Genomic DNA, 56340 nt, shown 5'->3' with positions numbered 1-56340 from the left:
CAATGTCGCCGCCGCGACGTCCGGCGTGCCGGCGCTGGTGCGCGCGCTGCTGGCGGCGTGACGCGTTTGCATCGCGCGCGCGATGCGTTGCAGACTCGGATCGCACGCCGTGCACCTTGCATGCCCGGCGGCATCACGTATCCACACGAGGTCAGACGTCCATGCAATTCGGCACAGTGAAGTGGTTCAACGATGCGAAAGGATTCGGATTCATCGCCCCGGAGGACGGGAGCGCGGATGTCTTCGTGCACTATTCGGCGATCAGCGCGTCGGGATTCCGGTCGCTGCAGGAGGGGCAGCGTGTCAGTTACGAGGTGACCCAGGGTCCCAAGGGCGCCACGGCCACCGGCGTCGCACCCGCGGCCTGAGCGCGGGGCCCCGCCGCAAAAAAAGCCCCGCATGTGCGGGGCTTTTTTGATCGTGAGGCCGTCGTGTCAACGCGACGCCGGCTGCCAGCGCAGCGCCAGCCCGTATTCGCGGCCCGGCTGGTAATACCAGGCGACGGTTTCGTAATCCTTGTCGAGCACGTTGGTCGCGCGCGCTTCCAGCGTCCAGTGCGGAGTGAACGCCCACGCCGCGCGCAGGTCCAGCGTGCCGTGCCCGGCGACGCGCACCGTGTTGGCGGCGTTGTCGAAGCGGCTGCTGCTGGCGCGCAGCGTGGTGCCGATGCGGAAGTCTCCGAAGCTGCGGTCGATGTCGAGGCGGCCGCTGTTGCGCGCGCGGCGGGCGAGCAGGTTGCCGTTGTTGGCACTGTCGCTGCGGTCGCGCGGATCGACGTGGCTCAGTTCGGTCGACAGGTCGAAACCGGCGAGCGTGGTCGCGAACGTCAGCTCGGCGCCCCGGATGCGGGCTTGCTGGATGTTCTGCGGGACGAAATTGCTGTCGAGGAAGATCAGATCGTCGACCCGGCTTTCGAACGCGTTGATCGACCAGTTCCACGTGTCGCGGTACTGCGCGAGGCCGAGGTTGGCGGTCTTCGCGCGCTCCGGCTCGAGGTCCGGGTTGCCGCTGCCGAACGGAAAGTAGAGATCGTTGAACGTCGGCGCCTTGAAGCTGGTGGCGGCGCTGGCGTTGAGACGGAGCCCATGATCGAAATCCAGGCCCCAACCGAGGCTGCCGGTGGTGTGGCCGCCGAACTGTTCGTTGTCGTCGTGGCGCACACCGGCCTGCACGCGGTGCGCGCCGAAACGCGCCGTGTAGTCGGAGAACACCGCGACGTTGTTGCGTGCGGTCAAGGCATAGGCGGTGTCGCTTTCGATGTTGTCGGACATCCAGTCGAAGCCCAGCGAGACACGCTGGGTCGGCGCGAGGCCGAAATCCGCCTGCAGCGAAGCGGTATCGCGGCGCGTGTCGATCCGGCCGACATCGACACGCGTGCCCGCGTCGATGTCGCGGAAGTATGTCGTGGACTTGTCGTAGGCCCGGCCGGCCTGCGCGGTCAGCGTGACCACGTCCGACGGCGCGTAGGTGAGCGTGCCGCCGCCGACCTGCTGGATGTTGTTCGCTTCGTTGCCGCCGAACACGCTGCCGTCGTACTCGTTGAACGCGTCGGCATGCAGCAGGTTGCCTTCGAGCGTCAGACCGTGCGCGAGTTCGACGCCGCCGCGCGCATTGAGCGAGCGGTTGCGATAGCCGTCGCGGTCCGGCTCATCGACGAAACAGCCCTGGAACAGCGTGCCCGACCCGCGGCAGCTGTCGATGCCATCGGTGCGCTGGAACGCCGCGTCGACGCCGAACCAGCCGCGGCCGGTGCGGCCGCCGATGCCGGCGCTGGCTTCGCGCAGGTCGTGGCTGCCCACGCCGATGCGTGCGTGCGGACGGATCGCGCCGGTATTGCGACGGGTGAAGATCTGGATGACGCCGCCGATCGCTTCCGAGCCGTACAGGCTGGAGCGCGGGCCGCGGACGATTTCGATGCGCTCGATCTGGTCGACCGGGATGTCCTGGAACGACGCCAGTCCGGCGGTCGCCGAGCCGATGCGCACGCCGTCGACGAGCACCAGCACGTGGTCGGACTCGCTGCCGCGCATGAACACCGAGCTGAGCTTGCCCGGTCCGCCCTGGTTCGCGATCTGGATGCCGGCGCGGCCGCGCAGGAGTTCGGGCAGGTCGCGCGCCTGGGTGCGTTCGATCTCGGCGCGGTCGATGACCTGGGCCGGCACGATGGTGTCGCCGAGCGTGCTTTCGCTACGGTTGGCGGTGACGAGCACGGTATCGAGGTCACGCGCATCGGCGGCGGTCGCCGCCGTGGCAACAGGCGAGACGAGTGCGGCGAGGATCGCCAGGGACAAGGGACGGAATGGCATTGCGGGTCTCCAGTCGCATGCGCCCACGCATGCGGTTCGGGTTCGGATCTGGCGATCGCATGGAGACGGACAGGCTGCCGACCGGACACGACGGTCCGGAACGCCGCCGTGATGCCCGCCGCATCACAATCAGGTCGCGCTCCGTGGCCGGTCTCCGGACTCGCGCGGCGGGCCGAGGGCCCGGGATCCCGCGCCTTCCCATGCCGAAGGCACAGTGGCGGATGCGAGATCCCATACGCGCTTACCGTTGCGGGGGCAGTGCCGGAATGGACGCCGCGGGAGGCGGGTCGTCACCGGCTTCCCGTTTCAACCCGGTGGCGAAAGCCGTGGGGTCACCGCGAAGCAGGCGGGAGTGTACGCGAACGTTCGCGGTCGCGTGGCGTGCGCGGTCCGCGGAGGATCGCGTGGGATCAGTCGCGCGCCACGGCGGCGTGCGCGTCGTCCGCGGGGTCGGTGCCGTCGTCGTCGAGCGCGCCCTCGGCATGCACGGTGGTCGTGACCGGACCGGCAGCCGGACGGCCACGCGGCGCGGGCAGCTGGGCGATCGCGGCTTCGGCGGCCGCGACGAGTTCCTGGCGACGTGCGTCGGGCACCTCCTGCCAGTGGCAATCGCACAACGCGCCTTCCAGCGAATACAGCAGGTTGAGGCTGGGCTTGAAGCCGGCGCGCTTGACGCGCATGAAGGCCTCGAGCGGGCCGGCGTCGGCCAGATCCTCGCGCGTGCGCAGGCCCACCTGGCGCAGCCAGGCGGCCGATTTGGGTCCGATGTTGCGCAGCTTCAGCGGAGCGGTGGTCATCGCAGCGATTCGAGATAGACGGACGCCAGGGCTTCGAGCCCGGCCTGGTCTTCAACGTCGAAACGGGCCGGCAGCGGACTGTCGAGATCGAATACGCCAATCAGGCGGTCGCCGTCGTACAGCGGCACGACGACTTCCGAACGCGAGGCGCTGTCGCAGGCGATGTGGCCGGGGAAGGCGTGCACGTCGTCGACGCGCTGGGTCTGGCGGGTTCGCGCCGCGGCGCCGCAGACGCCCTTGTCCAGCGGGATGCGCACGCAGGCCGGCAGGCCCTGGAAGGGGCCGACGACCAGCTCGACGCCGTCGTAGAGATAGAACCCGGTCCAGTTGAGATCGGGCAGGGCGTTGAAGACCAGGGCCGACAGGTTCGCGGCATTGGCGATCGCGTCGGATTCGCCTTGCAGCAGCGCGCGTGCCTGCGCGACGAGCGCGGCATACTGCTCGGGCTTGGTTCCGCTCAGGGAGGCTGATGTGAACATGCGGGCAGTGTATCAGCGGGGCCGGCGCCGCCCCGGGGCGTGCTGATGGAGGCGGGGCAGGACAGGGTGCCCGCTACGCGCGACAGCGACGGCTTCCGCCTGCGCGGCCTGCAGCCGTCGCGACTGGAGACGTTCGTCGATGCGGCGTTCGCGTTCGCGGTGACCCTGCTGGTGATTTCGTTCGACGCGATGCCGACGAGCGTGTCCGAATTGCAGGAAGCGCTCAAGCGTGCGCCTGCGTTTCTCGCGTGCTTCGCCATCCTGGCGATGTTCTGGAGCACGCATCATCGTTTCAGCCGGCGCACCGGGCTGATGGATGCGCGGATTGCCGTGCTCGGCCTGTCGCTGGTCGCGGTGACGCTGCTGTACGTCTATCCGCTGCGCCTGATCATGGGCGTGGCCCTGCATTTCCTGACCGGCGGGTGGGCGCCGTCGCCGATGCCGCTGGACGACCTCGCGGGCGGCGCCCGCAGCCTGTACGTGATCTATGGCGTGGGGTTCGCGGCGATGTGCCTGCTCCTGGTGCTGCTCAACCGCTACGGACTCGCGCGTGCGCATGCATTGGCGCTGGATCCGCTCGAGCGTTGCGTGCTGCAGCAGGAGGTCGGTGCGATGACCTGGCTGATGCTGACCGCCTTCGCATCGGTGCTGCTCGCCCTGTTGCCGCTGCCGGCCGGTTCGGTCTGGCAAGGACTGCCCGGCATGGTCTATTGCGCGCTCGCGGTGTTGATGCCGTGGTTCGGCCTGCGCAGCGCGCGACGGCTCGCGCGGGTGCGCGCCGGCATGGCGGCGGGCGAGGCATGAGCGCGCGCAGTGTTCTCGTCACCGGCACCGACACCGGCGTCGGCAAGACCCACGCCAGCGTCGCGCTGCTGCATGCGCTGCGGGCGCAGGGCCATCGCGCGGTCGGTATGAAGCCGGTGGCCAGCGGCTGCGACTGGCTCGACGGGCGCTGGCGCAACGACGATGCGCTCGCGCTGCAGGCGGCCAGCGCTCCGCGTCCCGCATACGGCGACATCAACCCGTTCGCGCTGCCCGAACCGACCGCGCCGGTGCTGGCCGCGCGCGAAGCGGGACTGGCCGTCGATCTCGCGACGATTCTCGCCGCCCACGCGCGGCTGGCAGCCCAGGCCGACGTCGTGCTGGTCGAAGGGGCGGGCGGCTGGGACGCACCGCTGGCCGAGGCCATCGAGCATCACACGCTGGCGCGGCAGCTCGGTGGCGGCGTCGTGCTGGTGGTCGGCCTGCGACTCGGGTGCCTGAGCCATGCGCGCCTGACCGCGCGCGCGGTCGCGGCGGACGGCTGCCGCCTGGTCGGCTGGATCGGCAACCGCATCGATCCTGACTTTTCCCGGGTCGACGCGTACCTGCAGTTGCTCGGTGCGGCGCTGCCGGCGCCGTGCCTCGGCGTGCTGCCGTTCGCCCGTGCCGGTGCGTCCCCAGCGCCGTTGACCCTGGCGCCGGACTGGATCGAAGGCCTGCGCTGACGCTCGCGGCCCGGTCCCGGGCGGTCGCCCCGCCCCCCTGGAGAACCCGCCCCCCTGGAGAAGAGGCCCGGGCCGCTGTCGACGCGACTGGCGCTGCGCGCGCGCCCGCGTGCGGAATCCGCGGCAGGACCGACCGTCTGACCTGCTCCGGACGCGCCTGCCGTTCGGGCCACGCTGGAAACATGACTTTCTTCACGCTGTCGGCGGCAATCCGAATTAGCTATACTCGCCGGTATAGAAATACCCCGCCTTCCCGTATACCTCTCCATTCAGGCCCTCCCCATGCGTCGAATCCTGCCCCTTGCCGTGCTTGCCATGGCACTTACCGCGTGTAGTCCGGAACCCGAGCAGGGGGCACCGCCGCCCGCCGAGGTCGGCGTGCTGACGGTGCAGCCGACCAGCGTGGCACTGGAACAGGAGCTGGTGGGCCGTCTGGCGCCGTTCCGCAGCGCCGACGTGCGCGCCCGCGTGCCGGGCGTGCTCGAACGCCGCGTCTACGAGGAAGGCAGCGACGTACAGGAAGGCGACGTGCTGTTCCGGATCGATCCCTCGCAGCTGCAGGCCGCGCTCGGCACCGCCCAGGGCGCGCAGGCGCAGGCGCAGGCCAATGCCGTCAACGCGAAGTCCGCGGCGGACCGCGCGCGCCAGCTGGCGCCGACCAACTTCATCTCCAAGGCCGATCTGGACAACGCCCTGGCCGCCGAGCGCAGCGCCGACGCCGCCCTGCAGGCCGCCCGCGCCTCGACCCAGACCGCGCAGATCAACCTCGGCTACGCCACCGTGCGGGCGCCGATCTCCGGCCGCGCCGGCAAGCAGCAGCTCACCGAAGGCGCGCTGGTCGGGCAGGGTGACTCGACCCTGCTGACGACCGTCGACCAGATCGATCCGCTGTACATCAACTTCTCGATGAGCGCCGGCGATTTCAACCGCATCCGCGCGCTGCCGCTCGATCGCGACACCGGCGCCGGCCAGGTCGAGATCGTGCTGGCCGACGGCTCGGTCCACGACCAGCTGGCGACGCTGGACTTCTCCGGTGATGTCGTCGATCCCGCCACGGGTGCGATCCAGCTGCGTGCGACCGTCCCCAACCCGGACCGGCGCCTGCTGCCCGGCGTCTACGTGACGCTGCGCGCGAACATGGGCCAGCAGAGCGGCGTGTTCCTGGTGCCGCAGGCCGCGGTGCTGCGCGATGCCAACACCGCCTATGTGCTGGTGGCGGGCGAAGGCGACAAGGTGGTCCGCAAGCCGGTGCGCACCGACCGCGCGCAGGACGGCCAGTGGGTCATCACCGAGGGGCTGGCGGCCGGGGATCGCGTGATCGTCAGCGGCGTGCCGAAGGCGCGTCCCGATGCCGTCGTCGCGCCCAAGCCGTGGACGCCCGAGCAGGCCGCGAACGAGGCCGCGCCCGGCGCCGCTGCCGCACCGGCCGGCGCCCCCGGCGATGCCGAGGCGGCACCGACCACTGAAGACGCGCCGGCGGCTCCGCCGCAGGACGCCGCAGGCCAGGCACCCGCTGCGAACGACACGCAGGACTGATCCGCCATGCCCAAGTTCTTCATCAACCACCCGGTCTTCGCCTGGGTCGTCTCCATCCTGATCTCGCTCGCGGGCGTGATCTCGCTGCTGAACATGGGCGTGGAGTCGTATCCGAGCGTCGCACCGCCGCAGGTCACCGTCTCGGCGACCTATCCCGGCGCCAGCGCCGACACCACAGAGCGTGCGGTGACCCAGGTCATCGAGCAGCAGCTCACCGGTATCGACAACCTGCTGTACTTCAGCTCGACGTCGAGTTCGTCGGGCCGGGCCAGTGTCACGCTGACCTTCGAGACTGGCACCGACGCCGACATCGCCCAGGTGCAGGTGCAGAACAAGGTCTCGCTGGCGACGCCGCGTCTGCCCAGTGAAGTGGTGCAGCAGGGCGTCGTCGTGGCCAAGGCCAACGCCGGCTTCCTGATGGTCGTGGGCCTGCGGTCGGACGATCCGACGGTCACCCGCAACCAGCTCAACGACCTGATCGGCTCGCGCGTGCTCGAGCAGATCGCGCGCGTGCCCGGCGTCGGCAGCACCCAGCAGTTCGGTTCCGAGTACGCCATGAACATCTGGCTCAACCCGGACCAGCTGCAGGGCTACGGCATGTCGGCGACCGAGGTGATGGCCGCGGTCCGCGGGCAGAACGTGCAGTTCGCCGCGGGTTCTGTCGGCTCCGATCCCGCGCCGGAAGGCCAGGGCTTCACCGCGACCGTGTCGGCCGAGGGCCGCTTCAGCACGCCCGAGCAGTTCGAGAACATCATCCTGCGCGCCGACAGCGAAGGCGCCACCGTGCGCCTGAAGGACGTCGCGCGCGTGGCGATCGGTGCGTCGGGCTACGGGTTCGACACCAAGTACAACGGCCAGCCGACCGGTGCGTTCGCGATCCAGCTGCTGCCCGGCGCCAACGCGCTGACCGTGGCCAGCGCCGTCGAGGCGCGCATGGACGAGCTGCAGCCCTCGTTCCCGCAGGGCATCGAGTGGTTCAAGCCCTACGACACGACGACGTTCGTGACGCTGTCGATCCAGGAAGTCATCGTGACCCTGATCGAGGCGGTGGTCCTCGTGTTCCTGGTGATGCTGCTGTTCCTGCAGAACCTGCGCGCGACGATCATCCCGACGCTGGTCATCCCGATCGCACTGCTCGGCACCTTCCTCGGCCTGAGCATGCTCGGCTACACGATCAACCAGCTGACCCTGTTCGCGATGGTGCTGGCGATCGGCATCGTGGTCGACGACGCGATCGTCGTCATCGAGAACGTCGAACGCATCATGGCGGAGGAACACCTGCCGCCACGCGAGGCCACGCTGAAAGCGATGGACCAGATCACCGGCGCCGTCGTCGCGATCACCGTCGTGCTGGCCGCGGTGTTCATTCCCAGCGCGCTGCAGGGTGGCGCCTCGGGCGAGATCTACAAGCAGTTCGCGATCACGATCGCGGTCGCGATGGGCTTCTCGGCGTTCCTCGCGCTGGGCTTCACCCCGGCGTTGTGCGCGACCTTCCTCAAGCAGCACGCGCCGCCCGGCGAGCGCAAGAGCAATGTCGTCGTCCGCACGTTCAACAAGTACTACGACAAGGTCAACCGGACCTACGTCGGCCACATCGGCAGCGCCGTGCGGCACGCGCCGCGTTGGATGGCGGTGTTCGTGGTGCTGTGCGTGGTCTGCGGCTTCCTCTACATCAAGCTGCCCAGCAGCTTCGTGCCCGAGGAAGACCAGGGCTATGCGCTGGCCATCGTGCAGCTGCCGCCGGGCGCGACCCTGCAGCGCACCAACGCGGTGTTCGAGGACGTGCGTGCACGCCTGGAGCAGAACCCCTCGTACGAGGCGATGCTGCAGGTCGCGGGCTTCAGCTTCGTCGGCCAGGGCGAGAACGTCGGCATGGGCTTCATCAAGCTCAAGGACTGGGGCGAGCGCGACGCCGACATCAACCAGTTCCTGGGCGAGGCCAACGGCGCACTGCAGGGCGTGCAGGACGCGACCATCTTCGTCGTGAACCTGCCGACCGTGCAGGGCCTGGGCCAGTTCGGCGGCTTCGACATGTACCTGCAGGACCGCACCGGCGCCGGCAACGCGGCGCTGCAGCAGGCCCGCAACCAGCTGCTGGGCGCGGCCGCGCAGAAGACCGACGTGCTGCAGGGCGTGCGCCCGAACACGCTGGAAGACGCGCCGCAGCTGCAGTTGAACGTCGACCGCGTCCAGGCGCAGTCGATGGGGCTGTCGATCACCGACATCTACGGCGCGATCCAGCTGATGCTGGCGCCGGTCTACGTCAACGACTACGTGTCCGACGGCCGCATCAAGCGCGTCAACATGCAGGCCGATGCGCAGTACCGCACCGACCCGGGTTCGATCGGCCGGTTCTACACACCGAGCGCGGACGGCACCAATCCCGACGGTTCCCGCACGATGATTCCGCTGAGCACGGTGGTGACGCCGGAGTGGGGCGCCAGCACGCCGTCGCTGACGCGTTACAACGGCTATTCGGCGATCAACATCGTCGGCTCGCAGGCGCCCGGTCGCAGTACGGGTGAGGCGATGGCCGCAATGGAAGAGATCGTCGAGAACGAACTGCCGGAAGGGTTCGGCTACGACTGGGCGGGCATGTCCTACCAGGAGATCATCGCGGGCAACACGGCGACACTGCTGTTGCTGCTGTCGGTGGTCGTGGTGTTCCTGTGTCTGGCGGCGCTCTACGAGAGCTGGTCGATTCCGGTCGCGGTGTTGCTGGTCGTGCCGCTGGGCATCCTCGGCGCAGTGCTGTTCACGATGCTGCGTCCGGGCCTGTCGAACGACATCTTCTTCAAGATCGGCATGGTGACGGTCATTGGTCTTGCGGCGAAGAACGCGATCCTGATCGTGGAATTCGCCGTGCAGCAGTACAAGGAAGGCAAGACGCTGCGCGACGCGACGGTGGACGCGGCGAACCTGCGCTTCCGGCCGATCCTGATGACCTCGTTCGCCTTCATCATGGGCGTCACGCCGATGGCGCTGTCGAGCGGCGCGGGTTCCAGCGCACGTCATGCGCTCGCCACCGGCGTCATCGGCGGCATGCTGTTCGCGACCTTCCTCGGCCTGCTGCTGATCCCGGTGTTCTTCATCATCGTGCGGCGCGTGCTGGGCGACAAACTCGACGAGCCGGATCCGCGTCTGGAGGCGGCACGCGAGCGCGATGGCCGGCTGGAACAGGACGGCGACGAACGACCGGCGCACTGATCGCCATCACGTTCGACCAGCAAGGGCCGCCCCGGCAACAGGGCGGCCCTTCGCATTGCGGGCGCGCGCTTCGGTCGCTGCCGGCCCAACGCATGCGCCGGTATGCTGGCGACCCGGTCCGGAGCTCCCATGACGCCACTGCGCATCGCCATCGTCGGTTACGGCACGGCCGGACAGGCCGCGGCGGTGCTGCTCGCGCGCGACGGACATCGGGTCGAGGTGTTCGAGCGCGCTGCGTCGCCCGGACCGGTCGGTGCCGGGTTCCTGCTGCAGCCGACCGGTCTGCAGGTGCTGTGGCGCATGGGGCTGCTGGATGCAGTGCTGGCGCACGGCGCGCGCGTCGAACGCCTGTATGGCGACACGCCCTGCGGTCGCGCGGTCATGGACATGCGGTATGCCGGACTGGATCCGCGGCTGTGCGGTCTCGGCATGCAGCGCGGGGCACTGTTCTCGATTCTCGACCAGGCGCGTGGCGACGGTGTGCGGCTGCGCGCCGGCGTGACCATCGACGGTCCGGACGCGGCGGACGACCGCTGGCTGCGCGATGCCGACGGGCATCGGCACGGCCCCTTCGATCTGGTGCTCGCGGCAGATGGTGCGGCGTCGCGTCTGCGCGGCGCGCTCGGCGGGGTGCGACGCGACGCGGTCTATCCCTGGGGCGCGTTGTGGTGCCTGCTCGAGGCCGGCGACTGGCCGCACCTCAACGCGCTGCGCCAGCGCTACGTCGCGGCGCGGCGGATGATCGGCCTGCTGCCGGTCGGCACGCGGCCGGGCGACGCCACGCCGCGGCTGAGTTTCTTCTGGAGCCTGCCGGTCGCCGCATTCGACGGCTGGCAGTCGGCTGCGCTCGACCACTGGCGCGACACGGTGACCTCGATCTGGCCGGAGGCCGCGCACCTGCTCGACGCGACGACCACGCACGCGCAACTGGCGCGCGCGACCTATCGCGACGTCACGCTGACGCAGTGGCATCGCGGCCGCTGGGTCCTGCTCGGCGACGCCGCGCATGCGATGAGTCCGCAGCTGGGGCAGGGGGTCAACATGGCGCTGCTCGATGCCGAAGCCCTGCGCGATGCACTGCGCGCGGACGCATTGCCGGACGCGTTGGCGACCTACGCCCGGGTGCGTCGCCGGCACGTGGCGATCTACCAGTTCTGGAGTCGCTGGCTGACGCCGGTGTTCCAGTCCGAGCGCGACGTGATCGCCAAGGCGCGCGACATCGCGTTCCGGCCGATGGGGAATCTGCCGGGCGGACGCGGGCACATGTTGCGGGTGCTCAGTGGCACGCAGCACGGCGCGTTCGGCGCGCTGGCGCTGGCGCCGGGCTTCATCGATGCGCTCGCGGCGTCGCCCACGTCCGATCGGACGGCGTCGTCGTCCAGTGCGCTCCAGACCGGCTGACCCCTCGCGCGGGGCGTCCCCGGCGGCCACGTGTGCGCGTGTCGTGCCTGCGCGTCGGGAGGGGGCAGGGCGCGCGGCTGCACGCCGCCGGGTTGACGACGTCATGCAAGGGTGTCATTAATTAACTAATTAGTTAACTGGATGCCGCCATGGAACGGGTCTTCGAAGCCCTCGCCTCGACACCACGCCGCCAGATCCTGGCCTATCTCAACGCCGGCGAACTGACCGCGGGCGAGATCGGCGCACGCTTCGAGTTCAGCAAGCCGGCCTTGTCCGGACACCTGCGTGTGCTCGAAGAAGCCGGCCTGATCGAGCGCGAAAAGCGTGGCCAGTTCGTGTTCTTCCGCCTGGTGCCCGATCGGCTCGCGAACACGGTCTTCGCCTGGGCGGCGGAGGTGTGCCCGGTCGCAGGTCCACTCAAGCGCGAGCGTCGCAAGGGCGGCGCCGCGTGAGCGCGCTGGCCGGCGAGGTCGCGCGGCGAACCGGTACGCGCGCCGCGTTCACCGCGCTTCGCCCCTCGGCGACATTTCCGTCGGTGCGGCTGCCGTCGTACTGCGGCGGGCTGCCGGTCGAAGTCACGCTGATCGCCCAGTTCGCGCCGGGGCAGGGCGACGCGGTGATCGGCGACGCCTTGCGGCGGCAGCAGGCGCATCCGGCCTTCGTCGATGCGCTCGACGAACCGTCGACGCGGATCGGCGCGATGGATCTCGCGCGCGGCGATCCGTCGTCGCTGTACACCTTCGGCGTCGGCGCCGGCGGCCATCCCTTCCATCGCCACGCCGGCACCCGCATGTTCACCGCGGTGTCGGGCAGCGCCGGGGCGCACCTGCGGTTCTCGACCGCATCGCAGGCGCAGATCGACGCGGATCCACGCGCGTTTCTCGACGCCCTGCATGTGGTCGAAGTGCCGCCGGATTGCCTGTTTTCGGTGCGCTTCGGCGGCGGCACGTGGCACCAGTTCATCGCGGCGCGTCCGCACGGCCCGCATCCGACGCTGTTCGCACTGTCCTGCCATCCCGACGAAACCGCCGGCGGTCTGGACGCCGCGACGCAGGCACGCGTGCTCGGCAACACCGCCGACATTCCCGCGTTGACCGAAGTGCTGCCACCGTCCGTGCAGGCACTGCTCGACGTGGCCTGGCGCGATCCCGCGTCGATCGCCACCACGGCACTGTCGCTGCATGCGCCGCCGGCATCGATTGCCGCGCGGTGTTGCACGGCGCTGCGGGCCGCGATGGGACGGCTGCGGGCGAGCCTCGCCGCACGCCGCGCTGCCGCAGGCTTCCGCGCCGACAACGGCGGCGGGCGCGCGGTGGTCTCCGGCGCGGTCGATGCGGACGCGTTGCTGCAGACGCAGCTGCCCGGCCGCATCGCGCACGAGGACCAGGTCGCGCTGCAGCTGGGCGTCGCGGCCTGCGGAGGCGCGACACCGGCTGTCGTCATGGACCGCCTGCTGGCCGGTTTCGTCGAGAATCCGCCCGACGGCGTCTCGCGGCTCATGGCGCTGCGCAACGTGCTGGTGCGGCCTGCCGGCCTGCGCACGTCGCCGCTCGGCTGCCCGGCGTCGTCGCTGCTGTCGGGCGATGCGCCGCTGACATTCGCGGGTCGCCATCCGATCCTGGCCGAGCGCTGCAGCCCCGATGGACGCCGGGTGGAAGTGCTGCTCGGCGCCGACGACCGGCACCTGATGTTCCGCACCTGCATCGGCGTGCGCGCCGGCGCCGACGGCACGCTGGTCTGCACGATGGCAACCCGCGTGCGCACGCGCAATCTGTTCGGCCGGCTCTACATGGCCGCCATCAGCGGCGTGCACCGCCGTTACATCGCGCCGGCGATGTTGCGGCATGCCGTGGCGCACGCGGCGGGATCGCTGCAAGGGACTGCGGACACGCGGTACGCGTCGCGGTCGCTGTAGGCGCCGCTTGCGCGATGAAGCGACTCCTGCAAATTCCGTCGTGCCAGCGCGTGTCCGCAGGTGACGCGGAATCCGCTCAGTCGATGAACTGCAGCCGTGCCAGTTCCGCGTAGAGCCCGCCTTGCGCCAGCAGTTCGGCGTGCGTGCCCTGGGCGACGATACGGCCCCTGTCCATGACCACGATGCGGTCGGCCTTGAGGATCGTCGCCAGCCGGTGCGCGATGACGAGGGTGGTGCGGCCCTGCATGAGGCGCGCGAGCGCCTGCTGCACGGCGTGCTCGCTCTGCGCATCGAGCGCGGACGTCGCTTCGTCGAGCAGCAGGATCGGCGCATCGCGCAGCAGCGCGCGCGCGATCGCGACGCGCTGCTGCTGGCCGCCCGAGAGGCGCGCTCCGCGCTCGCCGAGCTGCGCGTCGTAGCCGTCGGGCAGTTCGGCGATGAAGGCGTGCGCCTCGGCCGCGGCTGCGGCCGCTTCGATGTCGGCGTCGCCGGCATCGAGGCGGCCGTAGCGGATGTTCTCGCGCGCGCTGGTCGCGAAGATCGTGGGCGCCTGCGGCACCAGTGCGATCAGGTCGCGCAGCGCGGCCGGATCGAGCTGGCGGATGTCGACGCCATCGACCGACAGCGTGCCGCCGGCCGGATCGTGGAAGCGCAGCAGCAGCGACAGCACCGTACTCTTGCCGGCGCCGGACGGGCCGACCAGGGCGACGGTCTCGCCGGGCGCCACGTCCAGCGAGAACCCTTCGAGCGCGGCGCTGTCCGGGCGCGAGGGATAGTGGAAGGTCACGTCGTCGAACCGCAGCGCGCCACGCGCCGGCATCGGCACGGCGGCCGGCGACGCGGGCGCGACGATGCGTGGGGTTTCGACCAGCAGCTCGCCGATCCGGCCCATGCCACCGGCGGCGCGTTGCAGCTCGTTCCAGACCTCGGCCAGCGCACCGACCGAACCGGCGCCGAACAGCGCGTAGAGCACGAACTGTCCGAGCGTACCGACGGTCATGCGGCCCTCGATGACATCGTGCGCGCCCGACCACAGCACGACGACGACGGCGCCGAAGATCAGCGTGATCGCGACCGCGGTGATGACCGACTGCAGGCCGATGCGCCGGCGCGCGGTGTCGACCGACTGCGCGACCGCATCGCCGAAGCGCCCGCGCTCCCAGGGTTCGCGGGCATGCGCCTGCACGGTGCGGATCGCGGTGAGCGTTTCGTTGGCGAGCGCATTGGCGTCGGCCACACGGTCCTGGCTCTGACGCGAGATCTTCGCCAGCCTGCGGCCGCCCAGCACCAGCGGCAGCACGAACAGGGGAATGCCGATCAGCGTGAACGCCGCGAGCCGCGGGCTGGTGATCACCAGCATCGTCATGCTGCCCAGCACCATGACCACGCTGCGCAGCGCGACCGACATCGTCGAGCCGACGACCGAGCGCAGCAGTTCGGTGTCCGCGCTCAGGCGCGAGACCAGATCGCCGCTGCGGGTCTGCTCGAAGAAGCCCTGGTCGAGATCGAGCAGATGGCCGTAGAGCCGGTTGCGCAGGTCGGCGACGACGCGCTCGCCGAGCAGCGACACGAAGTAGAAGCGCGCCGCGGTGAACACCGCCAGGGCGATCGCGACGAGCAGCAGCAACGCGAATGCGCGATCGATCTGGCCGCCGCCGGTGAACCCGTTGTCGATCATCTGGCGCACCGCGACCGGCAGGCTCAGCGTGGCCAGCGACGACAGCGCGAGCGCGGCGAGCCAGGCGGCGAACAGGCCGCGCTGGCGCATCACGAACGGCCACAGCGTTTTCAGCGCACCGATGCGCGCCTTCGGAGCGCCGTCGTCGGGCGCGGTACGTGGGGATCGGAAGGCCATCAGGGGGATTCGTCGAACTGGACCCGGTTGCGTGTGGCATCGCGCAGCCGGATTTTCAAGGCGTCGACATCGTCGACGGGCAGCTGGAGCGTGAGGTGGACGCCGTCGGAATCGAAACGTTCGTCGAGGCGCTGCGCGCCGTTCGCCGCGATCGCGACATGGACCGCGCCCAGATCGTCGAACGGCGCATGCAGTTGCAGCGTCGCGGTGTCGATCAGCGGCTGCCGCGCTGCGGTACGCAGGCATTCGGCCGCACAGCCGCCGTAGGCGCGCACCAGGCCACCCGCGCCGAGCTTGATGCCGCCGTACCAGCGCACCACGACGACCGCGACGCGGTCGAAGCCCTGGCCGTCGATCGCGGCGAGAATCGGACGACCGGCGGTGCCGGCGGGTTCGCCATCGTCGCTGGAGCGGTACTGGTCGCCGATGCGCCACGCCCAGCAGTTGTGCGTCGCATCGGCGACATGCACCGCCTGCAGGAAGGCCTGCACGTCGTCGGGCGCGTCGACGGCCGCGGCGTGCGCGACGAACCGGCTGTGCTTGACGTCCAGCGCATGCGTGGCCGGCGCGGCCAGGGTCGCCAAGGTCATTCGATCAACGCGCGCAGGTCGGCGGGCAGCTCGGCCTGCGGATGACGGCGGTGGAACTCGGTGAGACTCGCGCGCGCGGCGTCGATCTCGCCGGCGTCCAGCAGCTCGCGCACGCGGGCCAGCCAGGCGGTGCGGAACTCGGGGGAATCCGCCGTCGCGGGCGGCTCGTCGTGATCGGGTTCGAAGGCGCGGTCGGCCTGCGCGCCGGTCGCGTCCTGCAGGCGGTCGAGGCGGCGCGTTTCGGGACGCGCCGGCGAAGGACGTGCACCGGACGTCCGCAGGTCCGCGGCGCGGGCGGACGCCTCCGGCGCTGGCGACGCGGGCGCTGGCGGTGCAGGCGGTGCAGGCGGTGGCGGCGCAGGCCGGGTCGCCGGGGCGACGACGGCGCGGTTACCGAGCGCGGTGGACTGCGGCGGCGGCAGGGGGACGGACTGCGGCGTGGTATCGAGATTCGAACTGTCGTCGGTAGGCAGAGAGGCGCGTTCGCGCACGCCCGTATCGGCAACGGGCGCCGGCGTGGAATCGGCGGCAGGTGCGGGTTCGGCCAGCGTCGCGACGGTCGGTGCAGGGTCTTCGACCGGCGTCGGGGCGTTGGATGTCTCGACGGGCGCGCCCGGCGTCCGCGCCTGCGGAGCGGTGCCCGGTGCCGGCGCCGCACTGTCGTCGGTCGCGATTTCGCCAGCAGGCGAAGGCGCTGCGATCGGCGCTGCCTGACGCCCCCGGGAAGACGCGGCCGGCATCTCCGACACCGCGGCTCCAGCCGATTCCGGCACCGGCCGCAGTTGCCACGCGATGCCGATCGCGACCAGCAGCGAGGCGGCGATGCCGACGCCGAACGGCCAGCGCCGACGCCTGTCCGCAGCCGACGCCACGCGCGGGCGCGGCGACGCCACGGGCACATCGACAGGATCGGCGTGCGTGCCTGCGACGGCGCCGGGGGCAACGGCGGCACGCGCCGCCGCGAGGATCGACGCATCCAGCGCAGCCGACGGCAGCGGCAGATCGCCCGTCGACAGACGCGCGGCCAGATCGCGCTCTTCCGGGGTCAGTGCATCGGGATCGCGCGGCGTCATGGATTCAACCTCGCACGCAGCTTGTCCATCGCATAGCGCAGGCGCGACTTCACCGTTTCCCTGCCCACGCCGGTCATCTCGCCGATCTCCTCCAGTGTCAGTTCCTGTTCCAGCCGCAGGATCACGACCTCGCGCTGGTCGTCGGGCAGTTCCTCGAGCGCCAGTTGCACCAGGCGACGCTGCTCGAAGGCCGACAGGTGCCGCTCGGGCGTGTCCGGGTCGGCAATGCGCTCGGTGCGCTGGTCGGCATCGTCCGGGGCCGCGGGCCGGTGGCGCGCCGCGCGCCAGTGGTCGGTGAGCCGATTGTGGGCAATGCGGTAGAGCCACGTGGTGAACAGCGCATCCGGACGCCAGTCCGCGCGCGCGGTGACGACGCGTTGCCAGATGTCCTGGAAGAGTTCGTCGGCCAGCGCCTGGCTTCGCACCTGGCGCAGCAGGAACCGGTACAGGCGGTCGCGATGGCGCCGGTAGAGCGTCTCGAACGCCGCCGCGTCGCCGGCCGCATACGCCAGCATCAGCGACGCATCGCTGGGCGGCTCCTGCTGACTGGCGATCTCGTTCATCGGCGTCAGGTTACGGCCTGCCGGCAGACCCGGAAAGCCCGGAGACGCGCTGCGGAGCGCGCGTGGCGGGACCAAAGCGCGTTCGACGCGGGGAATCGGAAGTGTCATGCATCACGAAACGAGGCACGGCGTGGCACGGGGTCGACGCTTGCGTCGTTGTGCAGTGATGAATGCGCGTATTCTCGCGCTGTCAGGGGGTTTCACGTGTCAGTCCATCTTTCCATTGCGCCGGTGCGTGCCGACGACCGCGATACGGTCGGCTCGCGGATCGCAGCCGTGCTGGCGACCATGCCCGCGTGGCTGCAGGCCGCGGTGGCGTGGCGGTGCCTGACGCTGGGCGATGGCGCGATCGGGCTCCCTGCAGCGTCCGGCACCGACGAATCCCTGATCGAGGCGGCGCGGGCGAGGCTGTCGGATCCGCGCGCCGCGCTGCCGGCCGCCTGCATCGCCTGCCACGCCGACACCGAAGACGCGCGCCTGGTCCTGGTGGTCCGCAGTGCAGACGCGGACGCGCGCGGCCGTGACGCCTGGGCCGCGCTGGCCATCACGTCGGCCACGCTCGCGCTGGAAAGCACGCGTGCCGCGCTGCGCCTCGACGCGCTGCGCCGCTCGGAACGCCTGCAGCAGGCGCTCTACGAGATCGCCAACCTCGCCGGGTCCACGCTGGAAATGCGGGACGTGCTGGCACGCATCCACGCCGTCGTCGGGCGGCTGACGATGGCGCGCAATTTCTACATCGTGCTGTTCGACGATCTGCGCGACACCCTGCGCTTCCTGTATTTCGTCGACGAACGCGATCCGTGGATCGCCGATCCCGAGCAGGAGCTGCACGTCAGCGACATGCCCAACAGCCTGACGATCGCGCTGCTACGGCGCGGGCAACCGATGCTGGGGCCGTCGGCCGTGCTGCGCGCCGAGTTCGACATCGGCCTGGATGCGGGCGATGCGGGCCGCCACGGCCCCGACAGCGCCGACTGGCTCGGCGTGCCGCTGCGCCGCGACGGTCGCGTCTGCGGCGCGATCGTCGTGCAGAGCTACGACCAGCCGAGCCGCTACACCCAGGAGGATCGCGCGCTGCTCGAATTCGTCGCCCAGCACATCCTCACCGCGCTCGACCGCAAGCAGGCGCACACGGAGCTGGAGCGCCGGGTCGCCTCGCGCACGCTGGAACTGCAAGAGGCGAACATCGGCCTGCATGCGCAGATCGCCGAGCGGGTGCGCGCGGAGCGGCTGCAGGCGGCGCTGTACCGGATCAGCGAACTGTCGGTCGCGGCCGGCAGTCTCGAGCGCTTCTACGCGGACCTGCACGCGATCGTCGGCGAGCTGCTGTACGCGCGGAACTTCTACATCGCGATGCTGAGCGCGGATGGCGCGCACATCGAATTTCCGTATTCGGTCGACGAGCGCGACGTGGTGCGACGGTCGCGCGCACGCGCCAAGGGCCTGACCGAGTACGTCATCGCCAGCGGGCAACCGCTGCTCGCCCGGCGCGAAGGCATCGGCCTGCTGGAATCGAGCGGCGACCTGCAGACCCGCGGGTCGCTCGCGCAGTGCTGGCTCGGCGTGCCGCTGACGCGCGATGCGAAACCGGTCGGCGTGATCGCCGTGCAGAGCTACGACCCCGACATCACCTTCGCCACCAGCGACCAGGAGCTGTTGACCTTCGTCGCCCACCACATCGACAGCGCACTCGAGCGCAAGCGCGCGCAGGACGCGCTGAAGGCCGCGCACACCGAACTCGAATTCCGGGTCGAGGCGCGCACGCGCGAACTCGAGGATGCCAATCGCGAGCTGCGTGCGCAGATCGGCGAGCGCGTGCGCGCGCAGCAGCGACTGACCCACCAGGCGCGTCACGACCCGCTGACCGGACTGCCGAACCGCGTGCAGTTCCTCGAGCGGATGAACGCCGCGCTCACCCCCGACGCGTCTGGCGCGACGACCCCGTTCGCCGTGCTGTTCCTCGATCTGGACCGCTTCAAGCTGGTCAACGACGGCGTCGGCCACGCCGCCGGCGACGCGATGCTGGTCGAAGTCGGCACGCGCATCTCCGCGCTGCTGGGGGCGGAGGACATCGTCGCGCGGCTCGGCGGCGACGAGTTCGCACTGATGCTCGGCGGGGTCGACGATCCCGAGGTCGCTGAAGCGATGGCCGACGCGATCCTCGCGGCGTTGGGGCGGCCGATGTGGGTCGCCGGCCGCGAGCTGTTTCCGTCGGCCAGCATCGGCATCGCGATGTCGCACATCGATTACGCCGACGGCGACGGCCTGCTGCGCGATGCCGACGCGGCGATGTACCGCGCCAAGGCCTGCGGCCGCGACCGCAGCGAACGCTTCGACGAAGCCATGCGCGCCGAGGCGACGCGGCTGCTGGACCTGGAGGCGGACCTGCGCCGCGCGATCCTGCAGGACGCCTTCGAGCCGCACTTCCAGCCGATCGTGCGTCTCGACGATGGCGCGGTGATCGGCCATGAAGCGCTGCTGCGCTGGCGGCACGAACTGCACGGCGTGCTGTATCCCGCGGATTTCATCGGCGTCGGCGAAGACAGCGGACTGATCGAGCAGGTCGACTGGCTGATGTACCGCAAGGTGATCCGCCAGATGGTGGCGCTGGACCCGCCGGGGTACGTGTCGATCAACGTCTCGCCGCGGCATTTCCGCGCCGACGATTTCGTCGAGCGGCTGATGCAGCTCGTCGATGCCGCCGGCCTGGACCCGCATCGCCTGCGCATCGAGATCACGGAGATCGCGCTGCTCGACGACGCCCCGCGCGCGCTGCGCATGCTCAACACGCTGCGCAGCCACGGCATCCACGTGCTGCTCGACGATTTCGGCACCGGGTTCTCGGCGCTGTCGTACCTGCACCGGTTCCCCATCCACGCCCTGAAGATCGACCAGAGCTTCGTGCAGGGCCTGGGCAGCGAGATGCACGCCGAAAGCCTGGCGCTGGTGCGCGCGATCCTCGCGCTGGCCGGCACGCTCGGCATCGATTCCATCGCCGAAGGCGTGGAGACCGAACAGCAACGGGACCTGCTCGCGGATCTAGGTTGCCAGTACGGGCAGGGCTATCTGTACGGGCGGCCGGCGTCGCTGGACGTGGTGTCGTAGAAGCTGCGGTTGGAGGGTAGTGGCCGCGGCGATCACCGTTCCGGCACTCATCCGGAGACGATCGATCGTGCGCTTTGCGCGCGGGCGCTGCCCACAGCCCACATGGCGATGGCCCCGCCGACTGACCTCGGCGCCCGCGTCAATCGATACCGTTGCTGCCTTCCGGCCCTGGCGGGGTTTTCGATCTAGCGTCGCGAGGGGCCGACGGGGCCACCATGGGGACGTGCGCCGGGCATTGCGCCCGGTCCCGGATATCGGGACGCGGAGTCTAGCAGGCGATCAGGAAACCGACTAGGCGAAGCATCACTGCTGTGCGCATCTGGGCATGTTTCTGGCCGAGAACGAGCGTCTAGACGTTCCGCCTAACTCCTTACCGTCCCTAAGCTGGGTTTATGCGATTAATTCTGCGAGCCGCGCAGCCCGCGAGTAGGTTGCATGGCGGACCACTTCTACCCAGAGAAGGAGAGAAGGTAATTGCCGAGATTGCTGAGGACTGATGAGCGACGTCCAATATTTAGTGAACAAAACATGAACGCAAGTTCGCTGAAAGCATGACAGAAGCACGCATGATGTCCATCATGACTTCGTCGTGATGGGGATCACCTTTGCACGGTTTGGGTCGCAAGACCCGAGGGGCGAAAGCTCCACAAGTTCCTGCGGCATCGTCGGTTCATCGTTATCCGAGGTTGATGGGCGAGGGTCACGGGATTCAGGTGGCGTCGGCAAGGAGCGACGCCAGTGGGCTATATGGAGGGCAGAAGCTGACGTTTCCCCGCTTCGGGTGTTGCAAGGGGTGCCATGTGGCGCCACACCGGAGCAAGACCATGATCGAGCAGCAGGACGGTCGGAAACACGACAAGCGTCAGCAGTTGGTGGGCCAACTCAAGCGGTTTCTGAGGAAGCCTTGGTTCGTGCGATTGGTTATCGGAGTTGTCTGGAAATTGCTTGATCGCTTCCTGACAGACCGGTAACCATGAGCGCGGAACGACACGACCAGCACCCTCCTATAGAACAAGATCAGAAAATCAGCGAAGGAGGAATTCGGAGGCCATATGTTGAATAAAGCCCTCAAGATCGTCCGTGAAGTTCATCGGATGAAGCAGGGCGAGCTTGCCGTTTCGTTGGGAATTTCCAAGTCGTATTTGTCGGAAATAGAGCGGGGCGAGAAGAAAGTTAGCCTTGAAGTTTTGAATAAGTATGCAAGTGCCTTCGATGTACCGGCTTCCACGTTCTTGAGCTTCATGGAGGCGCTCGAAGGTGAATCCGATATAAGACGCGCCCGCGCCGAGAAGCTGCTAAGCGTCCTCTCTTGGACAGTCGAGAATGAGTCAGCAGACGACCAAGCCCGCCTCAACAAAGAAGCGAACTGAGCGGTACGGGATCACGTTGTCACACCTGTATGGCATTCGAAGCCATACACGACTTGCTGAAGTCATCTGGTGGGCGGGCACAGCAGGGCAGCTTCGGACCTTCTCGCGTCGGGCTGGCAACTACAGCAGATACATCGACAAATCAAAGCCTGGCAAGGATCGTCTTATCGAAGCACCTGCCGCGAGCCTGAAGGGGTTTCAGGCTCGCCTACTTTGCCTTCTTAGCCGCATTGAGCTTCCCGATTATTTACACTCTGCGCGCCCCGGTTACTCTTACTTGAGTAATTCTGCAGCGCACTGCAACGCGCACGGCTCCACCGTCACGATGGATATTGATTCGTTCTACCAATCAGTAAAACTGCATCGCGTCGCAAAATTCTTTGAATCCAAACTCAACTGTGCTTCCGATGTATCGGAGACGCTTGCGCATCTGCTCTGCTGCGACGGACATCTGGCCACGGGAAGTCCCGCTAGCCCACTTGTGTCTTTTTGGGCCTATCGCGACCTGTTCGACTCTGTCGACGAAAGAGTGCGGTCGCGCGGCGGAATTTTCACGCTTTACATTGACGACATGGGCATGACTGGCAATGGCTTCGGACATACGGACGCGCGCTGGGTCGGTCGTCTTATGCATCGCTCGGGATTGAGGCTGAAGGACTCAAAGACGCGTGTTTTTCGTGCAGATGCGCCCAAGCTTATTACTGGGCGTGCATGTCGAAATGGAGTCAGTAGGGCCCCGAATAAGCAACATCGAAAAATGCGGGAAGCCAAAGCGCGACTAGAACAGAATCCGAACGATCCGACGCTGCGCGCCAGTGTGGCTGGGCTAAAACGCCACCTCGCACTACTTGATGTCAAGAAGCGGGATCAGCATCGCGCGGATGCGTCTAGGATCAGCAAGGGGCGTTAGCCGCGGTTACTTAATCATCCGGGCGTAACAGAGAAGATCGACCATGTGATGCGCGATCTGCGCGGAAAGCTGATGATCGGTTCGCTAAAAAAAGGCCACCTCAACGGGTGGCTTTTTCACAAAGCGCCCAGCACATAGGCGTCGTAAGTATTTTAGGAGGATGGCCCCGGGACTGATGCCCCGGAGCCACTTCCATCTATTTGGCGGAGAGAGGGGGATTCGAACCCCCGAAGCGCGGTTTAGACGCTTACACACTTTCCAGGCGTGCTCCTTCAACCACTCGGACACCTCTCCTGAACACGTTCCCCGCGGGCCGGTCGACTGGCACGCAACAGCGGCTGGAGCGCTGCGGGCCGGCCATTCTATCCGGCGGCGGCCGGGGTCACAAGGAAGCTGGGGAGGCGTGGCAGAATAGCCCGATGTCCTATCTTGTCCTCGCCCGGAAGTGGCGTCCCAAGCGGTTTGCCGAGCTGGTCGGGCAGGAGCACGTGGTGCGTGCGCTGACCAACGCGCTGGAGACCGGTCGCGTGCACCATGCCTTCCTGTTCACCGGCACGCGCGGCGTCGGCAAGACGACCATCGCGCGGATCTTCGCCAAGAGCCTGAACTGCGAGCGCGGCTCGTCGTCGGACCCGTGCGGCGAATGCGAGACCTGCCTGGCGATCGATGCCGGCCGCTACATCGACCTGCTGGAGATCGACGCCGCCAGCAACACCGGCGTCGACGACGTGCGCGAGCTGATCGACAACGCCCAGTACATGCCGTCGCGCGGCCGGGTGAAGGTCTACCTGATCGACGAAGTGCACATGCTGTCGAAGTCGGCGTTCAACGCGCTGCTCAAGACCCTGGAAGAGCCGCCGGGGCATGTGAAGTTCCTGCTGGCGACGACCGATCCGCAGAAGCTGCCGGTCACCGTGCTGTCGCGCTGCCTGCAGTTCAACCTCAAGCGCCTGGACGAGCCGCAGATCCAGGGCCAGATCACGCGGATCCTCGAGGCCGAGGGCATCGCGGTCGAAGCGGGCGCGATCCGCCAGCTGGCGAAGGCCGCCGACGGCAGCCTGCGCGATGGCCTGTCGCTGCTCGACCAGGCGATCGCCTACACCGGTGCGGGCGGCGAGGGCGGTGCGCTCTCGGACGCCGCGGTGGCGACGATGCTCGGCAGCGTCGACCGCACCCGGGTCGGGGCGCTGCTGGACGCGCTGTCGACCGGCGACGGGACGCAGCTGCTGTCGGAAGTCGCGGCGCTGGCGGAGTTCTCGCCCGACTGGTCGGGCGTGCTCGATGCGGTGTCCGACGCGCTGCACCGCATCCAGGTGCGGCAGCTGGTGCCCGACATGCCGGTCGAGACCGACGGCGTCGATGTGGAGCGCATCGCCGCGTCGGTGCGCCCCGAAGTCGTGCAGCTCTGGTACCAGATGGCGCTCAACGGGCGCCGTGACATCGGGCTGGCGCCGAGTCCCCGCGCCGGCTTCGAGATGACGGTGCTGCGGATGCTGGCGTTCCGTCCGGCAGGCGCGGGTGACGCCACGTCGGGCACTGGCGGGCTCACCGCGTCGGCGCCGCGGGCACCCGCAGGCGGTCCCGCTGCGGCGCGCGCCGCGCTCGCCCGGGCCGATGTCGCAACGCGGGTCGCGCCCGTCGACGTCGCGCCATCCCCGCCGATGCCTGCGCCTGTCGCAGCCAGACCGGATCCGGCCGTCGATCCCGCGCCCGAGGTGCAGCCCGCGCCATCGCGCCCCGTGGTCGACGCTGCGCCGCCCATCGTGCCGCCGGCCCAGGCCGCGCCGGTGCAGGAGACCGCAACGCCCACCGCACGCGCCGCGGCCACGACCTCGCTGGACGCCGATGCCTGGCTCGATCTCGTCGCCGGTCTGCCCTTGCGTGGGCCGGTCCGCGAACTCGCATCGAGCGCCGCGTTCGTGTCGTTCGACAGCGGCGTGCTGACGCTCGCGCTGCCGGAAGCGGACGACCACATGAAGGCGCCGATCATGGTCGACCAACTGGCGGCCGCCGTCGGCCGGCCGCTGGGCGGGGTGCCGCAGATCCGCTTCGCCGCGGCGCCCGCCGCCGGCATGGTCGCGACGCTGCATGCGCGCAATGCGCTGGCCCGCGAGTCGCGCCAGTCGACGGCCGAAACCGCCTTTCTTTCCGATCCGGACGTGCAGCGGCTGATGTCGCAGCAGGGCGCCAAGCTCGTGCCGGATTCCATCCGCCCCCATGACGAACAAGGAACCCACTGATGCGTGGAAACATCGCCCAGTTGATGCAGCAGGCGCAGAAGATGCAGGAAAACATGCAGCGCGTGCAGCAGGAGCTCGCCAGCCTGGAAGTCACCGGCAGCGCCGGCGGCGGCATGGTCAGCGTCACGCTGACCGGCAACAAGGAATGCCGCAAGGTGCGCATCGATCCGAGCGTGCTGACCGATCCGGAAATGGCCGAGGATCTCGTCGCCGCCGCGTTCAACGATGCGTCGAACAAGATCGACGAGGAATCGAAGTCGCGGATGGCCGGTGCGACCGCGGGCATGCCGATTCCGCCCGGCATGAAGCTGCCGTTCTGACGGACGCGCGCTTGTCCCCGACACGCTCGATGCAGATGCGCATCCTCGCGCGCCGGCGTGCCGGCGAGGCGCGCCGATGAGCGCCGTGCCGCTGCTCGACCAGCTGGTCGATGCGTTCCGCGTGCTCCCGGGCGTCGGCCAGAAGACCGCGCAGCGCATGGCCTACCACGTGCTGGAGCGCGAGCGCGACGGCGGCAAGCGGCTGGCCGACGTGCTCGCCGAATCGATCGAGAAGATCGGGCATTGCGCGCGTTGCCGCGATTTCAGCGAAACGCCGGTCTGCCCGACCTGCCGCAACGCCTCGCGCGACGTGCAGGCGCTGTGCGCGGTGGAATCGCCCGCCGACCGGCTGGCGATCGAACAGGCGACGGGTTACCGCGGCCTTTATTTCGTGCTGCAGGGGCGGTTGAGTCCGCTCGACGGCATCGGGCCGCGCGAGCTCGGGCTCGACCTGCTGGCCACGCGGCTGGCCGAGGGTGAGGTGCAGGAACTGATCATCGCCACGAACCCCACGGTGGAAGGCGAGGCCACGGCGCATTACCTCGCGCAGATCGCGCGCCAGCACGGCGTGCGGCCCAGTCGTCCCGCGCACGGCCTGCCGCTGGGCGGCGAACTGGAATACGTCGATCGCGGCACGCTGTCGCACGCGTTCGGCACGCGCAGCGACATCCCGCTCTGAGCCGGACTGCGCCTGTACGGGCGCAGGCCTCCGTTATCGACAGGAGTCATACGATGTCCGACGACACCTTGTTCCACAAGATCATCCGCCGCGAGATTCCGGCCGACATCGTCTACGAGGACGAGCACCTGATCGCGTTCCGCGACATCGCGCCGCAGGCGCCGGTGCACGTGCTGTTCGTCCCGAAGCAGACCGTGCGGACGCTCGATGCGCTGCCCGAAGATGCGCCGGACGTCGTCGGCAGGCTGGCGGTCGCGGCGGCGCGGTATGCGCGGGCGCAGGGATTCGCCGAGGACGGTTACCGGATCGTCATGAACTGCAACGAGCACGGCGGACAGACCGTGTTCCAGATGCACCTGCATCTGCTGGCCGGCGCGCCGCTGGGACGGTTCGGGACGCCTGCGGGTTGAGTCGCTAGCCGCAGGCGCGGCAGCTCGGTCAGGATGCCTGTCGCGCGCAGGCGCGCTCCTGCATCGCGTCTCCGGGATGGCTGGCCGGGCTCACCAGTAGCCCCACCACGGCCAGGGCGCCGGGCGGGTGATGACATCGACCTGTTCGCGCACCGGCCACAGATAGACGACATCGGCCTCGACGCGCGGGAAGCGGTAGTCGTAGCCGCCGATGCGGCGGCTGTCGTAGCCGGCGATCCGGCCGGTGAAGGTCACCTCGCGGTTCTTCTCGAACACGGCCGGATCGTAGAAGCCGGTGCGGCAGGCAATGAAGCGGCCATTGGTGTCGTCGCTGGCCCAGTACGGCCGGCCGGTGGCGGTGAGCCGGGTCGCGATCATCTCGAAACAGGTCGCGTCGGGCTTCGGCTCGACCTGGACGATGCGCCCGCCCCAGCGCACCAGTGCACCGGTGCTGTCGGCGCGCTGGGCGTCGTGCGGGGTGAGCGCGGGAAACGCGCCTTGCAGCGGTGTCGGCTGCGACGCGCAGGCGCCGAGCGCGAGGACCAGGCTGCTGGCGAGAAGCAAGGGGCGGATCGTCATCGGGCGGTCTCCAGCGGGGCGGGGCGATGCGCGCGCAGGTCGCGCAGCAGGCGCGGATCGATCGGGGCAGCGCCGGCGCCGGCAGCGTAGCGCGCGGCGATGAAACGCCGGGTGAGATGTTCGAGCGCTGCCGTGCGGCCCGGGCGCGCAGTCACGACACGCGCCAGCCAGTCCGAGGCGGTCTCGTCCCGGCGGCGTGCGAGGCCTTCGCGCGCGTAGCGGCGGGTGAGCGCATGCCAGGCGCGCAGCAGCGGATCGCGCTCGCGTTCGCCGCGCGCTACCAGCCACAGCATCCAGCCCAGCGCCAGCGCCGCGCAGGCGGAGAACAGGGCGATCAGCATCGGCGCGTCCAGGCGCTCGACGCCGACCCGCTGCAGCAGCAACTGCTGGCGATTGGCGTCGAAACCCAGGACCAGATCGTTCCAGCCGCGACGCGCCCAGTCGCCGAGATCAAGGATCGGCGACAGCGCGCTGCCTGCCGCGCCGCCGGCGCCGAGGCGATCGTCGATGGTGTCGTAGATGCGCTCCGGGGCGACGGCGGCGGTTGGGTCGATGCGCACCCAGCCGCGCCCCGCGAGCCAGACTTCGGCCCAGGCGTGCGCGTCCATGCGGCGCACGACCCAGTAGTTGCCGTAGCTGTTGCGGTAGCCCCCGACGTAGCCGGTCACCACGCGCGCCGGGATCCCGGCCTCGCGCATCAGGACGACGAAGGCGGAACTGAAGTGCTCGCAGAAGCCGGCCTGGTAGTCGAACAGGAATTCGTCGACGGCGTTGCGGCCCGGCAGCGGCGTGTCCAGCGTGTAGGCGAATTCCTCGCGGATCCAGCCGAGCGCGCGATCGACGAGCGCCGCGTCGTCGTCGGTCTCGGCGCGCCAGGACAGCGCGAGCGCGCGGGTGCGCGGATTGAAACCCTCTGGCAGTCGCAAGGCCTGGGCGCGGAACGATTGCGGCAGATCCGCCTCGAAGCGTGTGGGGGGTGCGGATTGCAGCTGCCAGCGGGTGACCCGGTCGAGCCGCCGCGGCGAGGTCAGGGTGTGCTCGTGCGACGCGCGCATGCCGTCGGGCAGCGAGGTCGGCATTTCCAGTGCGACCAGCAGGTTGCGCTCGGTCGGCTCGAGCGCGATCTCGTAGTCCCAGGTCGGCGCGCCGTGGGTGATCTCGGCGGGCGGGAGGTAGCGCAGCCAGTCGGACGCGGTCCAGCTGCGGCCGTCGTAATCGGTCAGCGTCGGGCCGCGCCAGTACATCTCGCGGGGGTCGGGCTCCGGGCCGCGGAAGGTCGCGCGCAAGGCCGGCGTGTCGTCGGCCATCAGGTCGAGCCACTGGCCGGGCGACATCTCTTCCGACAGCCCGGGCCGCGACGCGGACAGTTCGGGCACGCCCCACAACGGCGTGCCGATGCGCGGGAACAGCCAGAACGCGGCGAGGGTCAGCGGCAGGCCGATCGCGGTCAGCCGGCCGATGTCCCACAGCCGCCGCGCCGTGTCGCCGCGCGCCGGCGGCAGCCCGGCTTCCTGCTCGGCCAGCCGCGACATCGCCGCCAGCGCCAGCAGGGCGCCCAGCAGACCGAGACCCAGCGACAGCGGGCCCTGGTCGAGCAGAAAGGTCGCGAACGGGGCGAACAGGGCGAAGCCGAGCAGGCTGCGCGCGTCGCGCAGGGTCCGCAGCTCCGACGGCTTGATCGCCAGCATGGCCGCGAGCAGGGCGCAGCCGGTGTCGCGCCCGAACGCGAACCCGCCCTGGAAGAACACCAGGCCCAGCAGCGTCAACGCGAGCAGCGCGCGCAGCCAGGCCGGCACCGTGCGCCGGAATGCGACCGCAGATACGAAGGCGGCGATCAGTCCGATGGCGAGCGCCGCGGTCGGCGGCAATTGCAGCAGCAGCGGCAGCAGACAGGCGCCGCCGGCCAGCAGCGCCCAGCGGCGGCCGCCGTCGTCGAGCAGTAACGAGGTGCGACGCAAGGCGCGGCTCATGCGCCGGCCTCGGGCAGCAGGGCCAGCGCGCGCAGGCAGGCGTGGCGGTGTGGGGCGCCGCGACCAGGGCCGAGCGCGGGCTGTCCGGGCAGCACCAGGCGATAGCGCAGGCCGTCGCGTTCGGCCTCGTCGATCCAGCGGGCGAGGCGACGGATGCGGTCCTCGTACCCGGTCAGGCAGACCTCGTCCCAGGCCAGCACGACATCGGCGCCCTGGGGGCGCTCGAACTCGCGCACGATCAACGCGTCGCGCCGTGCGGAAGGCTTCCAGGCAATCGCGCGACGTGCGTCGCCCTGGCGCCAGTCGCGCAGGTGATGCAGATCGTCGCCCGCCGCATGCAGACGCGCCTGGGCGGTCTCGCCGAGGCCGAGCGGCAGGCCCGGCCCCTGCGTCTCCGGCGTCGGGTAGACCAGCAGCGGTGTCTCCGGCCAGACCCACGACCATGCACGCGCGGCGCCGAGTGGGCGTGTGGTCGAGATGCGCAGCCGCCCGGCTTGCAGCCAGCCACGACGGTGCGTCGGCAACGCCAGCACCGCTTCACCGGCGCCGGCGTCGAGCGACAGCACGGCGCGGGCGTCGGCCACCTCGACCAGCAGGCCGCGACGCTCCCGGCCCGGCGGCGCCGCGACGTGCAGGCGCAGTTGCAACGGCGTGCCGGCGGCGACCGGTTCGGCGTGGACGGCGCGGATCTCGAGTGCGCTCAGCTGCAGCTGCGTCCACAGCAGACTGGCCAGGCCGGCGCCGGCCAGCAGGAGGCACAGCAGCAACGCCGGATTGTTGTTGTAGTTCAGCGCGCCGATCGCCATCGTCGCCAGCAAGGCGATACCGAACCAGCCGAAGGCGGTCGGCAGGATGTAGATCCTGCGGCGGTCGAAGCGGACCGGCAGCGCTTCCGGCCGGCGTGGACGCGCCCAGCCTTCGACGCGGCGACGGACCTGCGACATCGCGGACATCGCGCGCCGCCTAGTCGACCGCCACCGCCTGCAGGATCGCGTCGGCCAGCGTGTCGCCGGTCGTCGCGTCGGCATCGGCGACGAGGCGATGCGCGGCGATCGCCGGGAACAGGCGCTGCACGTCGTCGGGCAGGGCGTGGCTGCGTCCTTCCAGCAATGCCAGTGCACGGGCGGCGCGCAGCAGGGCGAGGCCGGCGCGCGGCGACAGGCCGACACGGACGCCCGGATGCTGGCGGCTGCGGGCGAGCAGCGCCTGCACGTAGTCGATCAGCGCCGGGCTCGCATGGATCGCGTTGACGGCCGCGCGCAGCTGCGCGATGTCGTCACTGCCCAGCTGCGGCATGACCCCGGCGATCAGGGTGCGCCGATCGGTGCCCGACAGCAGCGCGCGTTCGGCATCGCGATCGGGATATCCCAGGTTGAGCCGCAGCAGGAACCGGTCGAGCTGCGAGTCGGGCAACGGATAGGTGCCCGACAGGTCCACCGGATTCTGGGTCGCGATGACGAAGAACGGATCCGGCAGCGCGTGGGTGACGCCGTCGACGGTGACCTGGTGTTCCGCCATCGCTTCGAGCAACGCGCTCTGGGTCCGCGGCGGCGCGCGATTGATCTCGTCGGCGAGCAGCACGTTGGTGAAGACCGGGCCGCCGTGGAATTCGAACCGTCGCGCGGTGCCGTCGTAGATCGACACGCCGACGACATCCGACGGCAACAGGTCCGAGGTGAACTGCACCCGCTGGAAGTCGAGGCCGACGGTCGCGGCGATCGCATGCGCCAGCGTGGTCTTGCCCAGGCCCGGCAGGTCCTCGATCAGGATGTGGCCGTCGGCGAGCAGGGCGACGAAGCTCATCGTCACGGCGTCATGCTTGCCCAGCACCAGACTGTTGACCTGCTGCTGCGCCTGCGCCAGCGCCTCGCGTTGCCGGTCGGTTAGCATGACGTGGGTCGTGGACGGGTCGGGCATGCGATGGCTCCTGCGGCGATTTCCCGAGTGTACCGAGGTCGAGTTCAATGCGGCGGATGGAAGTGCGGACGGTTTTCATCGTCCTGTGGATCGCGATCGTCGCCGTCAAACTGGCGATCGCCGCGCGTCTTCCGTTGTTCGTCGACGAGGCGTTCTACTGGCTCGAGGGCCAGCATCTCGCGTGGGCCTACTCCGATCTTCCCGGCTTGACGGCATGGCTGATCCGGCTCGGCACCGAGCTGTTCGGCGACAGCGTGCTGGCGGTGCGCCTGCCGTTCCTGGCGATCTCGGCGCTGGTGCCGTGGCTGGTGGTCCGGCTGACGGCGCGCGAATTCGATACCGATGCAGGGTGGATTTCCGGCTGCGCCGCCCTGTTGCTGCCGCTGCTCGGCTCGCTGGGCGTGATGGCCCTGCCGGACGCGATGCTCGCGCTGGCCACGTTGCTGTGCCTGGACGCCGGCGTGCGGCTGCTGCGCGAGGTCACGCACGGCGCCTCGCTGCTGCTCGCGCTCGGACTCGCGCTGGGGGCGCTGAGTCATTACCGCTTCATCGCGGTCATCGGCGTGGGCATCGTCGCGCTGCTGTGGCTGCCGCGCGGGCGCGTGGTGTTGCGCGATCCGCGCGTGTGGATCGCGATCGCGTTCGGCGCCGCGGCCTGGATTCCGCTGCTGGTCTGGAACATCGACAACGCCGAGGCCGGCCTGCGCTTCCAGATGGTCGACCGACATCCCTGGGCGCTGCACATGGACGGCTGGCAGTTCCTGGTGATCCAGGCGCTGATGGTGACGCCGCTGCTGTTCGCGGCCCTGCTGCTGGCCGCGCGGCAGATGCACCGCGGTGCCAACGACGCGGCGCGGTTCCTGGCGATCTGCGGTGGACTCGTCGTCGGCGGTTTCTTCGTGCTGGGCTTCGTCGCCGATACCGAGCGCGTCAGCTTCCACTGGCCGCTGCCGGGCTACATCGCGCTGCTGCCGCTGGTCGGTTTCGTGCTCGCGCGCTGGTCGCGCGGCCTGCAGGTCGCGACGTGGACGGTGCTGGCGGTCGGCTTCATCGGCGTCATCGGATACTACTCGGCGGTGTCGTCGCCGCAGGTGCGCGCGCAGGCCGCCACGTTGAAGTGGTACCCCTCGAACTTCGCCGGCTGGGACGAGCTGACCGCGGCGGTCGAGACCGAACTCGCGGACCTGCCGGCCGAGACGGTGCTGGTCGCCGACAACTTCAAGATCGGCGCCGAACTCGGCTTCGCGCTCGGCCATCCCGACATCCGCGTGCTCGATCATCCGTTGAACCGCCATCACGGCCGCGCCCCGCAGCTGCGTTTGTGGGGACTGGAAGCGGACAGCCGGGCGGACTGGGGCAACGCGCCCGCGCTGCTGGTCGTCGGCGCGACCGACGTCGAATACCGCAATCTGCTGGCCCGCTACCACGCCTTGTGCGACATGGTCGGGCCGCTGCCGCCGCCGCGCGTCGTCAATGTCGACCGCGGGCGCCAGCGTTTCCTGCTGTTCGCGCTTGCACCGGGCGCACCGGCGGCGACGCCGTGCGTGACGCCGGCGATGGCCTGGATCGACACGCCGGTCGCCGGCGCGGCGGCGTCCCGATCCTTCGAGGTGGCCGGCTGGGCGTTCAAGGACGGCGTCGGCCTGCGCAGTGTCGACGTGCTGCTCGATGGCGAGGTCGTGGCCGAGGCGGCATACGGCCTGCCGAGTCCCGGGACCGCGGAATACTGGCGGATCTCGACCGATCCGCGGCATCCCGCGGTCGGGTTCCGCGCCACGATCGACGCGACCGGCCTGCCGGCCGGGCGTCGCTGGCTCGGCCTGCGTCTGTACGGGCTCGACGGCAGTGTCGAGGACTGGAGCGAGCAGCCGGTCCTGCTCGACTAGGCGCGCGTCAGGGGCAGGCGAAGCCGACGGATCGCAGCAGTCGCGCCGTCGCGATCAGCGGCAGTCCGACGAGCGCCGTCGGGTCGTCGTTGCGGATCGCGTCGAACAGGGCGATGCCCAGACCCTCGCACTTGAAGCTGCCGGCGCAGTCGAACGGCTGCTCCAGATCGACGTAGCGGGCGATGGTGCCGGCATCCAGCACCCGGAACCGCACCTCGGTGCAGTCCATCGTCTCCAGCAGCCCGCCGTCGTCTCGCGCCAGCGCGACCGCGGTGTGGAAGCGGACCGTGCGTCCCGACATCGCCGAGAGCTGCGCGATCGCGGCCGCGCGGTGGCCGGGCTTGCCGATCGGCTCCCCTTCGAGCTCGGCGACCTGGTCCGAGCCGATGCTCCACGCGCCGGGAACCCGGCTGGCCACCTCGCGCGCCTTGTCCGCGGCGAGTCGCGCGGCCAGCGCCGACGGGGCTTCGCCCGCCCGCGGGGTTTCGTCGAAGTCGGGGCGCACGCATTCGAAGGGAAGCTGCAAGCGCTGCAGCAGCTCGCGCCGGTACGGCGATGTGGAACCGAGCACGAGGCGCGGCGCAGGCGGATGGCTCACGGGGTCTCGAGCTCGCGCGCTTCGGCGACCTGCGCCAGCTGGACATCGAGCCGCGCGCGCGAGGCATCGATCGACAGGCGCATCGCCTCCAGCGCGCCGAGATCCGCCGACGCGCCATGCTGCTGCAGCCACAGACGTTGCCGCAGCATCTCCTGCAGCGCGGCCCGGACCGGGTCATCGTCGGCAGCGACTGCCGCGCCGATCTCGGCCCGGACCGCGCGCAACCGCGCTTCCAGAGCGTCCGCGGCGTCGAGGACGCCGGCGAAGGCGGCGCGGCGGCGTTGCACACGGCGGCGCATCGCGACCACAATGACGGCGGCGGCGAGTGCGGTCAGCAGCAGGGTCAAGGACAGCGGCACGTCGGTTCCGATCCCCGGGAAGGCGCCCAGTCTGACGCCGGGGTCGATGCCCGGCAAACCGCGCCGCCATCGCAGCTGAATCCGGTGTCGCCGGGTTTGACAGCGGGTTTTCCGGTCTTTAACATTCAGCGGCTTATGTCCGCCCAAATGCCCGAGTTGGTCGACGCTTGGCGCATGGTCACGGCCAGAAGCCGTCTTGAAGCCCGACTGCCTTTGTCCTCGATGACGCGCCTGCGCGACGTGCTGGCCGATGCCGACGGCGAGGTGGTCTGCTCGCTGGAATTCGGCCGTGATGCGCTGCAGGTGCCGTACGCCGAACTGCGGATCGATGCCGCGCTGCCGTTGACCTGTCAGCGCAGCCTGCAGCGGTTCGTGTTTCCGGTGCAGCTCGTGCAGCGGCTCGGCCTGATCCGCGACGAAGCGGACGAGGCTGGCCTGCTGCCACGGCATGCTGGCGCCGGCGGCGATGGTCGAGGACGAGCTGATTCTGGCGGTGCCGGTCATCCCGGTCGCGCCCGGCTCCGAACTGGTCGAGCGCGACTGGCCGGTGACGGCGGAAGAAGAGACACGCGTCAACCCGTTTTCCGGGTTGGCGGCATTGAAGAAAGAACGAAACAACTGAACCTGTTGCTGGAGCAATTCCCATGGCTGTGCAGAAATCCCGCGTTTCCCCCTCCCGTCGTGGCCAGCGTCGCTCGCACGATGCGCTGACTGCCAAGCAGCTGGCGACCGATCCGACGACCGGCGAGACGCATATCCGTCACCACATCACCGAAGACGGCTACTACCGCGGCAAGCAGGTCATCGCGCCGAAGACCCGCGTCGTCGAAGAAGACTGATTGCAATCGCCTGCCGCCCCGATGCGGCGGGTGTCCGCGCCGACGGCCATGCACTGCGTGGCCGTTGTCGCATCGGCAAGGACGCCGTCATCGCGGCGGACGGGTGTCGCCCGGGCGTCCGTGCGTCGATCGTGTCCGGTCGACCGGCGCTGGCGCCGACTTGACCGTTCGTCCGTCCCACGCGTGTCGCCAGTGCGCGTGACCATGCGAGGGCCGTACTCCAGATGACCAGCGAACGTATTTATTCCCGCATCGCCGGTACCGGCAGCTACCTGCCGGAAAAAGTGCTGACCAACGACGACCTCTCGAAGTTCGTCGAGACCAGCGACGAATGGATCGCCTCGCGCACCGGTATCCGCGAGCGGCACATCGCCGCCGACGGCGAGACCACAGGTGACCTCGCGTACCACGCCTCGGTCCGCGCGCTGGAAGCGGCGGGGGTCGACGCCAGCGAGCTCGACCTGATCGTGCTCGGGACGACCACGCCCGACATCATCTTTCCATCGACCGCCTGCCTGCTCCAGCATCGTCTGGGCGCCAACGGCTGCGGCGCGTTCGACGTCAATGCGGCGTGCTCCGGGTTTCTCTACGCGCTGTCGATCGCCGACAAGTTCATCCGTTCGGGTGATGCGAAGACGGTGCTGGTCGTCGGCTCCGAGACGCTGACCCGCATGGTCGACTGGAGCGAGCGCACGACCTGCGTGCTGTTCGGCGACGGCGCCGGCGCGGTGGTGCTCAAGGCCGATACCGAGACCGGCATCCTCAGCACCCATCTGCACGCCGACGGCGGCAAGAAGGAACTGCTGTGGAATCCGGTCGGCGTGTCCGTCGGCTTCAAGGAAAACGAGAAGAACGCCGGCGTGCGCATCAAGATGGCCGGCAGCGACGTCTTCAAGTACGCGGTCAAGGCGCTGGATTCCGTGGTCGAGGAAACGCTGACCGCGAACGGTCTCGACCGCCACGACATCGATTGGCTGATCCCGCACCAGGCCAACCTGCGCATCATCGAGGCGACCGCCAAGCGGCTGGACATGCCGATGGACCGGGTCGTCGTCACCGTCGACAAGCACGGCAACACCTCGTCGGGTTCCGTGCCGCTGGCGCTGGACGAAGCCGTCCGGTCCGGACGCGTCCAGCGCGGGCAGCTGGTGCTGCTCGAGGCCTTCGGTGGCGGTTTCACCTGGGGCTCGGCGCTGTTGCGCTACTGATCCTGCGCCGCGCGTCGCCAGTCGACGCGTGGAGGCGACGCGACCCGTTGCTCCGCCGGTCCCATGTTGCGGTCGGTCGCATGCACGCCGGCGTCCTGACTGGACGCATCGGCCGGGTCCGTTTCCACAGCGTCGTCGCCCATGCACCTGCCGGATCGGCGGCGGTACGCAGATCGGCGTCTCGCCGGTCGCCGTCGATGTCCTGAGCCGATCGAATCCGCTGGACGAATCACGCGTCGCGGCGGTCCGGGTGGTATCCACGCCGCCATCACGACTGCGCCAAAGCGAGATGCCGGCTGCGTGCGCCGCGGTGCCCGCAATACGCCCCGGTACAGACAATGTCGGCCGATGGCGCTTATCATCGCCCCCGTTTTCTGGGTTGGAAGATCGCGTGACCGCATCGCAATTCGCATTCGTGTTTCCGGGGCAGGGCTCGCAGTCGCTGGGCATGCTCGGTGAACTCGCCGCGCAGCATCCGGTGGTCGTCGACACCTTCGCCGAAGCGTCCGAAGGCGCGGGAACGCAGCTCTGGGCGCTCGCGCAGCAGGGGCCGGAAGACCGGCTCAACCAGACCGAATTCACCCAGCCGGCACTGCTCGCCGCCGGTGTCGCCGTGTGGCGCGCATGGCAGCAGCAGGGCGGCGCGCAGCCGGCGGTCGTCGCGGGGCACAGCCTCGGCGAATACACCGCCCTGGTTGCGGCCGGCGTGCTGTCGCTCGGCGATGCCGCGCGCCTGGTCCGTACCCGCGGCCAGTTGATGCAGGCCGCTGCGCCTGCGGGCACCGGCGCGATGGCGGCGGTCATCGGGGCCGACGATGCGCTGGTGCTGGAGGTGTGCGAAGCCGCGTCGACCGACGAGGTCGTCGTGCCCGCCAATTTCAACTCGCCGGGACAGATCGTCATCGGCGGCCACGCGGCGGCGGTCGATCGTGCGATCGCGCTGCTCGGCGAGCGCGGCGTGCGCAAGGTCGTGAAGCTGGCCGTCAGCGTGCCGTCGCACACGCCGTTGATGCGCGATGCCGCGGACCGGCTCGGCGAGACCATGGCGAACCTGCAGTGGCGTGCGCCCGTGTTGCCGGTCGTGCAGAACGTCGATGCGGGCGTGCACGACGACGGCGTCGCGATCCGCGATGCGTTGCAGCGCCAGCTGTACCTGCCGGTGCAGTGGACGCGCTGCGTCGAGGCGATCGCCGCGCGCGGGGTCACCACGCTCGTCGAGTGCGGGCCGGGCAAGGTGTTGACCGGTCTCTCGAAGCGCATCGACAGGTCGCTCGAAGCGCGCGCGATCGGCACGCCGGACGAGTTCACCGCCGCGATCGATGCGCTGCGCGCGGCCTGAGCCGCGCCCGTTGCGTTCCGCCGGATCGGCGGCATTCCCCGTACAGAACAGGACACCGACATGAGCCAGCCACTGCAGGGTGAAATCGCCCTCGTCACCGGCGCCAGCCGCGGGATCGGCGCGGCCATCGCCGACATGCTCGCCGCGCGCGGCGCGACCGTGATCGGTACGGCCACCACCGACGCGGGCGCGTCCGCGATCGGCGAACGCCTTCAGGCCCACGGCGGCCATGGCCGCGTGCTCGACGTCGCCGAGGCAGGCGCCATCGAAGCGCTGGTCGACGCGGTCGGCAGCGAGTTCGGCGCGATCTCGATCCTCGTCAACAATGCCGGCATCACCCGCGACAACCTGCTGATGCGCATGAAGGACGAGGACTGGCAGGCGATCCTCGACACCAATCTCACCAGCGTCTACCGCAGCTCGAAGGCGGTGATGCGCGGCATGATGAAGGCGCGCAAGGGCCGCATCGTCAACATCGCGTCGGTCGTGGGCGTCACCGGCAATGCGGGGCAGTCGAACTACGCGGCGGCCAAGGCCGGCATCATCGCCTTCAGCAAGTCGCTGGCGAAGGAGATCGGCTCGCGTGGCGTGACGGTCAATGTCGTGGCGCCCGGTTTCATCGCCACCGACATGACACGCGATCTGCCCGAAGCCTCGAAGGCCGCGTTGACGCAGCAGATCGCGCTCGGCCGGCTCGGCGACGCGGCCGACATCGCCGAAGCGGTCGCGTTTCTCGCCGGCCCGTCGGCGTCGTACATCACCGGCGAAACGCTGCACGTCAACGGCGGCATGTACATGCCGTGATGCGGGTTTCGCGCCCCACCGCGGCCCGCTGCGCGGCCGCGCCGGAATCGAACGAATTCGAGGGCAAGCCGTTGAATGGCAAGGGGTTCGATGGTGGTACGCCCATCGCCCGGCTTTCCCTTACACTAACCACCGAAAACCGCCTCCCCGGAGCAGACAAGCTATGAGCAACATCGAAGAACGCGTCAAGAAGATTGTGATCGAACAGCTGGGCGTGAAAGAGGATGAGGTCAGCAACAGCGCTTCGTTCGTCGACGACCTGGGCGCGGACTCGCTGGACACCGTCGAGCTGGTGATGGCGCTGGAAGAAGAGTTCGAGTGCGAGATCCCGGACGAAGAAGCCGAGAAGATCACCTCGGTGCAGCAGGCGATCGACTACATCAAGTCGCACGCCAAGGGCTGATCGCCCCGGGCGCGTCGTCGGCAGGCCGACACGCGCGGCCGGTTCCCGCTTCGGCGCACCGGCACATCGCCTGACCCAAGCACGAGGCCGCCATGCGGCCTTGTGTGTATTCGCGGCAACCGAACGTGTGCCGCATCCCGTCATCCGTTAGGAGTTCATCATGGCCAAGCGCCGCGTCGTCATCACCGGTCTGGGCATCCTCTCTCCGTTGGGCAACGATCTGGCCACGAGCTGGGACGGCATCGTCAACGGACGCTCCGGGATCGGTCCGATCACCCACTTCGACCCGAGCGCGTTCACCACGCGCATCGCGGGCGAGGTCAAGGATTTCGATCCGTCGGTGTGGATCCCGTCGAAGGACATCAAGAAGATGGACCCCTTCGTCCATTACGGCGTCGCCGGCGGCCTGATGGCGGTCGCCGACGCGGGCCTCGACGTCCGCGCCGACGATGCGGAGCGCATCGGCGTGGCGATCGGCGCCGGCATCGGCGGCCTCAAGGGCATCGAGGACACCGCAATCAAGTATCACGAGGGCGGCCCGCGCAAGATCTCGCCGTTCTACGTGCCCAGCACGATCATCAACATGATCTCGGGCCAGGTCTCGATCATGACCGGCGCCAAGGGCCCGAACATCGCCGCGGTCACCGCGTGCACGACGGCCACGCACAACATCGGCCTGGCGATGCGCATGATCCAGTACGGCGACGCGGACGTGATGATCGCCGGCGGCGCGGAATTCGCGACCACGCCGACGTCGGTCGGCGGCTTCTGCTCGATGAAGGCGATGTCCACCCGCAACGACGATCCGGCCGCCGCCTCGCGGCCGTGGGACCGCACCCGCGACGGCTTCGTCATGGGCGACGGCGCCGGCATCCTGGTGCTCGAGGAGTACGAGCGCGCCAAGGCCCGCGGCGCGCGCATCTACGCCGAGGTCGCCGGTTTCGGCATGAGCGGCGATGCCTTCCACATGACCGCGCCGAGCGAGAACGGCGAGGGCGGGGCGCGCTGCATGCGCGCGGCGATCGCCGATGCCGGTATCGATCCGTCGCAGATCGGCTACATCAATGCGCACGGCACCTCGACGCCGGCCGGCGATGTGGCCGAAACCATGGGCATCAAGACCGTGCTCGGCGACCATGCGAAGAAGGTGATGGTCAGCTCGACGAAGTCGATGACCGGCCATCTGCTGGGCGCCGCGGGTGGCGTCGAAGCGGTGTTCTCGGCGATGGCGCTGCACGACGGCGTCATCCCGCCGACGATCAACCTCGACGAGCCGGGCGACGGCTGCGACCTGGACTACGTGCCGCACACCGCACGCCAGCACCAGGTCGAATACGCGATGTCCAACTCGTTCGGTTTCGGTGGCACCAACGGCACGCTGGTGTTCCGCAAGCTCTGAGCGGAGCGACGTGGGCGGTATCGGACAGGCCCGCGCAAGCGGGCCTGTTCTGTTCTGGCTTGCCTGCGGTAAGCGCGCCTGCGATCGACGGTGCGCATCGGGCGATTCGCCGGACAGGGGAGGTCGCCCGGTAGAAGCGCGTTCGCGCGCGGCACTAGCGCCAGGGAGGCCCGGTCGCGTGCGAGCGCGCTCCTACGAAAGCGTCTCGAACGAAGCTGGGAAGCTGGGCGCCATGCGCGCATGACGCGTCAGCCAGCATGCGGCACGGCCTCAGCCTCAGCCGCGCTTCCAGCGCACACCCTGCGGCGTGTCCTCGAGCACGATGCCTTCGCTCGCGAGCTGGTCGCGGATCGCGTCGGCCTGCGCGAAATCACGACTCTGCGGACGTCGTCGTCGGCGCTGGCGCCTCTGGCGAACCAGTCGGCAGGCACCTGCTGCAGCAGACCGAGCGCCAGCCCGGCGCCGAGCAGTTCCGATTTCAGGGCCTCGCGGCTGTCGGCATCCGTCGCCTTGCGCGCCTCGCCGGCGATCCGCGCGATCTCGGCGAGCGCCGCGGGCGTATTGAGGTCCTCGTCGAGCGCCTGCTCGATCGCCGCCGGGATCCGCGCCGCGCCGTCGATGTCGGTCAGATCGCGCAAGGTGCCGTAGAGGCGATCGAGCGTGCGCACCGACTGCTCGATCAAGGCGTCCGACCAGTCCAGCGGCTGCCGGTAATGCGCCGACAGCAGCGCATAGCGCAAGGCTTCGGGCGGATGCGCCTGCACCAGGTCGTGTACGCGTTCGATGTTGCCGATGGATTTCGACATCTTCGCGCCGGCGAAGGTCAGCATGCCGTTGTGCAGCCAGACCCGCGCGAACGGATGACCGCCGTGGGCGCATTCGCTCTGCGCGATCTCGTTCTCGTGGTGCGGGAACTGCAGGTCGACGCCGCCGGCGTGGATGTCGATCGTCTCGCCCAGGTGCGCAGCCGCCATCGCCGAGCATTCGATGTGCCAGCCCGGACGGCCCGTGCCCCAGGGCGACTCCCAGCCGGGCAGATCGCCGGTCGACGGCTTCCACAGCACGAAATCGCCGGGGCTGCGCTTGTACGGGGCCACCTCGATGCGGGCGCCGGCCAGCATGTCGTCGGGATCGCGGCGTGACAGCTTGCCGTAGCTTTCGAAGGTATCGACCGCGAACAGCACGTGGCCTTCGGCGGCGTAGGCATGCCCGCTGGCGATCAGCCGCTCGATCATCGCGACGATCTCGCCGATGTGCGCGGTCGCGGCCGGTTCGATGTCCGGCGGCGTGACCCCGAGCGCGGCCATGTCGGCCCGGTAGGCGGCGGTGAAGCGGTCGGTGATCGTCGCGATCGGCACGCCCTGCGCGGCGGCCGCGGCGTTGATCTTGTCGTCGACGTCGGTGATGTTGCGCGCGTAGCGCAGGGCGCCATGACGCCGCCGCAGCAGGTCGGCGAGCACCCCGAACACCACCGGACCGCGCGCGTTGCCGATGTGCACGTAGTTGTAGACCGTGGGGCCGCAGACGTACATCGTCGGGCAGGCCGGGTCGCGCGGCGCGAACGGTTCCAGTCGTCGCGTCAAACTGTTGTGCAGGTGCAGGGTCATCGCTTCGTTCACCGGGAAAACCGCTCGATTCTACCGGGCGGGGCAGGGCGCGTCCCCGGCGCCAGCACCGTCCGCGATCGGTCGTCGGCCCACTGGCATCCGCGCGGCCACGCACGGGGCGATCGACGCGGGCACGACAGCACCGATTCAGCCCCTGCGCGGGTGCACCGCCTACACTGCGCCCTGATGTTTCCCACCTGCCATCGCCTCCGCCTGCCGCGCGCGCCACGGACCTTCTGCTGGATGGTCGTGCTGTCGGCGTGTCCGCTGTGGGCGATGGCCCAGGGCGCGCCGCAGATGATGCAGATCGAGAACGCGCGGGTGGAATACGCCCAGGTGCTGCGTGCCGAGCCGGTCTACCAGACGCTGCGCGCGACCAGCATGGTCGAGCGCTGCGAGGCGACCACGCCCGTCGCCAGTCCCGAGGAGCAGCGCCGCGGATTCGCCCGCGTCGTCGGCGCGGTCAAGGACGTGCTGCGCTCCGAGGACGACACCGTGCAGGAAGTCGCGCGCTCGGCCGGCGGCGATTGCCGCATGGTGCCGATCGAGCGCGAATTCCGGCGGCCCATCGCCTACGACGTCGATTACGTGCACAAGGGCGTCAAGTACCGCTCGCGGCTCCCCTACGATCCGGGCAACCGGATGCGGGTGCGGGTCTCGGTGACCCCCGTCGTGGCGCCCCCGGGCGAACGCTGAGCCGGTGATGGCGCCGCGCTGTTGCGGCGCAGCGTCGGCCGTGCGAGGATGCGCGCCGATGCAGAACTTCCACGCCGACGCCGACATTCTGACCTCCGCCCGCATGGCGTCGGGCATGACGTCGCGTGCGCGCCGACCGGAAACCGATTCCTTTTCGGGTTAGCCGGACGTTCGCGTGCATGCGCAAGTTCTGACAAAACCCGGCCGATGCCGGGTTTTTTCGTTTCCGGCCCGTCATCGTTCCACGCCATCCTCGCTCCACCGCCTTTCCCATCGCAGCCCAGGACGACTTCCGCAGTGAACGCATCCGCCGTCAACCGCCACTTCCTCAACACCCAGGACTGGAGCCGCGCCGATCTCGACGCGCTGCTGGCCCAGGCCGCGCAGTTCAAGCAGCACAAGCTCGGCGATGCCCTGAAGGGCCGCTCCATCGCCCTGGTGTTCTTCAACCCGTCGATGCGCACCCGCACCAGCTTCGAGCTCGGCGCGTTCCAGCTCGGCGGCCATGCGGTGGTGCTGCAGCCGGGCAAGGACGCGTGGCCGATCGAATTCGACCTCGGCACGGTGATGGACGGCGACACCGAGGAGCACATCGCCGAAGTCGCGCGCGTGCTGGGCCGCTATGTCGATCTGATCGGCGTGCGCGCCTTCCCGAAGTTCGTGGACTGGTCGGTCGACCGTCAGGACAAGGTGCTCAAGGCCTTCGCGCAGTACTCGCCGGTGCCGGTCATCAACATGGAGACCATCACCCATCCGTGCCAGGAGCTGGCCCACGCGCTGGCGCTGCAGGAGCACTTCGGCACGTCGGACCTGCGCGGCAAGAAGTACGTGCTGACCTGGACCTACCACCCCAAGCCGCTCAACACCGCGGTCGCGAACTCCGCGCTGACCATCGCCACCCGCATGGGCATGGACGTGACCCTGCTCTGTCCGACGCCGGACTACGTGCTCGATACGCGTTACATGGACTGGGCCGCGCAGAACGTCGCCGAAAGCGGCGGCTCGCTGCAGGTCAGCCACGACATCGACAGCGCCTATGCCGGCGCCGACGTGGTCTACGCCAAGAGCTGGGGCGCGCTGCCGTTCTTCGGCAACTGGGCGCCCGAGAAGCCGATCCGCGACCAGTACCAGCACTTCATCGTCGACGAGGCCAAGATGGCGCTGACCAACAATGGCGTCTTCAGCCACTGCCTGCCGCTGCGCCGCAACGTCAAGGCGACCGACGCGGTCATGGATTCGCCGCAGTGCATCGCCATCGACGAGGCGGAGAACCGCCTGCACGTGCAGAAGGCCGTCATGGCCACGCTGATCGGCCGCTGATCATCCGCGCGCCTCTCCCTCCTTCCATCCTGTTCCGGACTCCGCAATGACCGCTGCCTCTCCCGAATCCAAGACCTCCGCCGCACAGTCGAAGGACATCGTCCTCGCGTTCTCGGGCGGCCTCGATACCAGCTTCTGCGTGCCCTACCTGCAGGCGCAGGGCTGGGCCGTGCACACCGTCTTCGCCGACACCGGCGGCGTCGACGCCGAAGAGCGCGCCTTCATCGAGCAGCGCGCCGCCGAGCTCGGCGTCACCAGCCATCGCACCGTCGACGGCGGCCCGGCGATCTGGTCGGGCTTCGTCAAGCCCTACGTGTGGGCGGGCGAGGGCTACCAGGGCCAGTACCCGCTGCTGGTCTCGGATCGCTATCTGATCGTCGACGCCGCGCTCGCCCGCGCCGCCGAGCTGGGCACCAATGCGATCGCGCACGGCTGCACGGGCATGGGCAACGACCAGGTGCGTTTCGATCTCGCGGTCAAGGCGCAGGGCGACTACCGCATCGTGGCGCCGATCCGCGAGATCCAGAAGGAACACACCCAGACCCGTGCCTACGAACAGGCCTATCTGGAGGCGCGCGGCTTCGGCGTGCGCGCCAAGCAGCAGCAGTACACGATCAACGAGAACCTGCTGGGCGTGACCATGTCCGGCGGCGAGATCGACCGGTGGGAAGCGCCGGGCGAGGAAGCCCGTGGCTGGTGCGCGCCGCGCGCCGAATGGCCGGAGGCGCCGCTGCGCGTGACGCTCGGCTTCCGCAACGGCGAGGCGGTGTCGCTCGATGGCGAGGCGCTGGACGGCGCCGCGCTGCTGGCAAAGCTCAATGCGCTGTTCGCGCCCTACGGCGTGGGCCGCGGCATGTACACCGGCGACACCGTGATCGGCCTCAAGGGCCGCATCGTCTACGAGGCGCCCGGTCTCGTGTCGTTGCTCGCCGCCCATCGCGCGCTCGAGGAAGCGGTGCTGAGCAAGCAGCAGAACCGCTTCAAGCCCGAGGTCGCGCGCAAGTGGGTGGAGCTGGTCTACGAAGGCTTCTTCCACGATCCGCTGAAGGCCGACCTGGAAGCGTTCCTGCAGTCCTCGCAGGCCTGCGTCAATGGCGAGGTCGTGCTGGAAACCCGCGGCGCCCGCGTCGATGCCGTCGCGATCCGTTCGCCGCACCTGCTGCACGCCAAGGGCGCGACCTACGCGCAGTCCGCGGACTGGGGCGTCGAGGAAGCCGAAGGCTTCATCAAGCTGTTCGGCATGAGTTCGACGCTGTGGGCCGAGATCAACCGCTGAGTCGAGATCCCCACGCCAGCGGGACGACGCGCGCGCCGGGCCGGGCGAGCACGCGTCGCTCTCGTTCTAGGACGGGCTGGCACCCGCGTCCTCATCCGCCCGCCGGGCGGCCGCCGCCGTACGCGGGGGCCCTGTTCCACTTGCGATCCAGGACATTCCGATCCCCGTCATGACCGAACTCCTCGACCACACGCTGGCCCATCTCGAACGACTGGTGGCGTTCGACACCCGCAATCCGCCGCGTGCGATCGCGGCCGAAGGCGGGATCTTCGACTACATCCGCGACCAGCTGCCGGGGTTCGAGGTCGAGGTCGTCGATCACGGCGCGGGAGCGGTCAGCCTGTTCGCGGCGCGCGGCACGCCGAAATTCCTGTTCAACGTGCATCTGGACACGGTGCCGGACTCGCCGCACTGGAGCGCCGATCCGCACGTGATGCGGCGCCTCGACGACCGCGTGGTCGGCCTCGGCGTCTGCGACATCAAGGGCGCGGCGGCGGCGCTGATCGCCGCGGCGAATGCCGGCGACGGCGATGCCGCGTTCCTGTTCTCCAGCGACGAGGAAGCCAACGACCCGCGCTGCATCGCGGCGTTCCTCGCCCGCGGAATTCCCTACGAGGCCGTCATCGTCGCCGAGCCGACGATGGGCGAGGCGGTACTCGCGCATCGCGGTATCAGCTCGGTGCTGATGCGCTTCGCCGGCACCGCCGGTCATGCGTCGGGCCGTCAGGATCCGGCGGCGAGTGCGCTGCACCAGGCGATGCGCTGGGGCGGGCGCGCGCTCGATCACGTAGAGTCTCTTGCGCATACGCGCTTCGGCGGCCTCACCGGGCTACGCTTCAACATCGGCCGCGTCGACGGTGGCATCAAGGCGAACATGATCGCGCCGGCGGCGGAGCTGCGCTTCGGCTTCCGGCCGCTGCCGTCGATGGATGTCGATGCGCTGCTGGCGACGTTCGCCGGTTTCGCCCAGCCCGATGCTGCGGAATTCACCGAAACCTTCCGCGGCCCGAGCCTGCCATCGGGCGACATCGCACGCGCGGAAGGGCGTCGTCTGGAAGCGCGCGACATCGCCGATGCGCTGGACCTGCCGATCGGCAACGCCGTCGATTTCTGGACCGAGGCCTCGCTGTTCTCAGCGGGCGGCTATACCGCGTTCGTCTTCGGGCCCGGCGACATTGCCCAGGCGCACACGGCCGACGAGTTCGTAAGCCTGGAGCAGCTGCAGCGTTACGCCGATGCCGTGCACCGGATCATCAATCCGCCGGCCTGAGCCGCGCACAGACTGCATTTCCTATCCACCGCGCCATCCACACAAGCCGACCCGTGAACATTCCCGCGACCCACGTCCAGACCCGCCAGACCATCGTGCGCCTGCTTTCGAGCATGGCCAGCGCGAAGGAGATCAGCCAGTACCTCAAGCGCTTCTCGCAGCTCGATGCCAAGCGCTTCGCCGTGGTCAAGGTCGGCGGCGCGGTGCTGCGCGACGAGCTCGACGACCTCACCTCGTCGCTGTCGTTCCTGCAGGAGGTCGGCCTGACGCCGATCGTGCTGCACGGCGCCGGCCCGCAGCTGGATGCGGAACTGTCGGCGGCCGGCATCGAGAAGCGCACCGTCAACGGCCTGCGGATCACGTCGCCGGAATCGCTCGCCATCGTGCGCCGCGTGTTCCAGGCCGCGAACCTCAAACTGGTCGAGGCGCTGCAGCGCAACGGCGCGCGCGCGACCTCGATCACCGGCGGCGTGTTCGAAGCCGCCTATCTCGACCAGGCGACCTACGGGCTCGTCGGCGAGGTCCAGCGGGTCAACCTGGCGCCGATCGAGGCCAGCCTGCAGGCCGGCTCGATTCCGGTGATCACCAGCCTCGGCGAAACCGCGTCCGGGCAGATCCTCAACATCAACGCGGACTTCGCTGCCAACGAGCTCGTCCGCGAGTTGCAGCCCTACAAGATCATCTTCCTGACCGGCACCGGCGGCCTGCTCGATCCCGACGGCCAGGTCATCGACTCGATCAACCTCTCGACCGAGTACGACCACCTGATGGAGCAGCCGTGGATCAACGGCGGCATGCGGGTCAAGATCGAGCAGATCAAGGCGCTGCTCGATGGCTTGCCGATGGCGTCGTCGGTGTCGATCACGCGACCGGCGGATCTTGCCAAGGAACTGTTCACGCACAAGGGCTCGGGCACGCTGGTGCGCCGCGGTGAACGCGTGCTGCGCGCGACCGCGTGGGATGAACTCGACCTGCCGCGGCTGCGCACGTTGATCGAGTCGAGCTTCGGCCGGACCCTGGTCGACGATTACTTCGAGCGGACGCCGCTGCTGCGCGCCTACGTCAGCGAGAACTACCGCGCCGCGGTGCTGCTGACAGAAGGCGACGGGATCACCTACCTCGACAAGTTCGCGGTGCTCGACGACGCCCAGGGCGAGGGCCTCGGCCGCGCCGTGTGGAACGTCATGCGCGAGGAAACGCCGCAGCTGTTCTGGCGCTCGCGCCACAACAACCAGGTCAACATCTTCTATTACGCCGAGTCCGACGGCTGCCTCAAGCAGGAGAAGTGGAAGGTGTTCTGGTACGGCCTCGACGGCTTTGACCAGATCCAGCAGTGCGTGGCCCATTGCGCGACGCGCGCACCGACGCTGGCGGGCTGAGGCCGTGGACACCGCTGCCGCAGGCGACGCCTGGCGGACCGTGCCGACCCTGCGCGGCGCGCAGGTCACGCTGGTGCCGCTGGACGCCCTGCATGCGTCGCCGCTGCGCGACGTCGTGCGGTCGAGCGGCCTGCACCGGCTGTGGTTCACCGGCGTGCCCGCGCCCGGGGACGTGGACGGCTACATCGACCGGGCGCTGGCCGATCGGCAGGCCGGTCTCGCACTGCCGTTCGCCGTGCTCGACGGCGCCGGCGAGGTCGTGGGCAGCACGCACTTCTACGGCCTAGCCCCGGACGTGCCGAACCTGAAGATCGGCCACAGCTGGCTGGCGCCACGCGTGCAGCGCACCGGGCTCAACACCGAAGCCGAGTTGCTGCTGTTGGGGCACGCATTCGAGGCGATGGCCTGCGTCGCGGTGGCGTTCGAGACGAGCTGGTTCAACCACGCCTCGCGCGCGGCGATCGCGCGGCTCGGCGCGAAGCAGGATGGCGTGCTGCGCCATCATCAACGGCATTCCGACGGGTCGCTGCGCGATACCGTGGTGTTCTCGCTGCTCGCGGCCGAATGGCCGGCGGCGAGGGCGCATCTTCGTTTCAAGCTGGAGAGTCGATCGTGAGTACGCCCGTCCATTCCGTCGGCATCGTCGGCGCCCGCGGCCACACCGGTGCGGAGCTGATCCGCCTGATCGCCGCGCACCCGCAGCTGTCGCTGGCCTTCGTATCCTCGCGCGAGCTCGACGGCCAGGCGGTCGCCGACCACACCGACGCCGACGTCGGTGCGCTGCGCTACGAAAGCCTCGATGCCGACGCGGTCGCGTCGCGCGGCGCCGACGCGGTGATCCTCGCGCTGCCCAACGACAAGGCCGCGCCGTTCGTCGCGGCGCTGGACGCGGCCGCGCCCGACACGGTCATCGTCGATCTGTCGGCCGACTACCGCTTCGATGCGGCCTGGTACTACGGCCTGCCGGAGCTGACCCGGGCGCGCTACGCCGGCCAGCGCCGCATCAGCAATCCCGGCTGCTATGCGACCGCGATGCAGCTGGTGATCGCGCCATTGATCGACCAGCTGGCCGGCCCGCCGCAGTGCTTCGGGGTCTCCGGTTATTCGGGCGCAGGCACCACGCCGTCGGACAAGAACAACGTCGCGCTGCTGCAGGGCAATCTGATGCCGTACGCCCTGACCAATCACATGCACGAGCGCGAGGTGTCGACGCAGCTCAACGTGCCGGTGGAATTCATGCCGCACGTGGCGCCGCATTTCCGCGGCATCACGATGACGGTGAACCTGTGGCTGCAGCAGCCGACCACGCGCGACGCGGTGCAGGCGCTGTACGCCGCGCGCTACGGCGACGAGCCGCTGATCGAACTGGTCGACGACGCGCCCTGGGTCAGCCGCATCGCCGGCCGCCACGGTGTGCAGATCGGCGGCGTCACGATGGCGCCGGGCGGGCGCCGCGTCGTCGTCGTCGCCACGCTCGACAACCTGCTCAAGGGCGCGGCGACGCAGGCGATGCAGAACCTCAACCTCGCGTTCGGTTTCGATGAACTGACCGCGATCCCGCACTGACGATGTTCCTGGCGCGCACAGAAGCGCGCAACAGACTTCACCAGTCGCCCGATCGCGCGCAAGCGCGTTTCCATGCAGATCCAACAGGACGTTCCGACATGAGCAATTTCCTCTGGCAGAAACCCGGCGTCGCGGTCGACGCTCAGATCCAGGCCTTCCTCGCCGGCAACGACGTGGTGCTGGACCGGGAATTCTTCCTGCACGACATCGCCGCCAGCGGCGCGCACGCGCAAGGCCTGCAGCGCATCGGCATCCTGTCGGACGCGGAGCTCGCCGGCCTGCAGCGCGAACTGGCAGTGCTGGGCGAGGATTTCCGCAGCGGCGCCTTCGTGCTCGACGACCGCTTCGAGGACGGCCATTCGGCGATCGAGGCGCGCCTGACCGAGCGACTGGGCGACGCCGGCCGCAAGATCCACACCGGCCGCAGCCGCAACGACCAGGTGCTGGTCGCCACGCGCCTGTGGCTGAAGGAGAAGCTCGACCGCGTCGCGACGCTGAGCCGGGAGATCGCGAAGATCGCGCTCGACCGCGCGCAGGCCGAGGCGCAGCTGCCGATTCCCGGCTACACCCACATCCAGCGTGCGGTGATCTCGTCGGGCGGCATGTGGTGGTCGGGCTGGGCCGAGGCCTTCATCGACAATGCGGTGCGCGCGCGCGACACGCTCGCGCTGATCGATGCGAATCCGCTCGGCACCGCCGCCGGGTACGGGGTCAATCTGCCGCTGGACCGCGACCACACGACCGCCGTGCTCGGCTTCGCGCGCCTGCAGGTGTCCCCGGTCTACGCGCAGCTGTCGCGCGGCAAGTTCGAACTCGCCGCGCTCGACGCACTGGGTGGCGCGACGCTGGACCTGCGCCGGCTCGCCTGGGACCTGTCGCAGTTCACCAGCGCCGAATACGGCTTCGTCGCGTTGCCGGCGCAGTACACGACCGGCAGTTCGATCATGCCGAACAAGCGCAACCCCGACGTCATCGAGCTGATGCGCGCCACGCACGCCAGCGTCGCCGCCGCCCGCACCGAGATCGAGCAGCTGCTGTCGCTGCCGTCGGGCTACCACCGCGACCTGCAGAGCAGCAAGGGCGCGATCTTCCACGGCTTCGGCCGCGGCCTTGCGGCGCTGGAGCTGTTGCCGGCGTTGCTGGCGAACCTGGAATGGCGCGAGGACCGCCTGCGCGCGGCGATCGATTCGGGCATGTACGCGACCGACGTCGCTGTCGAGGCCGCGCTCGCCGGCGTGCCCTTCCGCGAGGCCTACCAGGCCGCCGCGGCGGCGACCGAGACCGCCGGCGCGGGCCGCACGCCGGAAGGCAGCCTCGCGGCGCGCACCTCGCCGGGCGGCGCGGCCGACCTGCGCCTGGCACTGCTGCAGGCGCGCTGGGACGCGCTGGCGTGAGTGTCCGGTATCTCGTCCTGGCGATGCGGCGACCGGATTTCAATCCGGCGGTCGGGCCGCCGCATGCGGCGTTTCTCGAGTCGCTGCGCGCCGAGGGTCAGCTCGTGATGACCGGCGGCTTCAGCGACGGCAGCGGCGGCGCCTACCTGCTGCGGAACATCGAGAGTCTGGAGGCCGCACAGGCCATCGTCGCGCGCGATCCGCTGGTGCTGCAGGGCGCGTCCGAACTCACCGTGCACGAATGGAACGTGCGCGAGTGAACCGCCCGACGCCCGCCGCGAAGCACGCCGGGCGACCGGGATGACGCCGATGCCGACCGGCTTCGCCGAGCAGCTGCTGCCGCCGTGGCGGCGCGCGGTGCTGAAGGTCGGCAGCAGCCTGCTGGCGGCGGACGGCGGTGGCCTGTCGCCGCAATACGCGGCGGCGCTGGCCGCCTTCGTGCGCGCGAGCCAGGCCGCGGGGCGCGAGGTCGTCATCGTCTCGTCGGGCGCGGTTGCCGCGGGCCGCGCGATCCTCTCGGCGGGGCTGGCGCCGGGCGCGGCGATGGCCGAGCGCCAGGCGCTGGCCGCGCTGGGCCAGGCGCGCCTGACCGGGTTCTGGCAGGGCTTCTTCGAACGGCCGGTCGCGCAGGTGCTGCTGACGCACGACGATCTGCGCAACCGCCGTCGCTATCTCAACGCGCGGGCGACCTTGCGCGCGTTGCTGCGGCATGGCGCGCTGCCGGTCGTCAACGAGAACGACACGGTCTCGGTCGATGAACTCAAGCTCGGCGACAACGACAACCTCGCGGCGATCGTCGCGGCGCTGGTCGATGCCGACGTACTCTTCATCGCCACCGACATCGACGGCCTCTACGACGCCGATCCGCGGATCGAACCGAACGCCCGGCCGGTGCCGGCGGTCGCGAAGATGAGCGCCTCGCTGCTGGCGATCGCCGGCGGCGCCGGCAGCGCGTCCGGCACCGGCGGCATGCGGACCAAGCTGGAGGCGGCGCAGCGTGCCGCGTCGGCGGGCATCGCGACGGTGCTCTTCAACGGGCGCCGCGCCGAGGTGGTCGAAGGCCTGGCGCACGACCGCCTGCGTGGCACCCGCATCCACGCACTGCGCACGCGCGTCGCCGCACGCAAGCACTGGCTGCAGAACGCGCCGGCGGAACCGGGCGCGATCGTCGTCGATGCCGGCGCGGCGAACGCCATCGTGGAGCAGGGCGCTTCGCTGCTGCCGGGCGGCGTGGTCGCGGCCCAGGGCGCGTTCCGCCGCGGCGACCTGGTCGAGATCGTGCTCCGCGACGGCGACGTCACCGAACGCGTCGCGCGCGGCGTCACCCAGTATTCGGCCGACGACATCCGCCGGCTCGCGCGCCGCCATTCGCGCGACATCGAGGCGATGCTCGGTTACAACTACGGCGAGAACATCGTGCACCGCGACGATCTGGTGCTGGTGTAGTTCCGACGCCGAGGGAGTCCGCGATGTCCGAGATCCGCACCGCCGCGCTGGCCTGCCGCGACGCCGCCCAGGCGCTGGCCCAGCTGTCGACCCGCGACAAGGACGCGCTGCTGCTGGCGATGGCCGATGCGCTCGACGCCGATGCCGACGCGATCCTCGCCGCCAACGCGCAGGACGTCGCCGCCGCGCGCGCGGCCGGGACGGGCCGCGCGATGCTCGACCGCCTGGCGCTCGATGCGGGCCGCCTCGCGGCGGTGGCGGCATCGGTGCGCGCGGTCGCGGCGCTGCCGGATCCCGTCGGCCAGACCACGCGCCGCGATGTGCGTCCGAACGGGATCGCGGTCGAGAAGGTCCGCGTGCCGCTGGGCGTCATCGCGATGATCTACGAGGCGCGCCCCAATGTGACCGCCGATGCGGCGGCGCTGTGCATCAAGGCCGGCAACGGCGTGATCCTGCGCGGCGGCAGCGAGGCGATCCACTCCAACACCGCGATCGCCGCCGCGCTGCAGCGCGCCCTGGACGCCGCCGGCATCGGTGCGGCCGCGCTGACCCTGGTCACCGACCTGCGGCGCGAAACCATGCTGGCCCTGCTGCAGCTCAGCGACATCGTCGACCTGGCGATCCCGCGCGGTGGGGAAGGCCTGATCCGCTTCGTCGCCGAACACGCGCGGGTGCCGGTCATCAAGCACTACAAGGGCGTCTGCCATCTGTTCGTCGATGCCAGCGCCGACCCCGCTCTGGCGCTGCGCCTGCTGGTCGACGGCAAGGTCGGCAAGCCGAGCGCCTGCAATGCGCTGGAAACGCTGCTGGTGCATGCGGACATCGCCGATACCTTCCTGCCCGCGGCGATCGCGGCGCTGCGCGCGCACGGCGTCGAGGTCCGCGGCGACGCGCGCACGCAAGCCGTCGCCCGCGACGTCGCGCCGGCCGGCGACGACGATTACGCGGCGGAATTCCTGGACCTGGTGATCGCGGTGCGCGTCGTCGATTCGCTGGACGCGGCGATCGCGCACATCCGCCGGTTCGGCTCCGACCACACCGAAGTCATCGCCACCCGCGACGACGCCAGCGCACGCCGCTTCATCGACGCGCTGCGCGCCGCGGTGGTCATGGTCAACGCCTCGTCGCGTTTCAGCGACGGCGGCGAGCTGGGGCTGGGCGCGGAGATCGGCATCTCGACGACGCGGCTGCATGCCTACGGGCCGATGGGCCTGGAGGCGCTGACCGTCGAGCGCTTCGTCGTGCGCGGCGACGGCCAGGTGCGCAACCTCGGCGCCTGAGAAGGGGCGCCGACACGCGCGCTCACATTTCGCCGGGACGGGTCGCCGCGATCGGCCGTGCATCCTCGTCGACCGACACGGTGACGATCCGCGCGCCGCGCAGCTTGCCGGCCAGCAGCGCCGTGGCGCCGAGCGCGGTGCGGACGGCGTCGTCGTCGATGTCGGGGCGATGGCCGCGGCGGTCGCGCTTGCCGAAGCGCGCGCGGTTGTACTCGGCCCAGGCGATCAACAGGATGGCGCAGCCCACGGCGATGATCGGCAGTGCCAGCAGCAGGAAGGGATCGATGACGTTGTGGGTCATGTACAGCTGCACGTACGCGGTGCGCACGCCGAGGAACCACGCCAGCAGCGTGATCAGCGGCACCCACAGCCAGGCGTACAGGCCCCACGCGGCGGCGGTGAGCATGCTCGCCGCGGTGCGGCGGCCGCGGCTGCGCTCGCGGCTGTGGTCGATGATCGGCGGCGTCATGCGCGTGCTCCGCGGTCGGGACTGGTCCACACCGCGCGCCGGCGACGGCGCAGCACGGTGCGGGGGAAGGCGATGACCGCGGTCAGCATGCCGAGCATCCAGAACGCGATCGGGTACCAGATCACCCAGTAGAAATGCCGGGCCATCTTGCGTTCGTAGCGACGCTCGATCATCAGGCTGGTGGCGAACTGCAGCAGGCAGACCACCGCCAGCACCACGCCGTGCCAGCGCGGCAGGATGGTGTCGACGTGCAGCGACGGCGGCACGGTGACGAACAGGCCGACCAGCCACAGCAGCATGATCGTCAGCATCACGTAGGCCCAGGCCAGGCTCAGCAGGTATTCGAGCAGCACGCCCCACATGCGGCGCTTCTTCCACGCCAGCACGCCGCGGCCGTGGTTGAGCAGCACCTCGACGCCGCCGCAGGCCCAGCGCAGGCGCTGCGACCACAGGCCGCGGATGGTCTCGGGCATCAGGATCCAGCACAGCGCGTTGGGTTCGTAGCGGATGTCCCAGTGCGCCATCTGCAGGCGCCAGGAAATGTCGATGTCCTCGGTGACCATCGTGTCGGACCAGTAGCCGACATCGTGCAGCGCGGTGCGGCGGAATGCGCAGATCACCCCGGACACGGTGAACAGCCGGCCGTAGGTGCGCTGCGCGCGCTTGATCAGGCCGATGATCGCGGAGAATTCGCCGATCTGCATGCGGCCCATCAGCGTGGTGCGGTTGCGCACGCGCGGGTTGCCGGTGACGGCGCCGACGCGCGGCCCGTCGATCAGGTGCCCGACCATCCAGCGCATCGCATGCGGTTCGAGCACCGCGTCGGCATCGACGCAGACCAGGTATTCCGACGTCGCCGCCAGCGTCGCGATCCGCAGCGCGTTGGCCTTGCCCTGGTTCTGCGCCAGGTGCACCACGCGCAGCCGCGGGTGGTCGGCGACCAGCGCGTCGAGGACTTCGGCGGTGCGGTCGGTGCTGCCGTCGTCGACGGCGACGATCTCGAAGTCGCCATAGACCTGGGACGACAGCGCGGCGATCGTCGTCGCGATGTGTTCCTCCTCGTTGAAGCACGGCACGAGGATCGACACGAACGGCATCGACGCCATCGGCGGCGGCGCATCGGGCAGTGGTTCCTTGCGTTCGCGGCGCAGGTAGTAATAGAGGCCGCCGGTCATCCACACGAACGCCATGACGATCGGATAGAAGAAGGCGAAGTTGAAGAGCCACGTCGTCAGCGGCAGCGTCGACCAGGTCATGCTCAACGCTCCAGGTACGGGAATTCACGCGCCGACATCGCATCGCGCGCATCGGGCAGGGCGGGATGGTCCCGCGGGAAATCGTCGGGGTAGTAGCCCAGGTGGCGCACGCCGGCGGCGCGCAGCATGCGGGCCTGCGCCCGCAGCGTCTCGCCGGGAATCGACGTGCCGTCGCGCCAGTCGACGGTCTGCAGTTCGAACAGCGTCTTCTCGAGGCCGCGCGGCGTCGCCGCGACCGCGTCGACGAGGTCGCGCATCCAGCGCGCCGGATCGGCGGCGCCTTCCAGTTGCGGCATCGCCATCAGCGCGGTGATGTCGTAGGCACGGTGGAACGCTTCGAGGTCCTGTGCGAACCAGGCTTCCGACGCGGGCTCGAGCACCGGCCGCGCGAACAGGTTGCGCGCCGTCACCAGCTTCGGGCGCCAGCGCTCGGCTTCCGCCTGCAGCGCGAGGGTGAAGTCGATCAGGCCGGCCGTGCGCTGCGCCGGGTCGCCATCGCCGTAGGCGGGCACCTCGTCGTCGCGCAGGTAGGCGTCGTCGTGGAACAGCAGGCCGTCGAAGTAGCTGTTCGCGGCGAGATCGGCGTAGAGCTCGCCGACGATCGCGCGGGTGCGTGGATCGCCGGGATTGAGTCGCGGGATCTCGGCCGGATTGCGCGCCGCGATCTGCAGCTCGCGCTGCAGGTCGGTGTCGGCGAGCTCGAAGCCGAGCACCGGCAGCCAGGCGAACACGCGCACCTGGGCGCGGGTGCGCAGCTGCCAGGCGACGCGGTTGAACAGGTCCGCGCGCATCGGCAGGTGGCGGTTCGGGAAGTACAGCGCTTCGGCGGCGCCGTCGCCGTCGGGATCGGCGAACGCCTGCAGGAACACATGGCTGGGGCCGATGTCCTGGATGCGCTGGACCAGCTGGTCGAGGTTGCGCGCCATCTGCGCGGCGTCCGCGTCGTACACGTAGTCCAGGTCCACCTGGATCGCGCGCACGCCGTCCAGCGACAGGTCGCGGCGCAGCTCGCCGGCCAGGTCGCGCACGTCCGGGTTGCGATGGATGAGCAGGCGCCCGAGGCTGCCGAGCGCGTTCTGGTCGGCGCTGTCCTCGCCCTGCTGGCCGAGATCGGCCTCCTGCGAGCGGCCCTCGAGATCGAACGACAGGACCATGCCCATGTCGCCGGCGATCGCGTTGGTCACGCCGTTGTAGGCCGCATAGGGCCAGACGATGACGCGCGGTGCGCGGTCGAGATGGCGCGCGAGCGCATCGCGGCTGGTCTGCAGGTCGGCCGCGATCCGCGCGCGGTAGGCGGCCTCGGTTTCGTAACCGGTCGCCGCATCCCAGATGCGCGTGACCGCGGCCGGCGTCTGGTTGCCGAAGGGATTGCCCGGCACGCCGCGGTGTAGATCGTGGCTGTGCGACCCGACCTCGACCAGCCCGCTGTCCTGCATCTCGCGTAGCTGGTCCCAGGTCAGGAAGTCGTCTCGGGTGAAGTCGCGCGGCCCGTAGGGCACCACACCGTCCGCGGGCAGGTCCATCCAGCCGGTGACCGGCGCGACCAGCGCCGGATAGCCGTAGGCGCGCAGCAGCGGGAACGCATGCGTGTAGACGCTGCGCAGGCCGTCGTCGAAGGTCAGCAGCACCGCCTTGTCGGGCAGCGGCGCGCCGCCGGCGCGGGCGTCGAGCACTGCCTGCACGCTGACCGGTCGGTAGTCGTGCGCATGCAACCAGTCGAGGTGCTGGGCGAAGTTGGTCGTCGAGACCGCGTAGGCATCGGGATCGCCCTTCGCGGCGACGTCGTCGCGGATGTCGTGGTAGCTCAGGACCAGCAGCGATGCCTGCGCGGCGGGCG

52 protein-coding genes, 1 tRNA gene, 1 other RNA gene, 1 pseudogene and 1 riboswitch (2 of these 56 only partly in view) are annotated in these 56340 nt (G+C 69.7%); of the genes and pseudogenes, 36 read left to right on the top strand and 19 right to left on the bottom strand.

Annotated features, from left to right (window positions below; genetic code table 11):
• A protein-coding gene (locus tag CJ022_RS10785) for an S-methyl-5'-thioinosine phosphorylase (RefSeq protein ID WP_101926635.1) crosses the window boundary here: on the top strand, window positions 1–61 show its end. Its footprint begins 695 nt before the window's first position; the window shows 61 of its 756 coding nt (coding positions 696–756); its start codon lies beyond the left edge, outside the window; it ends in the stop codon at window positions 59–61.
• 100 nt (window positions 62–161) lie between these two features.
• Entirely contained in the window at window positions 162–368 is a 207-nt protein-coding gene (locus CJ022_RS10780; RefSeq protein WP_101926634.1) for a cold-shock protein, read from the top strand.
• A 66-nt stretch (window positions 369–434) separates the two neighbouring features.
• Here the strand turns inward: CJ022_RS10780 and btuB are convergent, their stop codons facing one another.
• The 3 genes from btuB to CJ022_RS10765 form a co-directional block, all read right to left on the bottom strand.
• Entirely contained in the window at window positions 435–2306 is a 1872-nt protein-coding gene (btuB, locus tag CJ022_RS10775; protein ID WP_101926633.1) for a TonB-dependent vitamin B12 receptor, read from the bottom strand.
• 128 nt (window positions 2307–2434) lie between these two features.
• A riboswitch (cobalamin riboswitch) is annotated at window positions 2435–2661 on the bottom strand.
• A 55-nt stretch (window positions 2662–2716) separates the two neighbouring features.
• On the bottom strand, window positions 2717–3103 hold the full coding sequence (locus CJ022_RS10770) for a TfoX/Sxy family protein (protein ID WP_101926632.1): 387 nt from the start codon (window positions 3101–3103) through the stop codon (window positions 2717–2719).
• Entirely contained in the window at window positions 3100–3582 is a 483-nt protein-coding gene (locus CJ022_RS10765; RefSeq protein ID WP_101926631.1) for a GAF domain-containing protein, read from the bottom strand. The genes CJ022_RS10770 and CJ022_RS10765 overlap by 4 nt, the downstream gene beginning before the upstream one ends.
• A gap of 66 nt (window positions 3583–3648) precedes the next feature.
• Here CJ022_RS10765 and CJ022_RS10760 point away from each other — a divergent pair, with 66 nt between their 5' ends.
• From CJ022_RS10760 to CJ022_RS10730, 7 genes are all read left to right on the top strand, one after another.
• Window positions 3649–4386 (top strand): TMEM175 family protein, encoded by a 738-nt coding sequence (locus CJ022_RS10760; RefSeq protein WP_158238405.1) that lies wholly within the window; start codon window positions 3649–3651, stop codon window positions 4384–4386.
• On the top strand, window positions 4383–5069 hold the full coding sequence (bioD, locus tag CJ022_RS10755; protein WP_101926629.1) for a dethiobiotin synthase: 687 nt from the start codon (window positions 4383–4385) through the stop codon (window positions 5067–5069). The genes CJ022_RS10760 and bioD overlap by 4 nt, the downstream gene beginning before the upstream one ends.
• A 315-nt stretch (window positions 5070–5384) precedes the next feature.
• Window positions 5385–6605: an efflux RND transporter periplasmic adaptor subunit gene (locus CJ022_RS10750; RefSeq protein WP_233198715.1), complete on the top strand. Its 1221-nt coding sequence runs from the start codon at window positions 5385–5387 to the stop codon at window positions 6603–6605.
• Window positions 6606–6611: 6 nt separating this feature from the next.
• Window positions 6612–9812: a multidrug efflux RND transporter permease subunit gene (locus CJ022_RS10745; RefSeq protein WP_101926627.1), complete on the top strand. Its 3201-nt coding sequence runs from the start codon at window positions 6612–6614 to the stop codon at window positions 9810–9812.
• Window positions 9813–9941: 129 nt separating this feature from the next.
• Window positions 9942–11213 (top strand): FAD-dependent oxidoreductase, encoded by a 1272-nt coding sequence (locus tag CJ022_RS10740; RefSeq protein WP_101926626.1) that lies wholly within the window; start codon window positions 9942–9944, stop codon window positions 11211–11213.
• 149 nt (window positions 11214–11362) lie between these two features.
• A complete protein-coding gene (locus tag CJ022_RS10735; protein ID WP_101926625.1) occupies window positions 11363–11665 on the top strand; it encodes a metalloregulator ArsR/SmtB family transcription factor in 303 nt (100 codons plus the stop codon).
• Window positions 11662–13128 carry a DUF2867 domain-containing protein gene (locus tag CJ022_RS10730; protein ID WP_233198710.1) on the top strand — a complete coding sequence of 489 codons (1467 nt, stop codon included), beginning with the start codon at window positions 11662–11664 and terminating at the stop codon, window positions 13126–13128. Before CJ022_RS10735 ends, CJ022_RS10730 begins: the two co-directional genes overlap by 4 nt.
• Before the next feature lie 76 nt (window positions 13129–13204).
• Here the strand turns inward: CJ022_RS10730 and CJ022_RS10725 are convergent, their stop codons facing one another.
• The 4 genes from CJ022_RS10725 to CJ022_RS10710 are packed head-to-tail and all read right to left on the bottom strand — an operon-like array spanning window position 13205 to window position 17209.
• A complete protein-coding gene (locus CJ022_RS10725) occupies window positions 13205–14983 on the bottom strand; it encodes an ABC transporter transmembrane domain-containing protein (RefSeq protein ID WP_101926624.1) in 1779 nt (592 codons plus the stop codon).
• Complete coding sequence (locus CJ022_RS10720) at window positions 14983–15573, bottom strand: IMPACT family protein (protein WP_101926623.1); 591 nt, start codon at window positions 15571–15573, stop codon at window positions 14983–14985. The genes CJ022_RS10725 and CJ022_RS10720 overlap by 1 nt, the downstream gene beginning before the upstream one ends.
• Window positions 15570–16646, bottom strand: coding sequence for a hypothetical protein (locus tag CJ022_RS10715; RefSeq protein ID WP_101926622.1), 1077 nt, complete (start codon window positions 16644–16646; stop codon window positions 15570–15572). Before CJ022_RS10715 ends, CJ022_RS10720 begins: the two co-directional genes overlap by 4 nt.
• Window positions 16643–17209 carry an RNA polymerase sigma factor gene (locus CJ022_RS10710; protein WP_158238404.1) on the bottom strand — a complete coding sequence of 189 codons (567 nt, stop codon included), beginning with the start codon at window positions 17207–17209 and terminating at the stop codon, window positions 16643–16645. The genes CJ022_RS10715 and CJ022_RS10710 overlap by 4 nt, the downstream gene beginning before the upstream one ends.
• A gap of 231 nt (window positions 17210–17440) precedes the next feature.
• Between CJ022_RS10710 and CJ022_RS10705 the strand changes: the two genes are divergently transcribed.
• Window positions 17441–20314: a bifunctional diguanylate cyclase/phosphodiesterase gene (locus CJ022_RS10705; protein WP_233198708.1), complete on the top strand. Its 2874-nt coding sequence runs from the start codon at window positions 17441–17443 to the stop codon at window positions 20312–20314.
• Between the two features lie 111 nt (window positions 20315–20425).
• Here CJ022_RS10705 and ffs read toward each other — a convergent pair.
• Window positions 20426–20522, bottom strand: an RNA gene (ffs, locus tag CJ022_RS10700) — signal recognition particle sRNA small type.
• A gap of 616 nt (window positions 20523–21138) precedes the next feature.
• On the opposite strand from ffs, the gene CJ022_RS17090 reads away from it, so the two are divergent.
• The 3 genes from CJ022_RS17090 to CJ022_RS10685 all read left to right on the top strand — a co-directional run bounded on the left by CJ022_RS17090 (window position 21139) and on the right by CJ022_RS10685 (window position 22594).
• Window positions 21139–21285, top strand: a complete 147-nt coding sequence (locus CJ022_RS17090; protein WP_158238403.1) for a hypothetical protein — start codon at window positions 21139–21141, stop codon at window positions 21283–21285.
• A gap of 84 nt (window positions 21286–21369) precedes the next feature.
• Window positions 21370–21684: a helix-turn-helix domain-containing protein gene (locus tag CJ022_RS10690; RefSeq protein WP_199171503.1), complete on the top strand. Its 315-nt coding sequence runs from the start codon at window positions 21370–21372 to the stop codon at window positions 21682–21684.
• On the top strand, window positions 21638–22594 hold the full coding sequence (locus tag CJ022_RS10685; protein ID WP_101926618.1) for a reverse transcriptase family protein: 957 nt from the start codon (window positions 21638–21640) through the stop codon (window positions 22592–22594). Before CJ022_RS10690 ends, CJ022_RS10685 begins: the two co-directional genes overlap by 47 nt.
• Before the next feature lie 201 nt (window positions 22595–22795).
• Here CJ022_RS10685 and CJ022_RS10680 read toward each other — a convergent pair.
• Window positions 22796–22888 (bottom strand) — tRNA-Ser (locus CJ022_RS10680).
• A gap of 125 nt (window positions 22889–23013) precedes the next feature.
• Here CJ022_RS10680 and dnaX point away from each other — a divergent pair.
• The 4 genes from dnaX (at window position 23014) to CJ022_RS10660 (ending at window position 26243) form a co-directional block, all read left to right on the top strand.
• Window positions 23014–24834 carry a DNA polymerase III subunit gamma/tau gene (gene dnaX, locus CJ022_RS10675; protein ID WP_101926617.1) on the top strand — a complete coding sequence of 607 codons (1821 nt, stop codon included), beginning with the start codon at window positions 23014–23016 and terminating at the stop codon, window positions 24832–24834.
• A complete protein-coding gene (locus CJ022_RS10670; protein WP_101926616.1) occupies window positions 24834–25154 on the top strand; it encodes a YbaB/EbfC family nucleoid-associated protein in 321 nt (106 codons plus the stop codon). The genes dnaX and CJ022_RS10670 overlap by 1 nt, the downstream gene beginning before the upstream one ends.
• 76 nt (window positions 25155–25230) lie before the next feature.
• Window positions 25231–25833, top strand: a complete 603-nt coding sequence (gene recR / locus CJ022_RS10665) for a recombination mediator RecR (protein ID WP_101926615.1) — start codon at window positions 25231–25233, stop codon at window positions 25831–25833.
• Window positions 25834–25886: 53 nt separating this feature from the next.
• The gene (locus tag CJ022_RS10660) at window positions 25887–26243 is read left to right on the top strand and encodes a histidine triad nucleotide-binding protein (RefSeq protein ID WP_101926614.1); all 357 of its coding nucleotides are present in this window, start codon (window positions 25887–25889) and stop codon (window positions 26241–26243) included.
• 90 nt (window positions 26244–26333) lie between these two features.
• Here CJ022_RS10660 and CJ022_RS10655 read toward each other — a convergent pair whose 3' ends face one another.
• Genes CJ022_RS10655 through CJ022_RS10640 form a run of 4 tightly spaced genes read right to left on the bottom strand, consistent with a single transcriptional unit; the run spans window position 26334 to window position 30709 of the window.
• A complete protein-coding gene (locus CJ022_RS10655) occupies window positions 26334–26822 on the bottom strand; it encodes a Slp family lipoprotein (RefSeq protein ID WP_101926613.1) in 489 nt (162 codons plus the stop codon).
• Complete coding sequence (locus tag CJ022_RS10650; RefSeq protein WP_458351495.1) at window positions 26819–28780, bottom strand: transglutaminase TgpA family protein; 1962 nt, start codon at window positions 28778–28780, stop codon at window positions 26819–26821. The genes CJ022_RS10655 and CJ022_RS10650 overlap by 4 nt, the downstream gene beginning before the upstream one ends.
• Before the next feature lie 8 nt (window positions 28781–28788).
• Window positions 28789–29736, bottom strand: coding sequence for a DUF58 domain-containing protein (locus tag CJ022_RS10645; protein ID WP_101926699.1), 948 nt, complete (start codon window positions 29734–29736; stop codon window positions 28789–28791).
• 19 nt (window positions 29737–29755) lie between these two features.
• Window positions 29756–30709 carry an AAA family ATPase gene (locus CJ022_RS10640; protein ID WP_233198706.1) on the bottom strand — a complete coding sequence of 318 codons (954 nt, stop codon included), beginning with the start codon at window positions 30707–30709 and terminating at the stop codon, window positions 29756–29758.
• Between the two features lie 56 nt (window positions 30710–30765).
• Between CJ022_RS10640 and CJ022_RS10635 the strand changes: the two genes are divergently transcribed.
• Window positions 30766–32595: an ArnT family glycosyltransferase gene (locus CJ022_RS10635; protein WP_233671442.1), complete on the top strand. Its 1830-nt coding sequence runs from the start codon at window positions 30766–30768 to the stop codon at window positions 32593–32595.
• 7 nt (window positions 32596–32602) lie between these two features.
• Here CJ022_RS10635 and CJ022_RS10630 read toward each other — a convergent pair whose 3' ends face one another.
• Together CJ022_RS10630 and CJ022_RS17085 are read right to left on the bottom strand one after the other, a co-directional pair.
• Window positions 32603–33193, bottom strand: a complete 591-nt coding sequence (locus CJ022_RS10630) for a Maf family protein (RefSeq protein WP_101926610.1) — start codon at window positions 33191–33193, stop codon at window positions 32603–32605.
• Entirely contained in the window at window positions 33190–33342 is a 153-nt protein-coding gene (locus CJ022_RS17085) for a hypothetical protein (RefSeq protein WP_158238402.1), read from the bottom strand. The genes CJ022_RS10630 and CJ022_RS17085 overlap by 4 nt, the downstream gene beginning before the upstream one ends.
• A 345-nt stretch (window positions 33343–33687) precedes the next feature.
• Between CJ022_RS17085 and CJ022_RS10620 the strand changes: the two are divergent.
• The 7 genes and pseudogenes from CJ022_RS10620 (at window position 33688) to fabF (ending at window position 39544) form a co-directional block, all read left to right on the top strand.
• Window positions 33688–34174: pseudogene (locus CJ022_RS10620) on the top strand (YceD family protein).
• 22 nt (window positions 34175–34196) lie between these two features.
• A complete protein-coding gene (rpmF, locus tag CJ022_RS10615; RefSeq protein WP_101926608.1) occupies window positions 34197–34391 on the top strand; it encodes a 50S ribosomal protein L32 in 195 nt (64 codons plus the stop codon).
• Between the two features lie 224 nt (window positions 34392–34615).
• Window positions 34616–35599 (top strand): beta-ketoacyl-ACP synthase III, encoded by a 984-nt coding sequence (locus CJ022_RS10610; protein WP_101926607.1) that lies wholly within the window; start codon window positions 34616–34618, stop codon window positions 35597–35599.
• Between the two features lie 391 nt (window positions 35600–35990).
• Entirely contained in the window at window positions 35991–36938 is a 948-nt protein-coding gene (gene fabD, locus CJ022_RS10605; RefSeq protein ID WP_101926697.1) for an ACP S-malonyltransferase, read from the top strand.
• Window positions 36939–36998: 60 nt separating this feature from the next.
• Window positions 36999–37742, top strand: a complete 744-nt coding sequence (fabG, locus tag CJ022_RS10600) for a 3-oxoacyl-ACP reductase FabG (protein WP_101926606.1) — start codon at window positions 36999–37001, stop codon at window positions 37740–37742.
• A gap of 163 nt (window positions 37743–37905) precedes the next feature.
• A complete protein-coding gene (gene acpP / locus CJ022_RS10595) occupies window positions 37906–38145 on the top strand; it encodes an acyl carrier protein (RefSeq protein ID WP_101926605.1) in 240 nt (79 codons plus the stop codon).
• Between the two features lie 160 nt (window positions 38146–38305).
• Complete coding sequence (gene fabF / locus CJ022_RS10590) at window positions 38306–39544, top strand: beta-ketoacyl-ACP synthase II (RefSeq protein ID WP_101926604.1); 1239 nt, start codon at window positions 38306–38308, stop codon at window positions 39542–39544.
• Window positions 39545–39792: 248 nt separating this feature from the next.
• Here fabF and cysS read toward each other — a convergent pair whose 3' ends face one another.
• Window positions 39793–41151, bottom strand: coding sequence for a cysteine--tRNA ligase (cysS, locus tag CJ022_RS10585; protein ID WP_425490795.1), 1359 nt, complete (start codon window positions 41149–41151; stop codon window positions 39793–39795).
• Window positions 41152–41337: 186 nt separating this feature from the next.
• Here cysS and CJ022_RS10580 point away from each other — a divergent pair, with 186 nt between their 5' ends.
• From CJ022_RS10580 to CJ022_RS10530, 11 genes are all read left to right on the top strand, one after another.
• Complete coding sequence (locus CJ022_RS10580; RefSeq protein WP_233198703.1) at window positions 41338–41847, top strand: hypothetical protein; 510 nt, start codon at window positions 41338–41340, stop codon at window positions 41845–41847.
• A gap of 297 nt (window positions 41848–42144) precedes the next feature.
• The gene (locus tag CJ022_RS10575) at window positions 42145–43167 is read left to right on the top strand and encodes an N-acetylornithine carbamoyltransferase (RefSeq protein WP_101926602.1); all 1023 of its coding nucleotides are present in this window, start codon (window positions 42145–42147) and stop codon (window positions 43165–43167) included.
• Between the two features lie 46 nt (window positions 43168–43213).
• Window positions 43214–44443, top strand: a complete 1230-nt coding sequence (locus CJ022_RS10570) for an argininosuccinate synthase (protein ID WP_101926601.1) — start codon at window positions 43214–43216, stop codon at window positions 44441–44443.
• A gap of 169 nt (window positions 44444–44612) precedes the next feature.
• Window positions 44613–45713 carry an acetylornithine deacetylase gene (locus CJ022_RS10565; protein ID WP_101926600.1) on the top strand — a complete coding sequence of 367 codons (1101 nt, stop codon included), beginning with the start codon at window positions 44613–44615 and terminating at the stop codon, window positions 45711–45713.
• Between the two features lie 113 nt (window positions 45714–45826).
• Window positions 45827–47092, top strand: a complete 1266-nt coding sequence (locus CJ022_RS10560) for an acetylglutamate kinase (protein WP_233198725.1) — start codon at window positions 45827–45829, stop codon at window positions 47090–47092.
• Between the two features lie 4 nt (window positions 47093–47096).
• Entirely contained in the window at window positions 47097–47708 is a 612-nt protein-coding gene (locus tag CJ022_RS10555; RefSeq protein ID WP_101926598.1) for a GNAT family N-acetyltransferase, read from the top strand.
• Entirely contained in the window at window positions 47705–48658 is a 954-nt protein-coding gene (gene argC / locus CJ022_RS10550) for an N-acetyl-gamma-glutamyl-phosphate reductase (RefSeq protein WP_233198702.1), read from the top strand. Before CJ022_RS10555 ends, argC begins: the two co-directional genes overlap by 4 nt.
• A gap of 98 nt (window positions 48659–48756) precedes the next feature.
• Window positions 48757–50052 carry an argininosuccinate lyase gene (locus CJ022_RS10545; protein WP_101926596.1) on the top strand — a complete coding sequence of 432 codons (1296 nt, stop codon included), beginning with the start codon at window positions 48757–48759 and terminating at the stop codon, window positions 50050–50052.
• On the top strand, window positions 50049–50312 hold the full coding sequence (locus CJ022_RS10540) for a YciI family protein (protein WP_101926595.1): 264 nt from the start codon (window positions 50049–50051) through the stop codon (window positions 50310–50312). Before CJ022_RS10545 ends, CJ022_RS10540 begins: the two co-directional genes overlap by 4 nt.
• 40 nt (window positions 50313–50352) lie before the next feature.
• Window positions 50353–51498: a glutamate 5-kinase gene (proB, locus tag CJ022_RS10535; protein WP_101926594.1), complete on the top strand. Its 1146-nt coding sequence runs from the start codon at window positions 50353–50355 to the stop codon at window positions 51496–51498.
• Window positions 51499–51521: 23 nt separating this feature from the next.
• Entirely contained in the window at window positions 51522–52778 is a 1257-nt protein-coding gene (locus CJ022_RS10530) for a glutamate-5-semialdehyde dehydrogenase (RefSeq protein ID WP_101926593.1), read from the top strand.
• Window positions 52779–52800: 22 nt separating this feature from the next.
• On the opposite strand, the gene pgaD is transcribed toward CJ022_RS10530, so the two are convergent.
• The 3 genes in view from pgaD to pgaB are tightly spaced (at most 2 nt apart) and all read right to left on the bottom strand, a layout consistent with a single transcriptional unit that may run on beyond the window.
• Window positions 52801–53247, bottom strand: coding sequence for a poly-beta-1,6-N-acetyl-D-glucosamine biosynthesis protein PgaD (pgaD, locus tag CJ022_RS10525; RefSeq protein WP_101926592.1), 447 nt, complete (start codon window positions 53245–53247; stop codon window positions 52801–52803).
• Window positions 53244–54503, bottom strand: coding sequence for a poly-beta-1,6-N-acetyl-D-glucosamine synthase (pgaC, locus tag CJ022_RS10520; RefSeq protein WP_101926591.1), 1260 nt, complete (start codon window positions 54501–54503; stop codon window positions 53244–53246). The genes pgaD and pgaC overlap by 4 nt, the downstream gene beginning before the upstream one ends.
• Before the next feature lie 2 nt (window positions 54504–54505).
• Window positions 54506–56340, bottom strand: partial view of a poly-beta-1,6-N-acetyl-D-glucosamine N-deacetylase PgaB gene (gene pgaB, locus CJ022_RS10515; RefSeq protein WP_101926590.1) — the 3' portion only. The gene runs 61 nt beyond the window's last position; only the last 1835 of its 1896 coding nucleotides appear in the window; its start codon lies off the right edge, out of view; its stop codon occupies window positions 54506–54508.

Origin of the sequence: Luteimonas rhizosphaerae (assembly GCF_002849595.1) — a bacterium.
GTDB classification, from domain to species: Bacteria; Pseudomonadota; Gammaproteobacteria; order Xanthomonadales; family Xanthomonadaceae; genus Luteimonas; species Luteimonas cellulosilyticus.
Note: the sequence above shows the minus strand (reverse complement) of the source record. Positions and strands in the feature narration are given on the sequence as shown.

Bases quoted from the DNA above. Each gene is read 5' to 3' on its own strand.
- CJ022_RS10780 (WP_101926634.1), top strand. From the start codon at position 162: ATGCAATTCGGCACAGTGAAGTGGTTCAACGATGCGAAAGGATTCGGA.
- btuB (WP_101926633.1), bottom strand. From the start codon at position 2,306: ATGCCATTCCGTCCCTTGTCCCTGGCGATCCTCGCCGCACTCGTCTCG.
- CJ022_RS10770 (WP_101926632.1), bottom strand. From the start codon at position 3,103: ATGACCACCGCTCCGCTGAAGCTGCGCAACATCGGACCCAAATCGGCC.
- CJ022_RS10765 (WP_101926631.1), bottom strand. From the start codon at position 3,582: ATGTTCACATCAGCCTCCCTGAGCGGAACCAAGCCCGAGCAGTATGCC.
- bioD (WP_101926629.1), top strand. From the start codon at position 4,383: ATGAGCGCGCGCAGTGTTCTCGTCACCGGCACCGACACCGGCGTCGGC.
- CJ022_RS10750 (WP_233198715.1), top strand. From the start codon at position 5,385: ATGGCACTTACCGCGTGTAGTCCGGAACCCGAGCAGGGGGCACCGCCG.
- CJ022_RS10745 (WP_101926627.1), top strand. From the start codon at position 6,612: ATGCCCAAGTTCTTCATCAACCACCCGGTCTTCGCCTGGGTCGTCTCC.
- CJ022_RS10740 (WP_101926626.1), top strand. From the start codon at position 9,942: ATGACGCCACTGCGCATCGCCATCGTCGGTTACGGCACGGCCGGACAG.
- CJ022_RS10735 (WP_101926625.1), top strand. From the start codon at position 11,363: ATGGAACGGGTCTTCGAAGCCCTCGCCTCGACACCACGCCGCCAGATC.
- CJ022_RS10725 (WP_101926624.1), bottom strand. From the start codon at position 14,983: ATGGCCTTCCGATCCCCACGTACCGCGCCCGACGACGGCGCTCCGAAG.
- CJ022_RS10720 (WP_101926623.1), bottom strand. From the start codon at position 15,573: ATGACCTTGGCGACCCTGGCCGCGCCGGCCACGCATGCGCTGGACGTC.
- CJ022_RS10715 (WP_101926622.1), bottom strand. From the start codon at position 16,646: ATGACGCCGCGCGATCCCGATGCACTGACCCCGGAAGAGCGCGATCTG.
- CJ022_RS10710 (WP_158238404.1), bottom strand. From the start codon at position 17,209: ATGAACGAGATCGCCAGTCAGCAGGAGCCGCCCAGCGATGCGTCGCTG.
- CJ022_RS17090 (WP_158238403.1), top strand. From the start codon at position 21,139: ATGATCGAGCAGCAGGACGGTCGGAAACACGACAAGCGTCAGCAGTTG.
- CJ022_RS10685 (WP_101926618.1), top strand. From the start codon at position 21,638: ATGAGTCAGCAGACGACCAAGCCCGCCTCAACAAAGAAGCGAACTGAG.
- dnaX (WP_101926617.1), top strand. From the start codon at position 23,014: ATGTCCTATCTTGTCCTCGCCCGGAAGTGGCGTCCCAAGCGGTTTGCC.
- CJ022_RS10670 (WP_101926616.1), top strand. From the start codon at position 24,834: ATGCGTGGAAACATCGCCCAGTTGATGCAGCAGGCGCAGAAGATGCAG.
- recR (WP_101926615.1), top strand. From the start codon at position 25,231: ATGAGCGCCGTGCCGCTGCTCGACCAGCTGGTCGATGCGTTCCGCGTG.
- CJ022_RS10660 (WP_101926614.1), top strand. From the start codon at position 25,887: ATGTCCGACGACACCTTGTTCCACAAGATCATCCGCCGCGAGATTCCG.
- CJ022_RS10655 (WP_101926613.1), bottom strand. From the start codon at position 26,822: ATGACGATCCGCCCCTTGCTTCTCGCCAGCAGCCTGGTCCTCGCGCTC.
- CJ022_RS10645 (WP_101926699.1), bottom strand. From the start codon at position 29,736: ATGTCGCAGGTCCGTCGCCGCGTCGAAGGCTGGGCGCGTCCACGCCGG.
- CJ022_RS10640 (WP_233198706.1), bottom strand. From the start codon at position 30,709: ATGCCCGACCCGTCCACGACCCACGTCATGCTAACCGACCGGCAACGC.
- CJ022_RS10635 (WP_233671442.1), top strand. From the start codon at position 30,766: ATGGAAGTGCGGACGGTTTTCATCGTCCTGTGGATCGCGATCGTCGCC.
- CJ022_RS17085 (WP_158238402.1), bottom strand. From the start codon at position 33,342: ATGCTGCGGCAACGTCTGTGGCTGCAGCAGCATGGCGCGTCGGCGGAT.
- rpmF (WP_101926608.1), top strand. From the start codon at position 34,197: ATGGCTGTGCAGAAATCCCGCGTTTCCCCCTCCCGTCGTGGCCAGCGT.
- CJ022_RS10610 (WP_101926607.1), top strand. From the start codon at position 34,616: ATGACCAGCGAACGTATTTATTCCCGCATCGCCGGTACCGGCAGCTAC.
- fabG (WP_101926606.1), top strand. From the start codon at position 36,999: ATGAGCCAGCCACTGCAGGGTGAAATCGCCCTCGTCACCGGCGCCAGC.
- acpP (WP_101926605.1), top strand. From the start codon at position 37,906: ATGAGCAACATCGAAGAACGCGTCAAGAAGATTGTGATCGAACAGCTG.
- fabF (WP_101926604.1), top strand. From the start codon at position 38,306: ATGGCCAAGCGCCGCGTCGTCATCACCGGTCTGGGCATCCTCTCTCCG.
- cysS (WP_425490795.1), bottom strand. From the start codon at position 41,151: ATGACCCTGCACCTGCACAACAGTTTGACGCGACGACTGGAACCGTTC.
- CJ022_RS10580 (WP_233198703.1), top strand. From the start codon at position 41,338: ATGTTTCCCACCTGCCATCGCCTCCGCCTGCCGCGCGCGCCACGGACC.
- CJ022_RS10570 (WP_101926601.1), top strand. From the start codon at position 43,214: ATGACCGCTGCCTCTCCCGAATCCAAGACCTCCGCCGCACAGTCGAAG.
- CJ022_RS10565 (WP_101926600.1), top strand. From the start codon at position 44,613: ATGACCGAACTCCTCGACCACACGCTGGCCCATCTCGAACGACTGGTG.
- CJ022_RS10560 (WP_233198725.1), top strand. From the start codon at position 45,827: ATGGCCAGCGCGAAGGAGATCAGCCAGTACCTCAAGCGCTTCTCGCAG.
- CJ022_RS10545 (WP_101926596.1), top strand. From the start codon at position 48,757: ATGAGCAATTTCCTCTGGCAGAAACCCGGCGTCGCGGTCGACGCTCAG.
- proB (WP_101926594.1), top strand. From the start codon at position 50,353: ATGACGCCGATGCCGACCGGCTTCGCCGAGCAGCTGCTGCCGCCGTGG.
- CJ022_RS10530 (WP_101926593.1), top strand. From the start codon at position 51,522: ATGTCCGAGATCCGCACCGCCGCGCTGGCCTGCCGCGACGCCGCCCAG.
- pgaD (WP_101926592.1), bottom strand. From the start codon at position 53,247: ATGACGCCGCCGATCATCGACCACAGCCGCGAGCGCAGCCGCGGCCGC.
- pgaC (WP_101926591.1), bottom strand. From the start codon at position 54,503: ATGACCTGGTCGACGCTGCCGCTGACGACGTGGCTCTTCAACTTCGCC.